The sequence below is a fragment of the Streptomyces sp. NPDC058240 genome (assembly GCF_042882135.1).
Classification (GTDB): domain Bacteria; phylum Actinomycetota; class Actinomycetes; order Streptomycetales; family Streptomycetaceae; genus Streptomyces.
Window position 1 is genome coordinate 26,157 of sequence record NZ_JBHVWT010000015.1, and the last position, 55,703, is coordinate 81,859.

At 70.7% G+C, this 55,703-nt stretch carries 50 protein-coding genes and 1 pseudogene (1 of these 51 only partly in view); 25 read left to right on the forward strand and 26 right to left on the reverse strand.

The annotated features are described in order from the left end of the window. The first annotated feature begins 158 nt into the window (after positions 1-158). On the forward strand, positions 159-626 hold the full coding sequence (locus ACFVX4_RS23130; protein ID WP_389980365.1) for a type II toxin-antitoxin system PemK/MazF family toxin: 468 nt from the start codon (positions 159-161) through the stop codon (positions 624-626). On the opposite strand, the gene ACFVX4_RS23135 is transcribed toward ACFVX4_RS23130, so the two are convergent. Next, the gene (locus ACFVX4_RS23135; protein WP_389980367.1) at positions 611-1,480 is read right to left on the reverse strand and encodes a TIGR02452 family protein; all 870 of its coding nucleotides are present in this window, start codon (positions 1,478-1,480) and stop codon (positions 611-613) included. The two genes, ACFVX4_RS23130 and ACFVX4_RS23135, sit on opposite strands and share 16 nt — an antisense overlap. 148 nt (positions 1,481-1,628) lie before the next feature. On the opposite strand from ACFVX4_RS23135, the gene egtA reads away from it, so the two are divergent. Genes egtA through egtD form a run of 4 tightly spaced genes read left to right on the forward strand, consistent with a single transcriptional unit; the run spans position 1,629 to position 6,017 of the window. Next, positions 1,629-2,963, forward strand: coding sequence for an ergothioneine biosynthesis glutamate--cysteine ligase EgtA (egtA, locus tag ACFVX4_RS23140; protein ID WP_389980369.1), 1,335 nt, complete (start codon positions 1,629-1,631; stop codon positions 2,961-2,963). Continuing rightward, complete coding sequence (gene egtB, locus ACFVX4_RS23145; protein WP_389980371.1) at positions 2,960-4,303, forward strand: ergothioneine biosynthesis protein EgtB; 1,344 nt, start codon at positions 2,960-2,962, stop codon at positions 4,301-4,303. Before egtA ends, egtB begins: the two co-directional genes overlap by 4 nt. Continuing rightward, positions 4,303-5,058 carry an ergothioneine biosynthesis protein EgtC gene (gene egtC, locus ACFVX4_RS23150; protein WP_389980373.1) on the forward strand — a complete coding sequence of 252 codons (756 nt, stop codon included), beginning with the start codon at positions 4,303-4,305 and terminating at the stop codon, positions 5,056-5,058. The genes egtB and egtC overlap by 1 nt, the downstream gene beginning before the upstream one ends. Beyond that, entirely contained in the window at positions 5,055-6,017 is a 963-nt protein-coding gene (gene egtD, locus ACFVX4_RS23155) for an L-histidine N(alpha)-methyltransferase (RefSeq protein ID WP_389980375.1), read from the forward strand. Before egtC ends, egtD begins: the two co-directional genes overlap by 4 nt. Here the strand turns inward: egtD and ACFVX4_RS23160 are convergent. The 3 genes from ACFVX4_RS23160 to ACFVX4_RS23170 form a co-directional block, all read right to left on the reverse strand. After that, positions 5,960-6,892 carry a lysophospholipid acyltransferase family protein gene (locus ACFVX4_RS23160; RefSeq protein WP_389980377.1) on the reverse strand — a complete coding sequence of 311 codons (933 nt, stop codon included), beginning with the start codon at positions 6,890-6,892 and terminating at the stop codon, positions 5,960-5,962. The genes egtD and ACFVX4_RS23160 overlap by 58 nt on opposite strands. After that, positions 6,889-7,713 (reverse strand): GNAT family N-acetyltransferase, encoded by an 825-nt coding sequence (locus ACFVX4_RS23165; RefSeq protein WP_389980379.1) that lies wholly within the window; start codon positions 7,711-7,713, stop codon positions 6,889-6,891. Before ACFVX4_RS23165 ends, ACFVX4_RS23160 begins: the two co-directional genes overlap by 4 nt. 222 nt (positions 7,714-7,935) lie before the next feature. After that, positions 7,936-9,192 carry an extracellular solute-binding protein gene (locus ACFVX4_RS23170; protein ID WP_389980380.1) on the reverse strand — a complete coding sequence of 419 codons (1,257 nt, stop codon included), beginning with the start codon at positions 9,190-9,192 and terminating at the stop codon, positions 7,936-7,938. Between the two features lie 202 nt (positions 9,193-9,394). On the opposite strand from ACFVX4_RS23170, the gene ACFVX4_RS23175 reads away from it, so the two are divergent. Continuing rightward, positions 9,395-9,610: a dodecin gene (locus tag ACFVX4_RS23175; protein WP_389980381.1), complete on the forward strand. Its 216-nt coding sequence runs from the start codon at positions 9,395-9,397 to the stop codon at positions 9,608-9,610. A gap of 59 nt (positions 9,611-9,669) precedes the next feature. Here the strand turns inward: ACFVX4_RS23175 and ACFVX4_RS23180 are convergent, their stop codons facing one another. Further along, entirely contained in the window at positions 9,670-10,158 is a 489-nt protein-coding gene (locus ACFVX4_RS23180) for a hypothetical protein (protein ID WP_266430241.1), read from the reverse strand. Positions 10,159-10,170: 12 nt separating this feature from the next. Continuing rightward, positions 10,171-11,241: a hypothetical protein gene (locus tag ACFVX4_RS23185; protein WP_389980383.1), complete on the reverse strand. Its 1,071-nt coding sequence runs from the start codon at positions 11,239-11,241 to the stop codon at positions 10,171-10,173. Positions 11,242-11,508: 267 nt separating this feature from the next. Here ACFVX4_RS23185 and ACFVX4_RS23190 point away from each other — a divergent pair, with 267 nt between their 5' ends. From ACFVX4_RS23190 to ACFVX4_RS23200, 3 genes are all read left to right on the forward strand, one after another. After that, complete coding sequence (locus tag ACFVX4_RS23190) at positions 11,509-12,879, forward strand: polysaccharide pyruvyl transferase family protein (RefSeq protein WP_389980385.1); 1,371 nt, start codon at positions 11,509-11,511, stop codon at positions 12,877-12,879. 153 nt (positions 12,880-13,032) lie between these two features. Continuing rightward, positions 13,033-15,456 carry an excinuclease ABC subunit UvrA gene (uvrA, locus tag ACFVX4_RS23195; protein WP_389980387.1) on the forward strand — a complete coding sequence of 808 codons (2,424 nt, stop codon included), beginning with the start codon at positions 13,033-13,035 and terminating at the stop codon, positions 15,454-15,456. Positions 15,457-15,704: 248 nt separating this feature from the next. Beyond that, entirely contained in the window at positions 15,705-17,471 is a 1,767-nt protein-coding gene (locus tag ACFVX4_RS23200) for a glycosyl hydrolase family 18 protein (RefSeq protein ID WP_389980388.1), read from the forward strand. A gap of 71 nt (positions 17,472-17,542) precedes the next feature. Here the strand turns inward: ACFVX4_RS23200 and ACFVX4_RS23205 are convergent, their stop codons facing one another. From ACFVX4_RS23205 to ACFVX4_RS23215, 3 genes are read right to left on the reverse strand one after another with little or no spacing between them, the layout of a single operon-like run. Beyond that, on the reverse strand, positions 17,543-18,289 hold the full coding sequence (locus tag ACFVX4_RS23205; RefSeq protein ID WP_072488934.1) for a succinate dehydrogenase/fumarate reductase iron-sulfur subunit: 747 nt from the start codon (positions 18,287-18,289) through the stop codon (positions 17,543-17,545). Next, positions 18,286-20,235, reverse strand: a complete 1,950-nt coding sequence (locus ACFVX4_RS23210; RefSeq protein ID WP_389980390.1) for a fumarate reductase/succinate dehydrogenase flavoprotein subunit — start codon at positions 20,233-20,235, stop codon at positions 18,286-18,288. The genes ACFVX4_RS23205 and ACFVX4_RS23210 overlap by 4 nt, the downstream gene beginning before the upstream one ends. Position 20,236: 1 nt before the next feature. Further along, positions 20,237-20,944, reverse strand: coding sequence for a succinate dehydrogenase (locus ACFVX4_RS23215; protein WP_389980392.1), 708 nt, complete (start codon positions 20,942-20,944; stop codon positions 20,237-20,239). 113 nt (positions 20,945-21,057) lie between these two features. Here ACFVX4_RS23215 and ACFVX4_RS23220 point away from each other — a divergent pair, with 113 nt between their 5' ends. Then, a complete protein-coding gene (locus tag ACFVX4_RS23220; RefSeq protein WP_389980394.1) occupies positions 21,058-21,948 on the forward strand; it encodes a LysR family transcriptional regulator in 891 nt (296 codons plus the stop codon). A gap of 58 nt (positions 21,949-22,006) precedes the next feature. On the opposite strand, the gene ACFVX4_RS23225 is transcribed toward ACFVX4_RS23220, so the two are convergent. Both ACFVX4_RS23225 and ACFVX4_RS23230 read right to left on the reverse strand, forming a co-directional pair. After that, positions 22,007-24,181 (reverse strand): putative bifunctional diguanylate cyclase/phosphodiesterase, encoded by a 2,175-nt coding sequence (locus ACFVX4_RS23225; RefSeq protein WP_389980396.1) that lies wholly within the window; start codon positions 24,179-24,181, stop codon positions 22,007-22,009. Continuing rightward, the gene (locus ACFVX4_RS23230; protein ID WP_389980397.1) at positions 24,178-24,996 is read right to left on the reverse strand and encodes an SAM-dependent methyltransferase; all 819 of its coding nucleotides are present in this window, start codon (positions 24,994-24,996) and stop codon (positions 24,178-24,180) included. Before ACFVX4_RS23230 ends, ACFVX4_RS23225 begins: the two co-directional genes overlap by 4 nt. Before the next feature lie 1,204 nt (positions 24,997-26,200). On the opposite strand from ACFVX4_RS23230, the gene ACFVX4_RS23235 reads away from it, so the two are divergent. From ACFVX4_RS23235 to ACFVX4_RS23245, 3 genes are all read left to right on the forward strand, one after another. Continuing rightward, positions 26,201-26,344, forward strand: coding sequence for a hypothetical protein (locus tag ACFVX4_RS23235; RefSeq protein WP_389980606.1), 144 nt, complete (start codon positions 26,201-26,203; stop codon positions 26,342-26,344). A 16-nt stretch (positions 26,345-26,360) separates the two neighbouring features. Further along, the gene (locus ACFVX4_RS23240) at positions 26,361-27,128 is read left to right on the forward strand and encodes a hypothetical protein (RefSeq protein WP_389980399.1); all 768 of its coding nucleotides are present in this window, start codon (positions 26,361-26,363) and stop codon (positions 27,126-27,128) included. Positions 27,129-27,339: 211 nt separating this feature from the next. Next, positions 27,340-27,873, forward strand: coding sequence for a hypothetical protein (locus tag ACFVX4_RS23245; RefSeq protein WP_389980401.1), 534 nt, complete (start codon positions 27,340-27,342; stop codon positions 27,871-27,873). Positions 27,874-27,970: 97 nt separating this feature from the next. Here ACFVX4_RS23245 and ACFVX4_RS23250 read toward each other — a convergent pair whose 3' ends face one another. Beyond that, a complete protein-coding gene (locus tag ACFVX4_RS23250) occupies positions 27,971-28,210 on the reverse strand; it encodes a hypothetical protein (RefSeq protein ID WP_389980403.1) in 240 nt (79 codons plus the stop codon). A 206-nt stretch (positions 28,211-28,416) separates the two neighbouring features. On the opposite strand from ACFVX4_RS23250, the pseudogene ACFVX4_RS23255 reads away from it, so the two are divergent. Next, positions 28,417-28,539, forward strand: a pseudogene (locus tag ACFVX4_RS23255) (class F sortase); the annotation flags it as partial. A gap of 109 nt (positions 28,540-28,648) precedes the next feature. Here ACFVX4_RS23255 and ACFVX4_RS23260 read toward each other — a convergent pair. Continuing rightward, positions 28,649-29,491 (reverse strand): polysaccharide deacetylase family protein, encoded by an 843-nt coding sequence (locus ACFVX4_RS23260; protein WP_389980405.1) that lies wholly within the window; start codon positions 29,489-29,491, stop codon positions 28,649-28,651. A 165-nt stretch (positions 29,492-29,656) separates the two neighbouring features. On the opposite strand from ACFVX4_RS23260, the gene ACFVX4_RS23265 reads away from it, so the two are divergent. The 3 genes from ACFVX4_RS23265 (at position 29,657) to ACFVX4_RS23275 (ending at position 32,443) form a co-directional block, all read left to right on the forward strand. Beyond that, on the forward strand, positions 29,657-30,118 hold the full coding sequence (locus ACFVX4_RS23265) for a universal stress protein (RefSeq protein WP_389980407.1): 462 nt from the start codon (positions 29,657-29,659) through the stop codon (positions 30,116-30,118). A gap of 109 nt (positions 30,119-30,227) precedes the next feature. Next, positions 30,228-31,670, forward strand: coding sequence for an amino acid permease (locus tag ACFVX4_RS23270; protein ID WP_389980409.1), 1,443 nt, complete (start codon positions 30,228-30,230; stop codon positions 31,668-31,670). A gap of 203 nt (positions 31,671-31,873) precedes the next feature. After that, positions 31,874-32,443, forward strand: coding sequence for a sigma-70 family RNA polymerase sigma factor (locus tag ACFVX4_RS23275; protein ID WP_389980411.1), 570 nt, complete (start codon positions 31,874-31,876; stop codon positions 32,441-32,443). On the opposite strand, the gene ACFVX4_RS23280 is transcribed toward ACFVX4_RS23275, so the two are convergent. Next, positions 32,377-32,574 (reverse strand): zf-HC2 domain-containing protein, encoded by a 198-nt coding sequence (locus ACFVX4_RS23280; protein ID WP_389980413.1) that lies wholly within the window; start codon positions 32,572-32,574, stop codon positions 32,377-32,379. The genes ACFVX4_RS23275 and ACFVX4_RS23280 overlap by 67 nt on opposite strands. 125 nt (positions 32,575-32,699) lie before the next feature. Here ACFVX4_RS23280 and ACFVX4_RS23285 point away from each other — a divergent pair, with 125 nt between their 5' ends. Then, entirely contained in the window at positions 32,700-33,218 is a 519-nt protein-coding gene (locus tag ACFVX4_RS23285; RefSeq protein ID WP_389980415.1) for a hypothetical protein, read from the forward strand. Between the two features lie 19 nt (positions 33,219-33,237). On the opposite strand, the gene ACFVX4_RS23290 is transcribed toward ACFVX4_RS23285, so the two are convergent. The 10 genes from ACFVX4_RS23290 to ACFVX4_RS23335 form a co-directional block, all read right to left on the reverse strand. Continuing rightward, on the reverse strand, positions 33,238-34,467 hold the full coding sequence (locus ACFVX4_RS23290) for a sensor histidine kinase (protein ID WP_389980417.1): 1,230 nt from the start codon (positions 34,465-34,467) through the stop codon (positions 33,238-33,240). Between the two features lie 40 nt (positions 34,468-34,507). Beyond that, entirely contained in the window at positions 34,508-35,971 is a 1,464-nt protein-coding gene (locus ACFVX4_RS23295; RefSeq protein WP_389980419.1) for a cation acetate symporter, read from the reverse strand. Beyond that, positions 35,968-36,330, reverse strand: a complete 363-nt coding sequence (locus tag ACFVX4_RS23300; RefSeq protein ID WP_389980421.1) for a hypothetical protein — start codon at positions 36,328-36,330, stop codon at positions 35,968-35,970. The genes ACFVX4_RS23295 and ACFVX4_RS23300 overlap by 4 nt, the downstream gene beginning before the upstream one ends. Before the next feature lie 61 nt (positions 36,331-36,391). After that, the gene (locus tag ACFVX4_RS23305) at positions 36,392-37,144 is read right to left on the reverse strand and encodes a LytR/AlgR family response regulator transcription factor (protein WP_389980423.1); all 753 of its coding nucleotides are present in this window, start codon (positions 37,142-37,144) and stop codon (positions 36,392-36,394) included. 88 nt (positions 37,145-37,232) lie between these two features. Beyond that, positions 37,233-38,093, reverse strand: a complete 861-nt coding sequence (locus ACFVX4_RS23310; protein ID WP_389980425.1) for an Fpg/Nei family DNA glycosylase — start codon at positions 38,091-38,093, stop codon at positions 37,233-37,235. Positions 38,094-38,129: 36 nt separating this feature from the next. After that, complete coding sequence (locus ACFVX4_RS23315; RefSeq protein WP_389980427.1) at positions 38,130-38,984, reverse strand: amidohydrolase family protein; 855 nt, start codon at positions 38,982-38,984, stop codon at positions 38,130-38,132. 1 nt (position 38,985) lies between these two features. Then, positions 38,986-39,297, reverse strand: a complete 312-nt coding sequence (locus tag ACFVX4_RS23320; RefSeq protein ID WP_389980429.1) for an L-rhamnose mutarotase — start codon at positions 39,295-39,297, stop codon at positions 38,986-38,988. A gap of 1 nt (position 39,298) precedes the next feature. Further along, positions 39,299-40,282, reverse strand: coding sequence for an aldo/keto reductase (locus tag ACFVX4_RS23325; protein WP_389980431.1), 984 nt, complete (start codon positions 40,280-40,282; stop codon positions 39,299-39,301). A gap of 146 nt (positions 40,283-40,428) precedes the next feature. Beyond that, positions 40,429-41,817, reverse strand: coding sequence for a wax ester/triacylglycerol synthase family O-acyltransferase (locus tag ACFVX4_RS23330; protein WP_389980432.1), 1,389 nt, complete (start codon positions 41,815-41,817; stop codon positions 40,429-40,431). A gap of 121 nt (positions 41,818-41,938) precedes the next feature. Continuing rightward, a complete protein-coding gene (locus tag ACFVX4_RS23335; RefSeq protein WP_389980434.1) occupies positions 41,939-44,005 on the reverse strand; it encodes a SpoIIE family protein phosphatase in 2,067 nt (688 codons plus the stop codon). Positions 44,006-44,262: 257 nt separating this feature from the next. On the opposite strand from ACFVX4_RS23335, the gene ACFVX4_RS23340 reads away from it, so the two are divergent. Next, positions 44,263-45,630, forward strand: a complete 1,368-nt coding sequence (locus ACFVX4_RS23340; protein WP_389980436.1) for an FAD-dependent oxidoreductase — start codon at positions 44,263-44,265, stop codon at positions 45,628-45,630. A 99-nt stretch (positions 45,631-45,729) separates the two neighbouring features. On the opposite strand, the gene ACFVX4_RS23345 is transcribed toward ACFVX4_RS23340, so the two are convergent. After that, entirely contained in the window at positions 45,730-46,782 is a 1,053-nt protein-coding gene (locus ACFVX4_RS23345) for a chitinase (protein ID WP_389980439.1), read from the reverse strand. Positions 46,783-47,201: 419 nt separating this feature from the next. Here ACFVX4_RS23345 and ACFVX4_RS23350 point away from each other — a divergent pair, with 419 nt between their 5' ends. The 6 genes from ACFVX4_RS23350 (at position 47,202) to ACFVX4_RS23375 (ending at position 53,437) form a co-directional block, all read left to right on the forward strand. Beyond that, positions 47,202-48,251 (forward strand): iron-siderophore ABC transporter substrate-binding protein, encoded by a 1,050-nt coding sequence (locus ACFVX4_RS23350; protein WP_389980441.1) that lies wholly within the window; start codon positions 47,202-47,204, stop codon positions 48,249-48,251. A gap of 17 nt (positions 48,252-48,268) precedes the next feature. After that, entirely contained in the window at positions 48,269-49,306 is a 1,038-nt protein-coding gene (locus tag ACFVX4_RS23355; RefSeq protein ID WP_389980443.1) for a FecCD family ABC transporter permease, read from the forward strand. Continuing rightward, positions 49,303-50,367 carry a FecCD family ABC transporter permease gene (locus tag ACFVX4_RS23360; protein ID WP_389980445.1) on the forward strand — a complete coding sequence of 355 codons (1,065 nt, stop codon included), beginning with the start codon at positions 49,303-49,305 and terminating at the stop codon, positions 50,365-50,367. The genes ACFVX4_RS23355 and ACFVX4_RS23360 overlap by 4 nt, the downstream gene beginning before the upstream one ends. A gap of 220 nt (positions 50,368-50,587) precedes the next feature. Continuing rightward, on the forward strand, positions 50,588-51,442 hold the full coding sequence (locus ACFVX4_RS23365) for a YndJ family protein (protein ID WP_389980447.1): 855 nt from the start codon (positions 50,588-50,590) through the stop codon (positions 51,440-51,442). Then, positions 51,439-51,963 carry a DUF1990 family protein gene (locus tag ACFVX4_RS23370; RefSeq protein WP_389980449.1) on the forward strand — a complete coding sequence of 175 codons (525 nt, stop codon included), beginning with the start codon at positions 51,439-51,441 and terminating at the stop codon, positions 51,961-51,963. Before ACFVX4_RS23365 ends, ACFVX4_RS23370 begins: the two co-directional genes overlap by 4 nt. A 37-nt stretch (positions 51,964-52,000) precedes the next feature. Further along, the gene (locus tag ACFVX4_RS23375) at positions 52,001-53,437 is read left to right on the forward strand and encodes a lipase maturation factor family protein (RefSeq protein WP_389980451.1); all 1,437 of its coding nucleotides are present in this window, start codon (positions 52,001-52,003) and stop codon (positions 53,435-53,437) included. Here ACFVX4_RS23375 and ACFVX4_RS23380 read toward each other — a convergent pair. Beyond that, a protein-coding gene (locus ACFVX4_RS23380; protein ID WP_389980453.1) for an alpha-L-fucosidase crosses the window boundary here: on the reverse strand, positions 53,415-55,703 show its 3' portion. The gene runs 75 nt beyond the window's last position; only the last 2,289 of its 2,364 coding nucleotides appear in the window; its start codon lies beyond the right edge, outside the window; its stop codon occupies positions 53,415-53,417. The two genes, ACFVX4_RS23375 and ACFVX4_RS23380, sit on opposite strands and share 23 nt — an antisense overlap.

Below are 55,703 nucleotides of genomic sequence, written 5' to 3' on the forward strand. Positions count from 1 at the left end.
TGGGGGGGTGGAGGTGTGGGGGGGTGGGGGTGGGGGGGGGGTGGGGTACTGGGTCTCTCTGTGGGTTGGGGGGTGTGTTCGTTTCTCCTAGGCCTGACGCGCGGCCCCCCCCCGGCCCCGCTCCACGGAATCGGCCCCGCAGGTCATACGGTGTGGGGATGACCATCCAGCACCGTGACGACAGCATCGACAACTCGGCGGACTTCCCGGGCCGCACCGGCCCGACCGCCACTTCGGAGGCCGACCCGCGCGACGTGGGGCCGGTCCGCACCTCGTACGCCCCCGACCGGGACGGCGACCCGGACCCCGGTGAGATCGTCTGGACGTTCGTGCCGTTCGAGGAGAACGACGGGCGCGGCAAGGACCGCCCGGTCCTGGTGGTGGCCCGTGAGGCGGCGGGCACACTGCTCGCCGTACAGCTCTCCAGCAAGCAGCACGACCAGGACCGCGAGTGGGTGGCGCTCGGGGCCGGCCCCTGGGACAGCTCCGGCCGCCCGTCGTGGGTCGATCTGGACCGGGTCCTGCGGGTGCACGAGGACGGGATGCGGCGTGAGGCGTGCGCGCTGGACCGGGACAGGTTCGACCTGGTCGCCGGCGGGCTGCGGGAGCGCTACGACTGGCAGTAGGGCTCGGAGGCCCTGGAAGGCCCCGGGAGGCCTTGGCCGAACGTCCGGTCGAAGGCGGACCGGGTGGCGGATTCGGGGCTGCGGTCGAGGATGCCGAAGACGATCTGTTCGAAGTGACCGGCGAACCTGCCGCCGTCCATGAGCAGCGCCCGGAACACACCGGCCACCTGCGCCGGATCGTTGCGGAACACACCGCAGCCCCAGGCGCCCAGCACCAGCCTGCGGTACCCCCGCACCGCCGCGACCTCCAGCACCCGCTCCGCCCGGGACGCGAGCGCGGCGGGGATGCGGTGGGCCTCCTCGGGGGCGCGGCTGCGGATGACTCCGGCGTTGGGCGCCGGGGAGGTCAGGAAACCGGCGGTGTACGGGGTGTCGAGCAACCGCCCCCGGTCGTCGCGGAACACCGGGACGCCCGGTGAGTGAATCACCCGGTCGGTGTAGAAGGCGCTGCGTTCCGCACGGTGGTGGGCGTAGTAGTCGGGGGCGCGCAGCAGGGTGGTGTACAGGGCGGAGCCCCGGCACAGTGCCTCTTCCTGGGCCTGTGCGCCGTTGAGGTATCCGCCGCCGGGATTGCGGGCGGAGGCGTAGTTCAGCACGGCGACCTTGCCGGGGCCTTCGCCGGTCATCCGGCGCGCCGCCCGGAGGCTGCTCTCGCCGGTGACCTCGACGACCGGTGTCCGGTCGGAGTCGAGCGCCGCGACCGGCACCGGCTGCGGGCCGTACAGCCTGGTGCCCGAGAGCGCGGTGGTCAGCGCGCGCTCGATGCTCACCTCCCGCCCGTCCTGCGTGCGGTAGCGGCCGGCCTCGACGATGGCCTCGGTCTCACGCGCGATGCCGCGCAACCGTGCGCTCATCGGTACTCCCCCGTGTGGTGCATACGGGGCATGCTCGACGCTCCGACGGCATGGATGCAACCGGATTTCCGACGCACAGGGGCACCCTTGTGCGATCGATCCGTAAGGGTTTGGGTGGTGGGGAGGCACCGAGAAAAGGAGGCCCGGCATGTCGTACGACACCCCCGGGGACCACGGTCCGCCCGGCCAGTACCCGCCCCTGGGCGAGGGCGAGGCCGAGGATTTACTGCGCTGCATCTGCTTCAAGACGGGACCGCCCCTCAAGGTCGGCGTTGAACTCGAATGGCTCATTCACGACCGGGATCATCCCCGCGTTCCTGTCCCGCACCACCGTCTCGAAGCGGCCGCCGACATCCTCCGGGCCCTGCCCCTGAGCGCGGCGCTCACCTTCGAACCCGGCGGCCAGCTGGAGCTCAGCTCGCGCCCCGCGGACTCCCTGATGGCATGCGTCGATGCCACCGCCGCCGATCTCACCGCGGTACGTGACGCCCTGGACCGGGTGGAGCTCGCACCGGTGGGTATCGGCGTCGACCCGTGGCACGCTCCGCGCCGGCTGCTGCGCGAGCCCCGCTACGACGCCATGGAGGTCCTGTTCGACCGCTCGGGACCGGCCGGTCGCGCCATGATGTGCACCACCGCGTCCGTCCAGGTCTGTCTGGACGCCGGAGAGGAGGAACCCGGTCCGCTCGGTTACGGGCGGCGCTGGCAGCTGTGCCATCTGCTGGGCGCGGTCCTGGTGGCGGCGTTCGCGAACTCGCCCTTGCGGCTCGGCCGCCCGACACCGTGGCGGTCCACCCGGCAGTCGCTCTGGGCCGACCTCGACCCGTGGCGGCCCCTGGCACCGCCCGGCAGTCTGCCGCCGCGCGACGCCTGGACCGCGCATGTGCTGGACACCCCGGTGATGTGCGTCCGGGGCGACACGGGCCGGGGCGACACGGGCCCGTGGGCCGTGCCGGAGGGGCTGACATTCCGCGACTGGATCCGCACCGGCGCGCCGAGACCACCGGTGCGCGCCGATCTCGACTTCCACATCAGCACGCTCTTCCCGCCGGTCCGCCCGCGCGGTCATCTGGAGCTGCGCATGATCGACGCACAGCACGGTGCGGACGGGTGGCTGGTGCCGCTCGCCGTCACCACTGCCCTGTTCGACGACCCGGAGGCCGCCGAGACCGTGTACCGCACCGTGAAACCACTGGCCGAGACGGCCGGGGCAGAGCCGGCGCCGCGCAATCCGCTCTGGGTCGGCGCCGCCCGCGACGGCCTGACCAACCCCGAGCTGCGGGCGGCGGCGACCACCTGCTTCGAGGTCGCGCTGGAGGCGCTGCCCCGGATGGGCGCCTCGAAAGCCGTCCAGGACGCCGTGGCCGGCTTCAACGACCGGTTCGTGGCCCGGGGCCGATGTCCGGCCGACGATCTTCCCGAACTGCTCGCCTCGCTTCCGCCCGGCGTTCCGGGCCGGCACTCCGAGGGGTCCCGCTCATGACCGACTCCCCCACTCCCACCGGATCCGCGCCCCAGGGGGCGGACGCCGAGGCGCTCCGGCAGCGCGCCCTCGCCGCGCTGCTCACCGCCCGTGAACGCACCACGCTGCTCACCGACGGCGTGGAGGACCATGAACTGACCGCCCAGCACTCGCCGTTGATGTCCCCACTGGTCTGGGACCTCGCGCACATCGGCAATCAGGAAGAGCTGTGGCTGCTGCGCGGGGTGGCCGGACGAGAGGCGATGCGCCCGGAGATCGACGGGCTGTACGACGCCTTCGAGCACCCCCGGGCGACCCGCCCCTCGCTGCCGCTGCTGGCCCCCGCCGAGGCACGCGCGTACGCCGCGGAGGTACGCGGCCGGGCCCTGGACGTCCTCGACGGCACCGCGCTCGACGGCGGCCGTCCCCTGGTGCGGGCCGGGTTCGCCTTCGGCATGATCGCCCAGCACGAACAGCAGCACGACGAAACGATGCTGATCACCCATCAGCTCCGTTCGGGCCCTGCCGTGCTGGCCGCACCCGTGCCGCCGGCCGCCACCGACGCGGCGGGCCTTCCCGCGGAAGTCCTGGTCGCGGGCGGGCCGTTCACCATGGGGACGTCCACCGAGCCGTGGGCCCTGGACAACGAGCGTCCTGCGCATGTGCGCGACGTACCGGGTTTCTTCATCGACACGGCTCCGGTCACCTGTGGCGCGTACCAGGAGTTCATCGAGGACGGCGGCTACACCGAGCAGCTCTGGTGGGCGCCCGAGGGGTGGGCGATGGTCCGTGAGCACGAACTGACCGCTCCCCTGTTCTGGCACCTGGACGCCGGTCAGTGGCTGCGCCGCCGCTTCGGGGTCACCGAGGCGGTGCCCGGGAACGAGCCGGTGCTCCACGTCAGCTGGTACGAGGCCGACGCGTTCGCCCGCTGGGCCGGGCGCCGGCTGCCCACGGAAGCGGAGTGGGAGAAGGCGGCGCGCCACGACCCGGTGTCGGGGCGTTCCCGGCGCTACCCCTGGGGCGACGAGGACCCGGCGCCCGAGCTGGCGAACCTGGGTCAGCGCCATCTGCGGCCCGCGCCCGCGGGGGCGTACGCGCAGGGCCGGTCCCCGTACGGCGCACGGCAGTTGATCGGTGACGTGTGGGAGTGGACGTCGAGCGACTTCCTCCCGTATCCCGGCTTCTCGGCGTTCCCGTACCGCGAGTACTCCGAGGTGTTCTTCGGACCGGCCCACAAGGTGCTGCGCGGCGGTTCGTTCGCCGTGGACCCGGTGGCGTGCCGGGGGACGTTCCGCAACTGGGACCTGCCGGTGCGGCGTCAGATCTTCTCCGGGTTCCGCACCGCGAGGGAGATGTGATGTGTCGTCATATCGCTTATCTGGGACCGCCGGTGCCCCTCGGCGAACTGCTGACACGACCGCCCCACTGCCTCGTGCGCCAGTCCTGGGCGCCGAGACACCAGCGTTACGGGACCGTCAACGCGGACGGCTTCGGCGTCGGCTGGTACGTGGACGACGATCCGGTGCCCGGACGCTACCGGCGCCGGGGCCCGGTCTGGGGCGACGAGACCTTCGCCGACCTGGCCAGGGTGGTGCGCAGCACGGCGCTGCTCGCCGCCGTCCGTGACGCCACCGAGGCGGGCGCCGACGGCGAGGCGGCGGCCGCGCCGTTCGCCGCCGGGCCGCTGCTGTTCAGCCACAACGGCGCGGTGAAGGGCTGGCCGCACTCCGTGGCTCCGCTCGCCGCGGCGCTGCCGCCGGCCGAACTGCTCGCCCTCACCGCGCGCTGCGACTCGGCCCTCGTCTGGGCCCTCGTGCGGCACCGGCTGGCCGATGGCGACGAACTGCCGCAGGCCGTCGCCGACACCGTGCTCGACGTGGCGGCCGCGGCGCCTGAGTCCCGGCTGAATCTGCTGCTGACCGACGGCGCGACGATCGTCGCGACGGCCTGGGGCGACACCCTGTCGTATCTGGCCGAGCCGGGCCTGCGCACGGTCGTGGCCTCGGAGCCGTACGACGACGATCCGCGCTGGCGCACGGTCCCCGACCGCACCTTGCTGACGGCGACCCGTACCGACGTTCTGCTGACCCCGCTCAAGGAGCCCGCTGAGTGAGTCCCTTTCTGCTGACCCGTACCCTGCCGGTGGACGCGACGGACGCGGCCCTGCGCGCCGATGTCCTGCACGGTCTGACCCGGCACCCGAAGACACTGCCGCCCAAGTGGTTCTACGACGCGCACGGCAGCGAACTGTTCGAGGAGATCACCCGGCTGCCCGAGTACTACCCGACCCGCGCCGAGCGCGAGATCCTGATCGACCGCGCCGACGAGATCGCCCGGGTGTCCGGGGCGCGGACCCTGATCGAGCTGGGGTCCGGGTCGTCCGAGAAGACCCGGCACCTGCTGGACGCGCTGCCCGCGCTGCACAGTTACGTACCAGTCGATGTGAGCGAGAGCGCGCTGCGCGGCGCCGCCGAGGCCCTCCTCGCCCAGCGGCCCGAGCTCTCCGTGCACGCCCTGATCGCCGATTTCACGGGCGGCCTCGCGCTGCCGGGAACACCGGGGCCCAGGCTGGTCGCCTTCCTCGGCGGCACGGTCGGCAATCTGCTGCCCGACGAGCGTGCGGTGTTCCTGAAGTCCGTACGGTCGCTGCTCTCCCCCGGCGACGCGCTGCTGCTCGGCACCGATCTGGTGAAGGAGGAGAAGGAACTGGTCGCCGCGTACGACGATGCGGCCGGGGTGACCGCGGAGTTCAACAGGAACGTACTGAGGGTCGTGAACCGGGAGTTGGGTGCGGACTTCGACCCGGCCGCTTTCGATCATGTGGCGCTCTGGGATCCGGAGCGTGAATGGATCGAGATGCGGCTGCGGGCCCGTCGGGCGCACGCCGTGAAGATCCCGGACCTGGATCTGGTGGTGGCCTTCGAGGCCGGTGAGGAGTTGCGTACGGAGGTGTCGGCCAAGTTCCGCGAGGAAGGTGTCCGGTCGGAACTGGACACGGCCGGTCTGCGACTGGATCAGTGGTGGACGGATTCCGGCGGCCGGTTCGCGCTCTCGTTGGCGACGGCGGTCTGAGCACGGCGGGCCAGGGCACGGCGGTCGGGCAGGCCGCCCGCCGGGATCGGCGGCAGGACGCGGATCTCGGCGGTCAGGCCGGCCGCCGTCACCACCCGCCACAGTGAGGCGAGGAGCGGATCGTCGCCGACGAACGCGGCCGCACCGGCCGGTGCGGTGTGCTCCGCCGGTGCGGATCCCTCGTGGCCGCTCGGACGGCAGCCCGCGGCGGGCCCCGTCCGGCCGGTGGTCCCGGTGCTCCGCGATGGTGCGGCGCGGTAGGTGATGCGCACCGGCCGGACCGTGGCGTCCGCGTCGATCGCGGCCTGGAAGGCTGCGGGCCCGAACCGGCCTCCGGGGCCGCGCCCGCACCAGGTGGTGCCTTCCGGGAAGACGACCACGCGTGATCCGCCGCGCAGCGCCGCCCCGATGGTGCGCACGGTCGCGGGCAGTGCGCGCAATCGGTCGCGTTCGACGAAGAGCGTGCCGCCGCGTGCGGCGAGCGGGCCGAGCAGCGGCCAGCCGCGGATCTCGCTCTTGGCCAGCATCCGGCCGGGGAACACGGCCGCGACGAGCGGGATGTCCAGCCAGGAGATGTGGTTCGCGACGACGAGCGTGCCCGGCGTCCCGGGGTTGCCGTCGGGCGCCGCGGATGTGCCGGTGATCCGTACCCGCACCCCGAAGGCGCGCACGACGCCGTACGCCCAGCGCCGGATCAGCCGGTCCCGCCGTGCCGCGCCGAGCAACGGCACGAGCGGGGCGGCCAAGGCGCCGGCCAGGATGCACGCGCACCCGGCGAGCAGCAGGGCCGCGGCGGCCGGGCGGCCCCGCATCCGGCCCTCGTGACCGGCGCAGGTGCGCGGGGTGCAGGGTGCGGTGGGCAGCCAGGGGTTCATCGCAGCGGGGCGAGCGCGAGGAAGTGGCGCAGGTAGCGCGGGTCGGTGCGGCGCAGCGACAGCAGTACGTACAGGTCGGCGACGTTGAAGTCGGGGTCGTGGGCGGGCGCCCCGCACACCTGGGCGCCGAGGCGCAGATAGCCGCGGAGCAGCGGAGGGAGCGTGGCGAGTCCGGTGGGTACCGGGGCCCCTCCCCCGGTGGGCTGCCAGAGGCGGTGGGGAGTGACCCAGTGGTCCTCGGGGGCCAGGTACTTGGTCCGTACGGTCTCCCACGCCCCGGCCGCCGCCGTGCCTCCGTCGGCGAGGGGGATCGAGCAGCAGCCCGCCAGCCAGTTGTGCCCGGTGCGTTCCATGTAGCGGGCGAGTCCGGCCCAGATCAGTGCGATGACGGCACCGTCCCGGTGGGCCGGGTGGACGCAGGACCGTCCGACCTCGACCAGGTCGTCGCGGATCGGGTCGAGCCGCCCGAGGTCGAACTCGCTCTCCGCGTAGAGGCGCCCGGCGATCCGGGCCCGGTCGGGCGGCAGCACGCGGTAGGTGGCGACGATGTCGCCGGTGGCCTCCTCCCGTACCAGCAGATGGTCGCAGTACGCGTCGAACGCATCACCGTCCAGGCCGGGTTCGGGTCCTTCCAGCCTGGCGCCGAGCTCACCGGCGAAGACCAGATGGCGCAGTCGCTGGGCGGCGCGGACCTCGTCCTGGTCGGCGGCGAGGGACACCCGGTAGCGCGGTGGAGCGGGAGCGACGGACTGCGCGGGGACGACGGACTGCGCGGGGACGACGGAGGAGGCGGGGAGGGAGGTGACGGGCAGCGCGTTCATGACAATCTCCGGGGACGGATCGGCAAGGGCGGCCGCCGGGCCGCCGCACTGTGTGCGAAGGCCCGGCCCCTTACTTCTTCCGCGACCGGCTGGATTCGACATGACCGCTCGGGAGAGCCGAAATGTGCGAAGGTTGAATGCCGGGGGTGGCCGAGAACGGCCGTCCCGGGGCGACCGACGACGGCCCTCGACACCCGGCTGACAGCCGATGGGCCGCGCGGGTCAGCTCCCGGCGAGCTTGGTGGTGATCTTCTCCGAGGCGGTCTTCGCCTCCTGCTGCGGGTCGCCGCCTTCGAGCACCGCCGTCATGTACGGCTTGATCGGGTTGTCGGCCTCGACGTCCGCCCACTGCGGCGAGTTGGGGGTGGCACGACCCTTCGTGGCGCCACGGGCCATCGCCGCGGTGCCTTCCTGACCCACGACGACGCTCGCGAGACCGGGCTTGTTGGGCACGTAGCTCATGGTTCTGGCGAGCTCCTCCTGCCACTTCCGGCCCGCCAGCGCCTTGATCACTTCGATGCCCTCGGCACGCTGGTCGGCCTTGTCCGGAACGATCAGGTCGGATCCGCCGGTGAAGACGGCCCCGGGCGCCTTCGCGGTCTTGCCCGGGATCGGGAAGTAGCCCAGTTTTCCCTTGAGTTCGGGATTCTGCTTCTCGATCTGCGCGACGGTGCCGGGCACCGAAATGATTTGCGCGACATTTCCCTCGGCGAACACATCGGCCTGCGGGGGCTTTTCCTCGTCCGCGTTCTTGGGACCGTCGCCGAGCACCTGGAGTTCCTTGTAGAAGCTCATGCCCCTGAGCGCGGCGGGGCTGCCCAGAGTGCCTTCCCACTCGCCGCCCTTCTCCTCGGCCAGTTCGCCGCCCTCGTCCCAGATGAATCCGGCGAGGACATACCAGTTCTGGCCCGCGAGGTAGATGCCCTGATTGCCGTTCCGGTTCAGGAGTTGGCTGTCGGTGATCCATTCGTCCCGGGTCTTCGGCGGGTTCTTTATGCCTGCCTGCGCGAAGAGCTCCTTGTTGTAGATCACCACCCGATTGGCCGCGTACCAGGGAATGCCGTACTGCATGCCGTCGATGCTGCCCGGGTCGGCGAGACCCGGCAGCCACTCCTCGCTGCCGAGATCGCGCACGGACTCCAGGGTGAGATCGCGCAGGCCACCGCTCTCCGCGTACTGGGCGACCTGAGTGTTTCCGACCTCGATGACATCCGGGGTGTCCTTGCCCTTGAGGGCTCCGATGACCTTCGGGCCGATTCCGCTCCAGCTCTGGAACTTGAACTCGAGCTCGATGGAAGGATGTTCGTCCTGATAAGCCTTTGTGAACCGCTTCAGGAAATCGGCGGAGACACTGTCCTTCATCAGCCAGACCGTGACCTTCTTGCTGCCGGACGCCTCCGAGCCCGAGCCGAGTCCGCATCCCCCCAGTGCAAAGGTGGAAACGAGCGCGACGGCTCCGACGAGTATGCGGTTCTTCACCAGGTTCACCTTCTGCGAAACGGCACGACTGAATTCAGGGACCCGGTGTGGGGGACTGCGGGCGGCGCTCGCACGGGCGTGGCTGGATTTTGGTATGGACCAATGAATTGGTCAAGGCCCGTTCACGGCACATTCTGCACGTCGACCTCTCGCGGACTCGAGCCGGGTGGGGCACCGTGGTAGGGACGAGAGGAGACATAAGATGTCAAACCACACCTACCGGGTCACCGAAATCGTGGGAACGTCCCACGAGGGCGTCGACGACGCCATCCGCAGAGGCGTCGCAAGAGCTTCGGAAACGTTGCACAATCTCGATTGGTTCGAGATCACGCAGGTGCGCGGCGAGATCAAGGACGGCCTGGTCGAGCACTACCAGGTGGGCCTGAAAGTGGGCTTCCGGCTCGACGAGACGAGCTGACCCCGCCGGTCCGACGCGACGGGACCGGGCCGCGTCCGCCCGGTCGCACCCCGCCCGGTTCAGGTACGGCCCTCACGCTCCTGCGCGTCCTTGAGCGCGGCCGACTCCTTCGCCCAGCGGGCCCGCACCACGGCGAAGCCCGCCTGCTCCGCCGCGTCACAGACGAGTTCGTCGTCGTCGACCAGCATCCGGACCTCACGCTCCCGGCCCAGTCGCTTCAGGATCTCCAGCTTGGTGTGCCGGGCCGGCCTGCGGTCGTCGTCACGGCGCATGTACACCCGCCCTTCGGGCAGGCCGTGTTCCGCCAGCCATGCCACGGTGTCCCGGCGGCACCGCTCGGGCCGTCCGGTGAGATACCTGACCTCGCACCGCTCGGCGCTGCTCAGCGCCAGCCGCACCCCTTCGGGAAGCGGCGGGTCGTCGACGGCCGCGGAGAAGAAGCCGTTCCAGTCGCGTCGGCGCCCCTCCAAGTAGTGCTGCCGATGGCCGCTGTCCGCGAGCGTGCCGTCCAGGTCGAATACGGCCAGGGGCCGGTGGTCGCTTCTCACACCCCCAGCAAATCAGACCAGCGCAGCCACCAGCAGCACCAGTACGACCACCCCGGCCACCACCGCGGCGACCCGCAGGGACCGGCGCCTCGACCAGATCGGGAGAACCTCGGGACCGTCCGCTCCGGGGAACACGTAGAAGACGTGGTCGGGGTCGTCCGGGATCGCGACCGACACCAGTTGCAGCCACCCGATGTCGACGCGTCTGGCCACCTCGCCCGGCCGGGGCGCGAGTGCCGATTCGACCGCCTCGACGTGGGCGGGGTCCAGGGCGTCGGGGAGCGGTTCACCGGCCGAGGTCAGCGTGATGCGTTCCCACGCGCCGGTGCGTCCGGTCTGCTGCCGGACCCGCAGCGGCGGCGAGGGGTCCGGCAGTTTCGCCGCGCTCCGCTCCGGGGCGTGTCCGACCGATCCGCCCGTCCACCGGGTGACCAGGCCCGTGCCGTCGCACGGGGTGTGCTTCGTCGACCTCTCGCCCGCGCAGACCGGGCAGTCCCTGAAGCCCGTGTCGTCGCACTGCCGGCACTTCTCGGTGCCCCAGCCCCGGCACTGCGGACAAGCGGTGCGGGGCTTGTGGCATTTCAGACAGGTGGTCCGCCCGGGAGGCTGTTTCTCCCCGGCCGGCCCGCGGTCCTTGCGGCGTTCGCCCGTCCCGTCGCACCAGGTGCACGGCTCCACGCCCTTGCAGGCCGGACACAACGGGCCGGTGTCGCACGGCAGTTTCCCCTTGGCCCGGCAGCGCGAGCACGGCTGCCGTCCTTCGTCGCAGCCACAGGCGACCGTCCGCACCGAGCCGTGGAGCACGAGCTCCACCTTCCGCGACCGGGCCGGGTCCTTCGGCGGCTCGACCGGATGGTCGCGCAGCTCCCCCTCGTACGTCGGCCGCCCCGATATGTCGTATCTGCCGGGCCTGGTCTCCGGCCGCGTGCTGCGGGTCTCCACGCAACGGACGATGCGCAGGTCGAGCATCGGAAGCCGGGCGATGTCCGCGCCGGTCCGCCGCAACTGCGGCCCCTGCCCCGGGCGACCGGTGTGCCGGGCGATCGCTTCGAGGATGTCGTCCTCGGACAGTGCGTCGGCCATGACGGCGCTTCCACCTCCCCGGTAGGCGCGCCCGCGCGCCCGACGCAGCGTACGGGCGGGGCCGTCCGGCGTTCAAGAGGGCCTACGAGGAGCCCATGAGGGCCGCACCGGGCGCCCGTTGCACATCACGTGCGCGCCTGCCCGCGCGCGGATGAGTGACCTGTCGCTCACGTTCCGCGAAGATCGCAAAAGGTTGTACAGGATGCGCATGGAATCAAAAGCGTTCGCAAAGCTATATTCAGGTTTGTGGCATCAAACGTTAACCATGTGAAGCGAATACTCCTGCGTTCAGGGAAGAGCCCCTACGACGTCGTCCCTGTCGAGCGCGCTCTCCACGAGGACGTGTTCGCCACCAACTCGAGCAACCTGATCTTCAGCGATGCCACTCACAAGATCCTTGAGACGCCACGTTCCGAGGTGGTGTCGAACGGCATCACCACCAGGGTCGCCGACGCGGACCGTATCAACAGCGAGTACGACGTCTTCGTCATCCCGCTCGCCAACGCCTTCCGGCCGTCCTTCGAACCGCAGCTGAAGCGGCTCACCCAGCTCATCTCGAAGCTGAAGATCCCGGTGGTCGTCCCCGGCGTCGGCGCCCAGACCGGTGTCAACTACTCCGCGGACCGGCTGAAGCCGATGCAGTCCACGGTCTACGAGTTCGTCTCCGCCGTGCTCGACCACAGCGCCTCGATCGGCGTGCGCGGGGAGTTCACCGAGCGGTATCTGCGGGACATGGGATTCCGCGACGTGGACGTCATCGGCTGCCCCTCGATGTTCCTCCACGGCAGCAGGCTCGTCATCCGGGAGGACGGCCGGGCGCTCGGGCCCGAGTCGCGCATCGCCGTCAACGGATCGCACGACGCGGTGCGCAAGCACAAGCTCGGGCAGATCATCGACCGCACCCACGCGCGCTACCCCCACCTCCGGTTCATCGGCCAGAACCTCTCCGACGCCCGTCAGCTGCACTGGCGCGACCTGTCGCATCAGAACGCCGCGGTGACCGGCATCCCCACCCACCCCGACCACCCCATGTACGGGGAGGGCAAGGTCCGGTTCTACATCGACCCGGTCACCTGGATGGAGGACCTCCGGGGCTTCGATTTCTCCTTCGGTTCCCGGATCCACGGCAACATCGCGGCGCTGCTGGCGGGCACGCCGGCCACCGTGCTCTGCGGCGACTCCCGGACGCTGGAGCTGTGCCGCTACTTCGACATCCCGCACCGGATGCTCAACAAGGTCCCGGCCGACCTCGACCCCGCCGATCTCCACGCCTCGGCGGACTTCGGGCCGCTGAGGCGCGGTCACCAGGAGCGGTTCGACCGGTTCCTGAACTTCCTCGACAAGAACGGCCTGGAGAACACCTTCACCCACGGCGACGGCGGCACGGCCTTCGAGACCCGGATGAGCGGGCTGACCTTCCCTCCGGGCGTCCGCCCCTGGGTCGGCACCGACGCCGCCACGATGGCACCGCGGCTGAACTGGCTCCAGTCCCAGCTGACCGAACTCACGGCCGAGAACACCCAGCTCAAGCGGAAGCTCCAGAAGAACTCCTCGCTGCCCGTCCAGCGCTCCACGTACCAGCGCGCCCGCAGCGTCGTGGGAAGGCCCATCAAGCGCGCTCTGCGGCCCTCCCGATAGGTCCCCGCCCGAACTGATCCGCGAGGCCGGTCCGGCAGGACCGGCCTCCGGTCGTTCCGGGCCCGGACGGCGTCCGCCGCTCCGTGCCTAGAATCGGAGTGTTTGTCCCCTGGCCGTCGGCCCTGCCCCGATCCGTACGGAGTCCCCGCGCACATGTCCACCCCCCACGATCCGTACGTCCGGGTGCGCGGCGCCCGCGAGCACAATCTCCAGGACGTCTCGGTCGACATCCCGCGCGACACCCTCACCGTCTTCACCGGTGTCTCCGGTTCCGGGAAGTCCTCCCTCGCGTTCGGGACGATCTACGCCGAGGCCCAGCGTCGCTACTTCGAGTCCGTCGCCCCGTACGCCCGCCGGCTGATCCATCAGGTCGGCGCGCCCGCGGTGGGCGAGGTCACCGGCCTGCCGCCCGCCGTCTCCCTGGAGCAGCGCCGCTCGGTGCCCGGTGCCCGTTCGTCCGTCGGGACGGTCACCACGCTCTCCAACTTCCTGCGGATGCTGTTCTCGCGGGCCGGTGAGTATCCGGCCGGTGCCGAGCGGCTGGACTCCGACTCCTTCTCGCCGAACACCGCCGCCGGGGCGTGCCCGGAGTGCCACGGGCTCGGTCTCGTCCACCGCACCACCGAGCAACTGCTGGTCCCCGACCCCTCGCTGTCGATCCGGGACGGTGCGATCGCCGCCTGGCCGGGGGCGTGGCAGGGCAAGAACCTGCGCGATGTGCTGGACGCACTGGGCCACGACATCGACCGGCCCTGGCGCGAACTGGGCGCCGAGGAGCGCGAGTGGATCCTGTTCACCGACGAGCAGCCGGTGGTGACGGTCCATCCGGTGCGGGAGGCGGGGCGCATCCAACGCCCCTACCAGGGCACGTACATGAGCGCCCGCCGCTATGTGATGCACACCTTCGCGGACTCCAGGAGCCGCACCCTGCGGGCGAAGGCCGAGCGGTTCCTGACCAGTGCCCCGTGTCCGGCCTGCCACGGCAGCCGGCTGCGTCCGGAGGCGCTGGCCGTCACCTTCGCCGGCCGCACGATCGCGGAGCTGGCCGCGCTGCCACTCACCTCTCTCGCCGAGCTGCTGCGCACGGCGGGCGGCAGCGACACGGCGCGGGTACTGACGGCGGATCTGCTGGCCCGGATCGAAACGGTCACCGAGCTCGGCCTCGGCTATCTCAGCCTCGACCGCACGGCCCCGACGCTGTCCTCGGGCGAGCTGCAACGACTGCGTCTCGCCACCCAGTTGCGCTCGGGCCTGTTCGGTGTCGTCTATGTGCTGGACGAGCCGTCGGCCGGTCTTCATCCGGCGGACACCGAGTCGCTGCTGGGGGTGCTCGGGCGACTGAAGGAGGCCGGGAACTCGGTCTTCGTCGTGGAGCACCAGATGGATGTGGTGCGCCGGGCCGACTGGCTGGTCGATGTGGGGCCGCTGGCCGGTGAGCACGGGGGTCGGGTGCTGCACAGCGGCCCCCCGGCCGGGCTCGCGGAGGTGACGGAGTCGGCCACCCGGCGGTTCCTCTTCGACGTCGGGCCCGCACCGGTCCGGGAAGCGCGTACGCCGTCGGGGTGGCTGAGGCTGAACGGGGTCGACCGGCACAATGTGCGGGGCGTGGACGCCGCGTTCCCGCTCGGGGTGTTCACGGCCGTCACCGGGGTCTCGGGGTCGGGGAAGTCGACGCTGGTCGGTCAGGTCCTGGCCGGTGTGCTCGCCGACCGGCAGGCCTCCGCCACCGCGGACCCGCCCGCGGAGCGCCCCGCGCCCTGGTGCGTGTCGGCACAGGGGCTGGAGGCGGTGGACCGGCTCGTACAGGTCGACCAGCGGCCGATCGGCCGTACCCCCCGGTCCAATCTGGCCACGTACACCGGTCTCTTCGACGTCGTACGGAAGCTGTTCGCCGATACGGACACGGCCCGGGAGCGCGGCTACAAGGCCGGACGGTTCTCCTTCAACGTGGCGGGCGGGCGGTGCGAGACCTGCCAGGGCGAGGGGTTCGTCTCCGTGGAGCTGCTCTTCCTGCCCAGTACGTACGCGCCCTGCCCGGACTGCCATGGCGCGCGGTACAACCCGCAGACGCTGGAGGTCACCCTGCGCGGCCTGGACATCGCTCAGGTGCTGGACCTGACGGTGGAGTCGGCGGCCGGGTTCTTCTCGGGTACGCCGGCCGCCGAGCGCAGTCTGCGGACCCTGCTCGATGTCGGGCTCGGCTACCTGCGGCTCGGGCAGCCCGCGACGGAGCTGTCGGGCGGTGAGGCCCAGCGGATCAAGCTCGCCGCCGAACTCCAGCGCACCCGTCGGGGCCGCACCCTGTATCTGCTGGACGAGCCGACGACGGGGCTGCACCCCGCCGATGTCGAGGTGCTGATGCGGCAGTTGCACGGCCTCGTGGAGGCGGGCAACACGGTGGTGGTCGTGGAGCACGACATGGCGGTGGTGGCGGGCGCCGACTGGGTGATCGACCTCGGCCCCGGCGGCGGCGACCGGGGCGGCCGGATCATGGCGGCAGGTCCGCCCGTGGACGTGGCCCGGACGCGGGAGAGCCGGACGGCTGCGTACCTCCGGGCCGCACTCCATCTCGACTGAGCGCCCAATCTTCGTCAACTCCCCCATATTTCGCGCGAGTTGCCAACCCAGGCAAGCAAAGGGGAATGAAACAGTAAAGAACGTTGACAGCCAGCTGGTCCAGACCAATTATGGGCATGCCTCACGGCCGCTCCTTGCCGTGAGGCAGGTGACCCCGGCCGGGAATCACAGGAACGGGCCGCGCCCCTCACCGGGTGCGGCCGAGCCGTGCGATCCGCCCATTGCCTCACCCCGCTGGGAGCTGCCCCATGAGACGTCCAAGAACAGTCGGCGCCGTCCTGAGCGCCTTCGCCACCGCCGTCGCGTCCGCAGGCCTGATCCTCGGATCGGGCGCCGGCGCACAGGCCGCCGCGACCGCCGCCACTCCCCTGCCCGCGCACGTCTTCGCCCCGTACTTCGAGGCATGGAACGGCGACAGCCCGGCCGCGCTCTCGCAGGCGTCCGGCGCCAAGTACCTGACCATGGCCTTCATCCAGACGGAGACCCGCGGTTCCTGCACCCCCTACTGGAACGGCGATTCGGGCACGCCCATCGCCCAGTCCGAGTTCGGCGCCGACTTCACCACCATCCGCTCGCGCGGCGGCGATGTGATCCCGTCGTTCGGCGGTTACACGGCCGACAACGGCGGCACCGAGATCGCCGACAGCTGTACGAGCGTCGACTCCATCGCGGCGGCGTACGAGAAGGTCATCACGACGTACGACGTGTCCCGCCTCGACATGGACATCGAGGACAACTCCCTGGAGAACAGCGCCGGTATCGACCGCCGCAACAAGGCGATCAAGAAGGTCCAGGACTGGGCGGCCGCCAACGGGCGCCCGGTGCAGATCTCGTACACCCTGCCCACCACCACGAGCGGTCTGGCCGACAGCGGTCTCGCGGTGCTGGAGAACGCGGTGTCCAACGGCGCCAAGGTCGATGTCGTGAACCTCATGACGTTCGACTACTACGACGGCGCCTCGCACAACATGGCACAGGACACCCAGACGGCGATCACGGGTCTCAAGGGCCAGCTGGCCGATCTGTACCCGTCGAAGACCGACGCCCAGCTGTGGGGCATGAGCGGCATCATCGAGATGCCGGGCATCGACGACTACGGTCCGGCCGAGACGTTCACCACGGCCGATGCCACCTCGGTCTACAACTGGGCCGTCGCCAAGGGCGTCAGCACCCTGTCGTTCTGGGCGCTCCAGCGCGACAACGGCGGCTGCCCCGGCACCGGCGGGAGCGACACCTGCTCCGGCATCGCGCAGGACACCTGGTACTTCAGCCACACCTTCGCCCCGTTCACGAGCGGCGGTCCCGGTCCGGTGACGGACGACTACTCGGTGGCCGTCGCGCCCGCTTCGACGACGGTCGCCCCCGGCGGCTCCACGACGGCGACGGTGAACACCGCGGTCACCTCCGGCAGCGCGAAGACCGTCGCCCTGACGACGAGCGGGGCGCCCGCCGGTGTGACGGCGACGCTCAGCCCGACCTCGGTCACCGCGGGCGGGACGTCGAAGCTGACGGTCGACGCATCGGCGTCCGCGGCGCCGGGCACGTACAAGCTCAGTGTGACCGGCACCTCGGGCACGCTCAGCCATGCGGCGGTCCTCACTCTGACGGTGTCGGGGCCGGGCGGCGGCACCGGAGCCCTGGTGAACGGTGACTTCGAGACCGGTTCGCTCGGTCCCTGGACCTGTGAGTCCGGCGGCGCGGTCGTCTCCACCCCGGTGCACGGGGGTTCGCACGCGCTCGCCGCGGCGGCCACCGCGTCGCAGACCGGCGAGTGCGCGCAGACGCTCACCCTGTCCCCCAACACCAAGTACACGCTGAGCGGTTGGGTGCAGGCCAGCTACGGATACCTCGGGGTGCGCGGCGACGCGACGGCGAGCGTCTGGGGTTCGTCGAGCGGCTACGCGAAGCAGTCGGTGACGTTCACCACCGGTTCGACCGGCACGGTGACCGTCTATCTGCACGGCTGGTACGGGCAGGGCACGGTCTACGGCGACGCCATCTCCGTGACGTCCTGATCCGCCGGAGCGGATGAGACTTCCTGGTCCCGGGGGTGGGCGGCCTCCGGGACCAGGAACTCTCACTCCGCTCAGCGGCGCACCTTGCGGGTGGCCCGCAGCCACTCCTTGTTCATGGCCGAGATCGACGGCAGCGGGATGCCCTTGGGGCATGCGGTGGCGCATTCGCCGGTGAGGGTGCAGCCGCCGAAGCCCTCGCTGTCCATCTGGCCGACCATGTCGAGGACCCTGGTCTCGCGCTCCGGGGCGCCCTGCGGCAGGACGTTGAGGTGGTTGATCTTCGCCGAGGTGAAGAGCATCGCCGAGCCGTTGGGACAGGCCGCCACGCAGGCGCCGCAGCCGATGCACTCGGCGTGCTCGAAGGCGAAGTCCGCGTCCGGCTTGGGCACCGGGGTGGCGTGCGCCTCGGGGGCGGTGCCGGTCGGGGCGGAGATGTAGCCGCCGGCCTGGATGATCCGGTCGAAGGCCGAACGGTCCACGACCAGGTCCTTGACGACCGGGAAGGCCGAGGCGCGCCACGGTTCGATGTCGATCGTGTCGCCGTCCTCGAAGGACCGCATGTGGAGCTGGCAGGTGGTGGTGCGCTCGGGGCCGTGGGCGTCGCCGTTGATGACGAGACTGCAGGCGCCGCAGATTCCCTCGCGGCAGTCGTGGTCGAAGGCGACGGGGTCGTCGCCGGCGAGGATGAGTTCCTCGTTGAGGGTGTCGAGCATTTCCAGGAACGACATGTCCTGCGAGATGCCGTCCACCTCGTAGGTGGACATGGCGCCGGGTGCGTCGGCGTTCTTCTGGCGCCAGACGCGCAGGGTGAGCTTCATGCGTAGCTCCGCTGGGTGGGGTGGACGTACTCGAAGACGAGGTCTTCCTTGTGCAGGACGGGGGCCCGGCCGGTGCCGGAGAACTCCCAGGCGGCGGCGTAGGAGAACTCCTCGTCCCGGCGGGCGGCTTCGCCGTCCGGGGTCTGCGACTCCTCGCGGAAGTGGCCTCCGCAGGACTCGGCGCGGTGCAGTGCGTCGAGGCACATGAGCTCGGCGAGCTCAAGGTAGTCGACGATGCGGTTGGCCTTCTCCAGCGACTGGTTGAACTCGTCGCCGGTGCCCGGCACCTTGATGCGGCGCCAGAACTCGTCGCGGATCTGCGGGATCCGGTCGAGCGCCTTGCGCAGCCCGTCCTCGGTGCGCGCCATGCCGCAGTACTCCCACATGAGTTCACCGATCTCTCGGTGGAAGGAGTCGGGGGTGCGGTCGCCGTCGATGGAGAGCAGCAGGTTCAGCCGGTCCTCGGTGTCGGCGACGACCTCCTCGACCGCGGGGTGCGAGGCGTCGACCTCGTCGTGGTGCGGATTGCGGGCCAGGTAGTCGTTGATCGTCGACGGGAGGACGAAGTAGCCGTCGGCGAGGCCCTGCATCAGCGCGGACGCGCCGAGCCGGTTGGCACCGTGGTCGGAGAAGTTGGCCTCGCCGATGGCGAAGAGGCCCGGAATGGTGGTCTGGAGGTCGTAGTCGACCCAGAGACCGCCCATCGTGTAGTGCACGGCCGGGTAGATCCGCATCGGCGTCTCGTACGGGTCCTCCGCCGTGATCCGCGCGTACATGTCGAAGAGGTTGCCGTACTTCTCCTCGACCTTGTCCCGGCCCATCCGCTGGATGGCCTCGGCGAAGTCCAGGTAGACGCCCTGGCCGCCGGGGCCGACGCCGCGGCCCTCGTCGCAGACGTTCTTCGCGGCGCGGGAGGCGATGTCCCGGGGGACGAGGTTCCCGAAGGCGGGGTAGATGCGCTCCAGGTAGTAGTCGCGCTCGTCCTCGGGGATGTCGTTGGCGGGACGGGTGTCGCCCTCGGCCTTCGGGACCCAGATCCGGCCGTCGTTGCGCAGCGACTCGCTCATCAGCGTGAGCTTGGACTGGTGGTCGCCGGTACGCGGGATGCAGGTGGGGTGGATCTGGGTGAAGCAGGGGTTGGCGAAGTACGCGCCGCGGCGGTGGGCGCGCCAGACTGCGGTGGCATTGGAGTTCATGGCGTTCGTCGACAGGTAGAAGACGTTGCCGTAGCCGCCGCTGGCCAGGACGACCGCGTCGGCGAAGTAGGTGTCGATCTTCCCGGTGACGAGGTCACGGGCGACGATGCCGCGGGCCTTGCCGTCGACGATGATCAGGTCGAGCATCTCGGTGCGGGCGTGCAGTTCGACGTTGCCCGCGGCGATCTGCCGGGAGAGCGCCTGGTAGGCGCCGAGCAGGAGCTGCTGTCCCGTCTGGCCCCGGGCGTAGAACGTGCGGGAGACCTGGACGCCGCCGAAGGAGCGGTTGTCGAGGAGGCCGCCGTACTCGCGGGCGAAGGGGACGCCCTGGGCGACGCACTGGTCGATGATCTCGACGGAGATCTGGGCGAGCCGGTGGACATTGGACTCACGGGCGCGGAAGTCGCCGCCCTTGACGGTGTCGTAGAAGAGCCGGTGGATCGAGTCGCCGTCGTTGCGGTAGTTCTTCGCGGCGTTGATGCCGCCCTGGGCGGCGACCGAGTGGGCGCGGCGGGGCGAGTCCTGGAAGCAGAACTGGACCACGTGGTAGCCCTGTTCGGCGAGGGTGGCGCCGGCCGAGCCGCCGGCGAGGCCGGTGCCGACGACGATGACGGTGTGCTTGCGGCGGTTGGCCGGATTGACCAGCTTGGCCTGGAAGCGGCGGGTGTCCCAGCGTTCGGCGACGGGTCCCTCGGGGGCCTTGGTGTCGACGACGGGCGCGCCGGTCTCGTAGTGCGGGTAGTCGGTCATGTCAGCTCACGACTCCGGTCATGACGGCGACGGGTACGGAGATGAAGCCCAGCGTCAGCACCAGTGCGAGGGCGTTGGCCATGGTCTTGAGGACGCGGTCACGCGTCGCGCTTCCGGCGCCGAGGGTCTGGGCGGCGCTCCAGAAGCCGTGCTGGACGTGGAGTCCGAGGGCGAGCATGGCGACGATGTAGATGGTGTTGCCGTACCAGGTGGAGAAGGTATCGATGACGTTCTGGTACGGATGCCCGGCCTGGAATCCGCCGGAGTGCACGGTGCCCGTCGTCAGGTCGAGGATGTGCCAGACGATGAACAGGGCGAGGATGATCCCGCCCCAGCGCATGGTGCGGGTGGCATAGCTGGCGCGTGGCTTCCTGTGCACGTACTTGGCGGGGCGCGCCCGGATGTCGCGGCGGCTCAGCTGGTACGCGGAGGTGGCGTGCAGCACCACGGCGGCGACGAGTACGACGCGGACGATCCACAGGGCCCACTCGTAGTGCAGGAAGGGCTCGCCCATGGTCCGCAGCCAGTGCGCGTAATGGTTGAACTCGCCGGACCCGAAGAAGATCTTCAGGTTGCCGATCATATGGACGACCAAGTAGAGGAGCATGATCAGGCCGCTCACGGCCATGACCGTCTTCTTGCCCAGGGACGAGTCCCAGAGCGTACGTGTCATGGACGGCCGTCGGTCCGTCCGGGTTGCCAATGCCATGGACACGACGTTAGGACCGATCCACCCCATCAGTCCAAGACATGGAATGGCTCATGTTCATAGGCTGAGGCTATCGTGCCAGTCAGGACGACACGACCTGGGAGTGGGGGCTCATGCAGTTCCAACAGCTGACGTATTTCGTGGCCGTGGCCGAGACCCGTCACTTCACCCGCGCCGCCGAGGAGGTGCATGTCTCGCAGCCCTCGCTCTCCCAGCAGATCAGAGCGCTGGAGAGCGAGCTGGGGGCGGAGCTGTTCAGCCGGGCGCGCGGCAACATCACGCTCACCGACGCGGGCGAGGCCCTGCTGCCGCTGGCCCGCCGCATCCTCGCGGACGCGGACACCGCACGCCACGAGGTGCAGGAGCTGGCGCAGCTGCGCCGGGGCCGGGTCCGGCTCGGCGCGACGCCCAGCCTCTGCACCGGCCTGCTCCCCGAGGTGCTGCGCGCCTTCCACGACCGGCATCCGGGGATCCAGCTGCTGCTGGAGGAGGGCGGCTCGCTCGACCTGGTACGGGAGCTGGCGCGCGGCGCACTGGATCTCGCCCTGGTGGTGCTGCCGCTGCCCGCCGCGTCCCCCGCGCTCACAACGGTCGAGCTGCTCCAGGAGGACCTGGTCGTGGTGTCGTCGGCCGGGGTGCCGCGGCCCGGCCGGGGCGGGAGCGTACGGATCGCCGACCTCCAGGGGGAGCCCCTGGTGATGTTCCGGCACGGCTACGACCTGCGGGAGCTGACGGTCGCCGCCTGCCGGGCGGAGGGTTTCGAGCCGTCGTTCACGGTGGAGGGCGGAGAGATGGACGCCGTGCTCGGCTTCGTCCGGGCGGGGCTCGGGATCGCGGTGGTGCCCAGCATGGTCGCCGTCCGGTCCGGCCACGGCCTGCGGACCACACCGCTGGCCCGGCCGGGCCTGCGGCGCACGATCGCGCTCGCGCACCGCAGCGACGTCGCTCCGCCGCGCGCGGCACGCGAGCTGCAGAAGGTGCTGCTCGCCGCCGGACGGGCCTGAGCCGGCCCGTCCGGCGGTGGGGTACGGGACGGCCTCGGGCGCCCGGTACCCCACCCGCTCACACCGCGTCGGCCAGTAGCAGCGAGTGGATCCGGTCCGGCGCACCCGGCCGGGCGTAGTACCAGCCCTGAGCCGTGTCGCAGCCCAGCTTCCGCAACTGCTCCGCCTGGGCCCCGGTCTCCACGCCCTCCACCGTGACCGCGAGGTCCAGGCTGTGCGCCAGCGAGACGATCCCCTCGACGATCTTCAGGTCGACCGGGTCCGCCGGATGCTGCTGCATGCCCATCGTGAAGGAACGGTCCAGCTTGAGCACGCTCACCGGCAGCCGGCGCAGATTCGCCAGGTTCGAGTACCCGGTGCCGAAGTCGTCGAGCGCTATGTCGACACCCATGTCCGCCAGTTGCCGCAGCGGCTTGAGCAGGTCGTCGTCCGCGCCGATGAGCGCGGACTCGGTGACCTCAAGGCAGAGCGCCCCGGGTTCGAGCCCCGACCGCTCCAGCACATCGACCGTCTCGGCGACCAGCCGGGGATGGTGCAACTGGGTCGGTGAGAGGTTGACGTTGATCCGCAGCGGGCCGCCGTCGGTGTGCCGCTCCTGCCAGAAGTTGGCCTGCCGTACGGACTCCTCCAGCACCCAGCGGCCCAGCGGCACGATCAGCCCGGTGTGCTCGGCGAGCGGGATGAACCTGTCCGGGCCGAGCACCCCGTGCTGCGGATGGCACCAGCGCACCAGCGCCTCCGCACCGTGCACCGTGCCGTCGTCGAGGTGCACGAGCGGCTGGTACTCGATGAAGAACTCACCGCGCTCCAGGGCGGCGGGCAGCGCGGTGGTCAGCCCGTGCCGCGTGATGGCGCGGGCATCCGCCTCGTCGTCCGCGAGCTCGAACCGGTTGCCGCCCGCGGACTTGGCCCGGTACATCGTGATGTCGGCGCTGCGCAGCACCTCGGCGGCATTGCGCTTTCCGGCCGGGCCTTCGACGACCCCGATGGATCCGCGTACGGTCAGCTCACGGCCGTCCAGGCGGATCGGGGTGCCGAGCACACCGAGGATGCGGCAGGCCAGCTCGTCGACCTCCGTCTCGGTGTCGGGGCCGGTGGTCAGGGCCACGAACTCGTCGCCGCCGAGCCGCGCGACCATCTCGCCGGGCGCGGTCGCACAGCTCTGCAGCCGGTCGGCCACCTCGACCAGCAGCCGGTCGCCCGACGCGTGGCCGAGGCTGTCGTTGATCGCCTTGAAGCCGTCCAGGTCGAGGTAGCACAGGCCGAAACGGCTGCCGTCGTCGGCGGACAACGCCTTCTCCAGACGCTCGAAGAACAGCGTCCGGTTGGGCAGGCCGGTGAGCGCGTCGTGCGTGGCCTCGTACCGCAGCCGCAGATTGAGCAGCCGGCGCTCGGTGGTGTCCTCCATCAGCGCCAGCTGATACTGCGGCCGGCCCTCGGCGTCACGCAGCAGTGACACCGTCAGATTGGTCCACAGCACGGTGCCGTCGTTGCGGTAGTACGGCTTCTCGACCCGGTAGTGCTCACGTTCGCCACGCACCAGCTCGTCGTAGTACTTCCACACGTGCGGCGAGTCCTCGGGGTGGACCCACTCGTTGACCTTGTGGCTGCGCACATGGTGGTCGAGACCGCCGAACATCCGGGTGAGGGTGTCGTTGACCTCCAGCACATTGCCGTCCAGGTCGGCGATGCCGATGCCGATGGCCGCGTCCTTGAACACGGCGCGGAAACGCGCCTCGGTCGTGTGCAGGGCGCGTTCGGCGTCGGAGCGGGCGGTGAGCGCCGAGCGCGCGATGGCCTCCTGCTCGGTGAGGGTGCGTTCACGCAGCGCCTGGGTGAAGCCGCCCGCGAGGGCGTGCTGTATCCGGGCGCAACGGGCCCTGCTGTCCTCGGTCGACAACGCGGTCACGCCGTTGCTTCCGCAATAGAGCACCAGATACGAGTCGACGACGCCGAGCGTGCTGCTCAGCGCGTCCGGGTCCGTGCAGTGCGCGGCGACGAGGGCGGCACCCACCTCGTTCGCGGGAGCCGCGTCGAAGGGCCGGGCGTGCAGGATGTCGCTGAGCCCGCGGGCCAGCGGCAGCAGGTGCTGTTCGAACTCCGCGCGCGTCAAGGAGGTGGCCGTCGAGGGGAAGATGGCCCTGCTCCAGATCGTGGCGAATCTCCGGAGCCGGCCCTCGGGACCGTCGGGCTCCGTGTCCGGTGTGCCGGACGACTGGGCGGGAATACTCACGCCTTGCGTCCCACTCCCGCGAAGCCCGAGAACGCGAATGGGTCCTCCTGCTCCGTCACCACCGGGCTGTCCGGGCGCCAGTGCGGCATCGACACGAGTCCGGGCTCGACCATCTCGTACCCCTCGAAGAAGCTCGCGATCTCGTCGCGAGACCGCATGACCAGGGGGTTGCGGATGCTCTTGTAGACCTCGACCGTGCCGCCCGCCTCCTCACGCGTGAGCGGAATGCCCTCGTACGAGGCGTGGGTGAGGACGATGAGGCTGCCAGGGGCGAGCGCTTCGCGCAGTTCGGCGACCGCCGTCTGCGGGTCGTCGGAGTCCTCGATGAAGTGGAGCACCGCGACGAGCAGCAGGGCCACCGGGCGGTCCAGGTCGAGCAGTCCGGAGACCTCCGGGCTCTTCACGATCTCCTGCGGGCGGCGCAGATCCGCAGCGGCGATCACCGCCCGGTCGTTTCCGTCGAGTACGGCCCGGCTGTGCGCGACCGCGACCGGGTCGTGATCGACGTACGCCACCCGGGCCCCGGGGTCGGCCGCCTGGGCGACTTCGTGAACATTGCCGAAGGTCGGTATTCCGGAGCCGATGTCCAGAAACTGATCGATGCCCTCGCTCACCGCGTAACGCACGGCTCTGCGCATAAAGGCGCGATTCGCCTGCATGATCTTGGGGAGCCCCGGCATGAACTCCATGGCCTTGCGCGCCGCTTCCCGGTCCACCTCGAAATTGTGCGATCCGCCCAGATAGAAGTCGTACATGCGGGACACGCTCGGCACCGAAATGTCTATGCCTCGCGGTGCCCAGGCGGGACGCTCCATCAATGTCTCCAACAAGTCGCCACGGCGATCCGGCCATGTTCATGGTCAGTGTTGACCAGAGGCTACTGATCGTCTGCCAAGAGAGCGAGCGGAAACGGAAATTAGCCGTCCGTTATTGGTCACACACCAGTGGCATGTGCAACCGGCCCGTCGCTGCGTGTGACATTCGACGTCGGACCCGCCCCGGTGAGACGTCGGGTGATAGCGGGGCGCCATGCACCGCTCACACCTTGGCCGTTGATGTATCCGGTGATGCGGCCGGTTTTCACATCCCGGAAAAAAAGGTCTGGACCGGACCGCGGCCGATGTCCGGCCACTTGAGTGGGCGGGGCCGATTGCGGGTGGAAAATCCCTTGGCGTGACGCCATTGGCAGCATTCTTTACCAATGAGGCAATGAACGGTCGCTCCAAGGGGCAGCCGCCTGCACAGGCCTACTCCACCGGCCGTGCGGCGGACATCTTGAACCGATGGGCCGTCATGCCGTGCTCTTCCGCGACGGTGTCTCCGAGTTCCGAATCCCTGCGGGACGAAAGCCCGGCGGGACGAGCAGGCTCCGCGCCGTCGGCCCGCCACCTTCCACCAGTCACGAGCAAGGGGTTCGGCCGGAGGCCGCGTCAACTTCGGTACGGAGCATCCCTGTTGCGACGCGCGCTCGCTTCGTCCCCGACCTCCAGCACGGACCGCGTCCCCACCTGGTTCAACTGGGCCTCATGATCTCCCCCGGCGCCAAACACCTGCCGCCCCATGTCCCCACCATCAGGCGAATCCGGCGCCACCGCCGCGTGTCCCGCGACCGGCCGGAACATGCTCCCGGTCGTGTACGGATCACTCATAGGACGGCTCACGGCAGCCGTCGCCCTTCTCTGGCTGCTGAGCACCCCGGCACCCGCGGTCGCGGACAGCTGCGCGTATGCCTCCATCGGTGAGAACGGCGGCAGTTCATCGGTCGCCACGTCGGGCGACGGTCACTGCCACGCGGGCCCGCTGCCCGAGCCGACGCCACCACCCACCCCACGACCGTCACCACCGCCTCCTCCACCGCCCCCTCCGCCACCGCCTCCGCCACCGCCTCCTCCGCCACCTCCCCCTCCGCCGCCCCCGCCGTCACCAGCACCGCCGCGGCCGGAGCCCGTGCCACCACCCCCTGCGCCGGCACCCACATCCACGCCCACCCCCTCGCCCTCCGTACGCCCCACACCCCCCGTGCCCCGGCCCGTGGCGCTGCCCACCTACCGCAAGCCACCGCGCAAGGTCGTGCGGCACGGCACCTCCGTGGTCACTTTCACCCTGCTGATCACGGCGCCCGCGGTGTTCGCCGTCGCCGTACTGCGTCCCCGCTCCCGCTGACCTCCGGAGGATCACAATGTCGGAATGGCTTGTTCTTGCCCTCGCCATGGTCGCGGCCAGCGCCGTCGTCCTGACCATCGCCGTGCTCAACAACCGCCGGATCGGGGAGGACGACGACCCGTCCGAGACCCCTGACGTCATCGAGTACATGACCATGATGATCGGCGTGGTCTACGCGATCGTGCTTGGCCTCGCCATCGCGGGCGTCTGGGAGGGCCGCGGCGCCGCCCAGGAGTACGTGCGTCAGGAGGCCCAGGCCCTGCACGAGGTGCACGTCCGCTCCGCCGTCTACCCGGCCGAGGTGCGCTCCCGCATCCGGGCCGACATCGATGCCTATGTCCACCATGTCGTCCACGACGAGTGGCGGGCGATGAGCGAGCACGGCACCCTCACCGCCGAGGGGACCCGCCTCCTGGGCCAGGTGCGTGCCGACGTCACCCAGTACCGGCCGAGGAACGACCACGAGGGGCAGGCATATCAGCCACTGGTCGACGAGGTGGCCGCGGCCGACGACGCACGCAGCGCGCGCGGACAGAGCGCCGGTGCAACCATGCCGGGCGTGGTCTGGTTCGGCCTGATCATCGGAGCCCTGGTGACCGTCGGGCTGATGTTCACGCTGCAGATCCGCAGAACCTTCCGCGAACTGCTGCTGGCCGGCCTCTTCAGTGTCCTGATCGCCTTTCTGCTCTTCCTGATCTGGGACTTCGACTCCCCCTTCGGGCGGGAGATCTCGGCCACCGCGGCGCCGTTCCTCGATCTGTTCCCACGCGCCGCGGGCGGATAGGGCCCGGTCGGCCCCGATCCGCCGGACAGCCCCTTTCGGGCCGTCAGAAGGCGGGCGGTGCGCCGCTCGGGCGAAGCCGGTGCCCCGAGCGGCGCACTCCGATCGCGAGCAATATGCACGACTCCTAGCGTTTGGCGCGTCGAGGTGCATTTCTGACGCTTTGTGGAAACCCGTTCCGCAAGTGCTCCTCGGGGACTCGGAGGAATCACCCATGCGCGTAATACGTGTCGCACCCGTCGCCCTGCTCGGCGCCGCCGCTATCGCCCTGACCGCTCCGGCCGCAACCGCATACGCCGCGACGTCGGGGGGCGGGGCCTCCGCGACCGGATTCACCGTCACTCCGTCGGTGATCGCGCCGGGAAGCCAGGTCGTCCTGGCCGCCCGGGGGTGCTCTACCACCGCAACCGCCGGCTCGGGCGTCTTCGACACCGTCACCATTCCCAGAGGTCGCTCCGTCGCGGCCACGGTCGACTGGGACGCGAAACCCGGCGCCTCCTACGAAGTGACGTTCATCTGCAACACGTCGCCCGGCTCCCCGGTGAAGTCCGGTCTCACAATCGCCGCGGCCTCGAAGCCGCCCACCACGGGTTCCACGGTGGCTCCGGCCGGTGTGCAGAGCGGGCTCGGTGGCGGCATCGGCACGATGAACACCACGAAGATCGCCGCCGGAACGGCGTTGGCGGTGGTCGTGGCCGCCGGCGCCGTCCATGTGGCACGCCGTCGTGGGGAGAGCCGCGCGCACTGAGAGCAGGGGCAGTGCCGACCGGACGAGAAGTCGCCCCGGGTCCTCCCTCAGGACCCGGGGCGACGGACGTATCGGGCCTGTGCCGGTGTCGTCCCGGTCAGGCTCCACCACGATTCTTCTTCCGGCGGCGTACGAGGAACACGCCTCCGCCGACGATCGCCGTGACGACCGGACCGGCACCGAGGTCCATCTCCGCGGGCACGGCCGCCACCGAGCCTCCCAGGCCGCCCGGCGCACCCGGGCCGTCCGACATGAAGAACCTGTTGGCCGCCGGGGCGGCGAGCCCGATGACGGCGACGGCGGTCGCCGCGACCACGAGAGCACGTGCAGCACGCATCGTCCGAACCTCCGGCGGGAAGCGCCCGGAGCCCTTCGCGCCCCGGGACGGATCGACGAGAACGCCTCCCATGACGAACCCTCACCAGAGGTTCGGTCCCCCGCATTTCGAGCGGGGCCGTCGGGGCGCCACCCGTTCGCCCCGCCCTGATCGCAGCCCGGCCGTCCCGCGCCTAGCGTTCCAATCGTCGCGACGAAGGGAGCATCATGGACCGGGACAGCTGGCGCGTCGAACGGACCAGGCACTCACCGTGGGGCGCCGTCGCCCTGGTGGTGCTCACCGGCCTGGCCCTGATCCGCAACGGTGCAGACATCTCACCGGGCGCCCCGGCACACGGCGACACCGGCAGGACTGACCTGTGCGTCGTCGCCTGCGGTGGCGGCTTCACGGACGACGACGGCCCTGACGGCAGCACCGTCGCCCTCGGCCGCCACCCGCTCAACGGCGCTGCGGCACCGTGATCCGGTAGCCGTCGTCGAGCAGTTCGGGCAGGTACCGCCGCAGCGCGGCCACGCTCTGCGAACGGTTGCCCCCGGCGTCGTGCGACAGCACGACGACGCCGGGAGCGGCCCCTTCCCGGACCCGGCGGACGATCGTGCCGACTCCGGGTTCGGTCCAGTCCAAGGTGTCGACGGTCCAGGCCATCGGTTCCATGCCCATGTCGGCAGCGATCTCGAAGGAGTTGCGGTTCCACGCTCCGTACGGCGCCCGGTACCAGAGCGGCGCGGCGCCGGTGATCCTCTCGATGACCTCGCTGGTGGGGCCGAGTTCGGCGCGGACACCGGCCCGGGAGAGTCTGGTGACCAGAGGGTGGTTCCAGGAGTGGTTTCCGATGGTGTGGCCGTCGTCGGCGATGGCCCGCACCAGGTCCTGGTTGTCGTTGGCCATTTCTCCGCAGAGGAAGAACATCGCGCGGACATCGTGTTCGCGCAGGGTCGCGAGGATGTGCGGGGTGTAGAGCGGGTCGGGCCCGTCGTCGAAGGTGAGCACCATGGCATGCCCGATCCCGGGCAGCTCCTCGAAGGGTCTTGTGCGGACCGGCGGCGCCGTCGGCCGGAAGCGGGGCGGGGTGCCCGCGGTCATGGGCTGGAGCCGGTAGGCGGTGGGCCCCGCCCGGAGGGTCGACGGCGGTCCGGCTGCCCCGGCCGTGGGCGGTGCGGTCGCCCTGACCGGTTCTCCGGCCGGATCCGCTGCAATCACGGGCACGGCTGCGGCCGCACCGAGTCCGGCGGCCAGTCGAAGCAGTGTCCTGCGCCCCGGCAGCCTCTGATCATGTTTCATGACCAACTGCTCGCACGGCGGCGGCCCGGCCCTTGCCATCGACACCGGCCGCGGAGGGTTTTGCACCCAATGGAGGGATCTCCGGCGATCCATCCGGCAGCTTCGGACGAGGCCGTGCCGCAGCCCGCTCCGAGGTCGGACCGGGCAGCGGATAGCCTCACTGCCGTGACAGAACCGCAGCCTCATATGTTCGAACGTGGCACAGACGGCCCGAAAGTGATCGTCGCAGGCCTCGATGGGTCCGATTCCTCCATGCGTGCCGCGGCATACGCTGCGGGGCTGGCCCGTCGCCAGGGCGCCATGCTCGCCCTCGTCTATGTCCAGCCCGTGCTGCCCGCGGGGGCCTCGCTCGGCGCGCCGGTCGCCGACGCGACGGGCGAGATCGCGGAGGGGCTGGTGAGCGAGATCCGGGAGGCGACGCGGCGGATGAAGGACATATGGGATGTGCGCTGGGAGTTCCACACCTTCCGCGGCGACCCGTACAACGGACTCGTGACCGCGGCGGACGAACTGAAGGCGGATGCCGTGGTCGTGGGCGCCTCGGAGTCGGCCGGGCACCGGTTCATCGGCTCGGTCGCGATCCGGCTGGTGAAGGCGGGCCGTTGGCCCGTCACGGTGGTCCCGTAAGCGCCGCGGAATCCTCCGCTCCGTCGGACGGCACGCCGTCTTCCGCACCGGCTCCGCCTGAGCCATCATGAGCGCCCGTCAGGGACAGCCGGCAGCGGAGAGGTGACTCATGGCAAGGCTCCGAGTGGGCGAGAGCGTGCTGCGCCGCAAGCCGATCGAGAAGATCGACGAGAAGGGGCCCGCGGGGGAAGTCGCCACTCAGCTCACCAGAACGCTCGGACTGTGGCAGCTCACCGCCATCGGTGTGGGCGGCATCATCGGCGCGGGCATCTTCACCCTCGCCGGCACGGTGGCGAACGGCACCGCCGGTCCCGCGGTGCTGCTCTCGTTCCTGATCGCGGGAGTGGCGAGCGCGGCGGCCGCCTTCAGCTACGCGGAGTTCGCGGGCCTGATCCCGAAGGCCGGCTCCGCGTACACCTACGGATACGCGGTGCTCGGCGAGCTGGTGGGCTGGTTCATCGGCTGGGACCTGCTGCTGGAGTACACGGCGATCGTGGCGGTGGTCGCGATCGGCATCTCCGGCTACTTCAGCTTCCTGCTCGGGGAGATGGGGCTCGAGGTACCGAAGTGGATGCTGGGCGCGCCCGGCACCGGCGACGGCCACCGGGTGGACCTGTTCGCCGCGCTGCTCTGTCTGCTCGTCGCGTACCTGCTGACCCTCGGGATCAAGAACGCGGCCCGCTTCGAGACGGTCGTGGTCGTCCTGAAGGTCCTGGTCGTCCTGCTGGTCATCGGCGTCGGCGTGTTCCACATCAACACCGCCAACTACAAGCCGTTCTTCCCGTTCGGGGTGAGCGGGGCCTTCACCGGTGCGGCCACGGTGTTCTTCGCGGTGTTCGGGTACGACGCCATGTCGACAGCCGCCGAGGAGTCGAAGGACGCCCAGCACCACATGCCGAAGGCGATCCTCTACTCCCTCGGGATCTCCATGGTGCTCTATGTGGCGGCGTGTCTGGTGCTGACGGGGATGCAGAGCTACAAGGACATCGACCCGGAGTCCGGATTCTCCACGGCCTTCAAGTCGGTGGGGCTCAACCGGCTCGCCGATGTGATCGCGGTGGGCGCGATCATCGGCATCCTCACGGTGATGTTCACCTTCATGCTCGGGGTGACCCGGGTGTGGTTCTCGATGAGCCGTGACGGGCTGCTGCCGAAGTGGTTCGCCAAGACCCACCCGACCCGCCACGTGCCGACCCGGGTGACCTGGATCGTCGGTGCCGGCGCGGCCTTGATCGCCGGGTTCCTGCCGATCGGCGAGGCCGCCGAGCTGACGAACATCGGCATTCTGCTGGCATTCGTCGTGGTGTGCATCGCGGTGATCGTGCTGCGTTACAAGCAGCCGGATCTGCCGCGCACCTTCCGCACCCCCGGCATGCCGTTCGTCCCGGCCCTCGGCGTGGTGTTCTCGATCTGGCTGATCACCTTCCTGCAGTGGCAGACCTGGGTGCGCTTCGTGGTCTGGTTCCTGATCGGACTGGTCATCTACTTCGGCTACTCGTACCGGAAGTCGGAGATGGCGAAGACTCCGGGAACAGGTACGGAGACGGGCTGACCGGGCGGCCGGGTGGTCGTGCCGCGGCTGCCCGGCACCCGCGCGCACCGGCCGCCGCCCGACCGTTCACCGCACCATTCGCCGCACTGTGCGACCGCTCGTCGCACGGAGCCGCCCACCGCCTGTTCCTGGGCGCCCCGATGCGTTCGTATACGCCAGTCGGCAGTGAAGCGGCAGGGACCTCGGCGAAAAGGGCATTCACGATGACCACCACGACGACCGATGAGCGGGCCCTCGCGGATCTCCAGCGGGAGCACGGGCCCACCCTCTTCCATTTCCTGCTCGGTCTGACCTTCGGCGACCGGCAGCGGGCCGAGGATCTGCTCCAGGAGACGCTGGTCCGGGCCTGGCAGCATCCGGAGGCCTTCGACGCCCCGTACGACTCGATGCGGCCGTGGCTCTTCACGGTCGCGCGGCGGCTGGCGATCGATGCGCGCCGGTCCAGGCAGGCCAGGCCGACCGAGGTCGGCGACGCCGTGCTGGAGACCACCGCGGCCGGTCAGGACACCGCCGAAGCCACGGTCTCGGCCCTCGATGTGCGCGATGCGGTACGCAACCTCGGTCCGGAGCACCGCGCGGTTCTCGTCCAGATGTACTTCCGCGGACTCACCGTGGACGAGACGGCCCGGGTGCTCGGCATCCCGGCGGGCACGGTCAAGTCCCGGTCCTACTACGCACTGCGCCAGCTCTCCCGCAACCTGCCCGGCTACTCCAGCAGGTTCTCCTCGCGCAGCAGGGCGAGCAGCGAGACGGCCTCCGCGACCTCCACGTAGTCGGCGGCGCAGCGGTCGCAGGACTGGGCGTGACGGGAGACCGCGCGGGTCTCCGAGGCCGTGAGCGCATCGAGTACGTAGGCGCCGAGCACATGCCGCACGTGCGGGCCCTCCCCGGGATCGGCGGTCATCGCATCCTCGTGTCGTGAACGGATCCGGTCCTGACGGATCCTGTCCTTCTGGCCACGCGGGGCGCACTCCCCCGGTTCAATGCTCCGTGAAGTGCGGTGCCGAAGAGAGAAAGAGGCGAGACGGGATGCACCCGGAGCGTCAGGATGGAACCAGTGGGGGCGGGCTGCTGGTCCCGATGGCCTGGATGTACGCGGAGTACATCGCTGATGAAATGCTGCGGACCGGCGATCTGATGGAGCCGTCCACACTGGAGTACCGCGCGGGGCGCGATGCCCTCGCGCTCACCGTCTTCCTCTCCGACGGCGCGGTGCCCGACGCACTGCCCGCGGCCCGGCTGGACGAGCTGCGCCTGCTGACGGCGTACGGGGCGGCGTGGTGCGGCTGGGTCCGTGAACGGCTCGACGCGCTCGACGCGGCCCCGGTGTCCGGTACGGCCGGCGCGGATCCCGATCTGGCGCTGGCCCGTGCGGCCTGGCGCTGGCTGGAGGAGACCGAACTGCTCGCGGCCGACCTCGACGCGATCGGTGCGCCGCCCTGGGAACCGGTGGGCGACGAGCCGGACGCGGAGGAGGCGGCCCAGGTGTGGACGCCGGCCTGGCAGCTGGGGCTGCCGCTCGGGCATCTGGCGATCCATCTCCACTGAGCGGTGCCCGGCCCGCCGGTCAGGAACCGTGCACCCCGGCACGGTACTTCGGCAGCCGCACCGTGATCTTCATCCCGGCGCCGATGCCCGTCTCGATGACGAGCCCGTAGTCGTCCCCGTACACCTGGCGCAGCCGTTCGTCGACGTTGAGCAGTCCGATTCCGGTGGAGTGGCCGCCCTCGCCGCGCAGGATGTGGCGCAGGCGTTCCGGGTCCATTCCGGTGCCGTCGTCCTCGATGACGACCTCGGCCTCGGAGCCTGCGTCGAAGGCGCTGATGGTGATGCGGGTCGGGCTCTCCCCCGTCCGGACGGAGCCGGCGTCCCGGGGAACCGGCACGGCTCCTTCGAGGCCGTGCTTGACGGCGTTCTCGACCAGTGGCTGGAGGCAGAGGAACGGCAGGGCGACGGGCAGTACCTCGGGTGCGATCTGGAGGGTGACCGCGAGCCGTTCGCCGAAGCGCGCCCGGACGAGAGCCAGGTACTGGTCGATGGAGTGGAGTTCGTCGGCGAGGGTGGTGAAGTCGCCGTGTCTGCGGAACGAGTAGCGGGTGAAGTCGGCGAATTCCAGGAGGAGTTCGCGGGCCCGTTCCGGGTCGGTGCGGACGAACGAGGCGATGGCGGCCAGTGAGTTGAAGATGAAGTGCGGGGAGATCTGGGCCCGCAGCGCTCTGATCTCGGCCTCGATGAGCTGGGTGCGGGAGCGGTCGAGCTCGGCGAGTTCCAGCTGTACGCAGACCCAGCGGGCCACCTCTCCGGCGGCTCTCGCCAGCACTGCGGACTCTCGTGGTGCGTAGGCGATCAGGGTGCCCAGTACCCGGTTGTCGACGGTGAGCGGCACGGCGACGGCCCAGCGCAGCGGGCAGTCGAGGTCGTCGCAGTCGCTGCGGAAGGCGGTGTCCCGGCCGCTGGCGAGGAGGCCCTGCACCTGGTCCATGACGTGGTGGCCGTGGTGTTCGCCCGCGCCGTCCCAGACGAGCACCCGGTCGCGGTCGGTGAGGCAGAGCGCGTCGGTGCCGAGCAGGGAGCGCAGCCTGCGGGCGGCTCTGCGGGCGCTCTCCTCGGTGAGCCCGGCGCGCAGCGGGGGCGCGGCGAGCGAGGCGGTGTGCAGCGTCTCGAAGGTGGCGTGCTCGACGGGGGTCCCGACGTCGCTGGGGCGGGCGGTGCGGGCGGTGCGGCGGCCGAGCAGGAAGCCCACGCCGAGCAGCAGGAGGGCGAGCAGGACGACTATCGCGTATCCGGCTCCGGTCATCGGTCTCTCCCCGAGGCCGGGAGGGCCCGCCGCCGGGCCCTCACAGCGCTTCCGGCAGGTGGAAGCGGGTCATGGCGGCGTTCGTACCGGTGGGTATGCGGCCGGGCGTGGCGAGGGACACCAGGATCATCGCGAGGAAGCCGACCGGCACCGACCAGACGGCGGGCCAGGCGAGCAGGGCGTGCGGCCAGCCCGGCGGGCGTACCGCGCCGCTGACCGTGATGGCGACGGACAGGAACGCGGAGCCGCCGCCGAGCAGCAGTCCGGCGATGGCGCCGGGCGGGGTGAGCCGCCGCCACCAGATGCCGAGGACCAGCAGCGGGCAGAAGGAGGAAGCGGAGACGGCGAACGCCATTCCCACGGAGTCGGCCACCGGCACCCGGCTGACCATCAGCGAACCGGCCAGCGGTACGCACATGGCGAGGACGGTCGCCAGCCGGAAGTGCCGGACCCCGCGCGAGGGGAGCACGTCCTGGGTGATGACTCCGGCGACGGCCATGGTGAGCCCGGAGGCGGTCGACAGGAACGCGGCGAAGGCGCCGCCCGCGATGAGAGCGCCGAGCAGATCCCCGCCGAGCCCGCCGATGACCCGGCCGGGCAGCAGCAGCACGGCGGCGTCCGCGTCCCCGCCGTGGATCAGCTCGGGGGCGTACAGCCTGCCCAGTGCGCCGTAGACCGGGGGCAGCAGGTAGAACACGCCGATGAGGGCGAGGACGGCGACCGTGGTGCGGCGGGCGTCGCGGCCGTTGGGGCTGGTGTAGAAGCGGACGACGACGTGCGGCAGGCCCATGGTGCCGAGGAAGGTCGCGACGATCAGCCCGTAGGTGGCGTACAGCGGATGGTCGGCACGGAAGACGGAGAGCCGCTCGTCGAAGGTGACCCGGGGCCGCCCGTCGCCCTGCCAGGTGAGCACCAGGAAAATCACGGGGACCAGGAGCGCGGTCAGTTTCAGCCAGTACTGGAAGACCTGCACGAAGGTGATGGAGCGCATGCCGCCGGCGGCGACGGCGATGACGACGACGGACGCCACAAGTACGTCGCCGAGCCAGCCGGGCGCCCCGGTGAGGATCTTGAGCGTCAGCCCCGCGCCCTGGAGCTGCGGTACGAGATAGAGCCAGCCCGCCGCGACCACGAAGACGCTGACCAGTCTGCGCGCCTGTCGTGATTCCAGCCGCCCCTCGGCGAAGTCGGGCAGCGTGTACGCCCCCGAGCGGCGCAGCGGTGCGGCGACGAAGACCAGCAGCACCAGATAGCCCGCGGTGTAGCCGACCGGATACCAGAGCATGTCCGGGCCGTGCACGAGCACCAGGCCCGCGATGCCGAGGAAGGAGGCGGCGGAGAGGTATTCGCCGCTGATGGCCGCGGCGTTGAGCCGGGGCCGTACGGTGCGCGAGGCGACGTAGAAGTCGGAGGTGGTGCGGGAGATGCGCAGTCCGAAACCGCCGACGAGGACGGTGGCGAGAACGACGGCGGCGACCGCCGCCACCGCGTACGTACGGCTCACTGTGCGGGGCGGCCTTCCACGAGCCGGGCGAAGTCGCGTTCGTTGCGCTCGGCCCGTCGCACGTACCACCAGGCGATCAGGGTGAGCGGCGGGTAGGCGGCGAATCCGAGGACCGCCCAGACGAGGGCGGCGCTGTGCAGGGCCTCGAAGACCAGCGGCAGTGTCCCGACGACCACGGCGAGGACGGTGAACGCGGTGAGTCCGGCCCGCAGTTGGCTGCGCATCAGCGAACGGACGTACGCGCCGCCGAGTGCGGTCTGCTCGTCGATCTCCGACTGGGTGCGGTAGCGCGGCAGCGGGCGCACCCGCCGGGGCTCCCCCGTCACCACTTCGCGCTGGGGCGTTGGCTCTGCGGACATGGGCCCGGAGTGTACGCAGCACCGGACCGCCGTGGGAAGGCCGGAGCCTGGTAGGCGCTGGTCAGCGGCCGGTCTGGCGCATCAGCAGATCACGCAGCGCGCGGGTGTGTCGGCGGCTCACGGCGAGCTCCGCGGTGCCGATGCGGACGCTCATGCTGCCCGCGTCGAGGCGGAGTTCGTCGATCCGGCCCAGGGCGACGAGGTGGCGTCGGTGGATGCGTACGAAGCCGCGGGTGCGCCAGCGCTCCTCCAGGGTGGTGAGGGGGACGCGGACGAGGTGGCTGCCGGTGGCGGTGTGCAGCCGGGCGTAGTCGCCCTGGGCCTCGGCGTAGGCGATGTCGTCGATCGGGATGAACCGGATGACTCCGCCGAGCTCCACCGGGATCTGGTCGCCCGCGGTGTCGAGCACGGGTGCGGAGCGGTCGCCGACCTGTTCGGCGACGCGGCGCACCGCTTCGGCCAGGCGCTCGCGGCGTACCGGTTTGAGGACGTAGTCGACGGCCTTCAGGTCGAAGGCCTGGACGGCGAAGCCCTCGTGCGCGGTGACGAAGACGATGAGCGGCGGCGCGGCGAAGCCGGCCAGCAGCTGGGCCACGTCGAGACCGGTGAGGCCCGCCATGTGGATGTCCAGGAACACGACGTCGATGGCGGCCGGGTCGTCCGGGCCCGCGTCGACCGCGCCGGCGATGCGGCGCAGCGCCTCGGTGGCCCCGGTGGCCCCTTCGGCGCGGCGGATCCGGGGATCGGCGCGCAGGAGGTAGAGGAGTTCCTCCAGGGCGGGTTCTTCGTCGTCGACGGCGAGTACGCGCAGCATGGGCCGGAGTGTAGAGCGCGCACGGGGGTGCGGGGCCGGGTGATTCACCGCTTCTTCGCGTACCGGCCGGCCGGCGCACCCCGGCGGATCATTTGAGCAGCCTGGAGAGGCGGCGGTCGGCCAGCGGCCTGCCGCCGGTCTGGCAGGTCGGGCAGTACTGGAGCGAGGAGTCGCTGAACGACACCTCGCGGATGGTGTCCCCGCAGACGGGGCAGGCCTCGCCGGTGCGTCCGTGGACCCGCATCCCGCTCTTCTTCTCGGCCTTGAGCTTTCCGGCCGCGAGTCCGCTGGAGCGCGCGACCGCATCGTGCAGCGTGGTGCGCATCGCCGTGTGGAGCCGGGTGATCTGGTCGTCGGTGAGGTTCGCGGTGAGCAGATACGGCGACATCTTCGCGACGTGCAGGATCTCGTCGCTGTAGGCGTTGCCGATGCCGGCGATCAGGGACTGGTCGCGCAGGGCACCCTTGATCCGGCGGCGCTCCCCGGCGAGCAGCACGGCGAACGCGTCGCGGTCGAAGGAGTCGTCGAGGGGGTCGGGGCCCAGGCGGGCGATGCCCGGCACCTCGGCCGGGTCGTGCACCAGGTACACGGCGAGGCGTTTGGTGGTGCCCGCCTCGGTGAGGTCGAAGCCGTCGCCGCCGGTGAGCACGGTACGCAGCGCCAGGGGCCCCTTGCCGGGGCGCGGCGGCACGGAGGGGAATTCGTCCTTCCAGCGCAGCCAGCCGGCTCGGGCGAGATGGGTGATCAGGTGCAGCGGGCCGGCCCCGATGTCCAGGAACTTGCCGTGCCGGGCGATGCCGGTGACCGTGGCGCCGTGCAGGGCGGTCGGCGGTGGGTCGTACGTCTTGAGGACGCTGACGTTGAGCGGCAGGACGCGGTCGATCTCCTTGCCGACCAGGTGGTCGTCGAGGAAGACCCGCAGGGCTTCGACTTCCGGCAGTTCGGGCATGGTTCCAGACTGCCAAAAGGCCCGGCGGGACGCCTGTCAGAGACCGTAGACCCGCTCGGCCGTGGTGGCGAGGACACGGGCACGCTCGTCCGCGGTGAGGGCGTCGGTGAGGCTGCGTGCCGCGTCGACGACCTCTTCGTACGTCGCCGCGAGCCGGCACACGGGCCAGTCCGAGCCGAACATCAGCCGGTCGGGGCCGAAGGCGTCGAGGACGGTGTCGGCGTACGGGCGCAGGTCGCGCACGGTCCAGGAGCGCGCATCGGCCTCGGTGACCAGGCCGGAGAGCTTGCAGACGGTGTTGGGGCGGGCGGCCAGGGCCCTGACGTCGTCGGCCCAGGGACGCAGTCCACCGGCGGCGACGGGTGGCTTGCCGGCGTGGTCGAGCACGAAGGTCAGCTCGGGCAGCAGGGCCGCGGCCTGGACGGTGGCGGGCAGTTGGCGGGCCTGGACGACGAGGTCGTAGACGAGCCCGGCGTCGGCGACGGCGCGCAGTCCGCGCCGGACATCGGGGCGCAGCAGCCAGGCGGGGTCGGGTTCGCCCTGGACCTGGTGGCGGATGCCGACGAGCCGGTCGCCGCCGGGGAGTTCACGCAGCGCGGCCAGCGTGTCGGCGACGTCGGGAGCCGTGAGGTCGCACCAGCCGACGACACCCGCGACGAGGTCGCTGTCCCGGGCGAGGGCCAGGAACTCGGGGGTTTCCTCCGCGACGGTGACGGTCTGGACGAGGACGGTGGCGTCCACCCCGACGGCGCGCGCCTCGGGCTCCAGGTCGGACAGGGTGAAGTCGCGCCGGAGCGGGGCGAGTTCGTCGCCGGTGATCCAGTCCTGGTCGCGCACCGACAGGTCCCACACGTGGTGGTGGGCGTCGACGATCCGTTCCTGACCGGTCATGTCACAGCTCCCAGGCGACCGGGAGTCCGGCCTCGGCGCCGTCGGCCGAGTAGTCGTGCGCCACGTCGAGCAGTTCGTCCATCCTGGCCTGCCAGGCGACGTTGACGGGAAGCTGCTCCAGCTCGGCGAGGAGTGCGGCGTAGTCCTCGCAGTCGATGACGTGGAAGAGGTCGGTGCCGCTGCGCCAGATCGTCCAGGACGTGGCGCCCGCTGCGCGGATCGCGGCGGTGAGCTCCGCCGGGACTTCGCGGTGTGTGGCCTCGTACTCCTCGATGCGGTCGGCACGGACCTTGGTGTGCAGGGCGATTCTCATGTCAGTGTCCGTTCTCGGTCAGCAGGCCCTCGGCGCGCAGCTCGTCCCAGAGCTCGTCCGGGATCTCGCGGCGGAGCAGTGCGGCGGCGTCGCGCACCTCGTCCGGGGAGCGGGTGCCCACGAGCACTCCGGCGACGGCCGGGTGGGCGAGCGGGTAGTGGAGGGCGGCGGCCCGCAGCGGCACGCCGTGGCCCTCCGTGACGGCCTTGATCCGCAGGGCCCGGTCCAGGAGGGAGAGGGGTGCGGCCGTGTAGTCGTACGTCGCGCCGGGGCGCGGGTCGGCGAGCAGCCCGGAGTTGAAGACCCCTCCGACGACGACGCTGCGGCCCCGGGCAGCCGCCTCGGGCAGCAGTTCGGTCAGTGCGGACTGGTCGAGGAGGGTGCAGCGCCCGGCGCAGAGCACCACGTCGACATCGGTGTCGCGCAGGAACCGGGTCAGCATCGCGGTCTGGTTCATCCCGGCGCCGATGGCTCCGACGACGCCCTGCGCGCGCAGCTTCTCCAGCTCCGGGTAGGCCTCGTGGAACGCGGTCTCCGCGTGGTCGTCCGGGTCGTGCAGATAGGCGATGTCGATGCGGTCGAGACCGAGCCGTTCCAGGCTGTCCTCGATGCTGCGGCGTACGCCGTCGGCGCTGAAGTCCCAGCGCCGACGGTGGGTGGCGGGTACGGCGAAGCCCTCGGAGAGTCCGTCGGGGCCGGCCCCGGAGCCGGCGGGCAGCGGGTCGAGCACCCGCCCCACCTTCGTGGACAGCGCGTACGAGTCGCGGGGCCGGCCGCGCAGGGCCTCGCCCAGCCGCCGTTCGGAGAGGCCGAGTCCGTAGTGCGGCGCGGTGTCGAAGTAGCGGACGCCCTCGTCCCAGGCGGCGTCCACGGCGGCGGCGGCCCGCGCCGGTTCGACGGCGGTGAAGAGATTGCCGATGGCGGCCGCCCCGAAGGACAGCTCGGTGACCTCGACCGCGCTGCTTCCCAGCCTGTTGCGCCGCATGCTTCCGCCGCCCTCCCCGATGATCGCTTCCTGCACACAGCGAATATTCATCGGATCACTTGGGCGCGTCAACACCTCAGGCGTCACCAACTACGGCACTTTCCTGGAAATCTGTCCGATCTATGGCCGATCGGGGCGTCGGCCGCTCAGTGAGCCGGCAGCAGCGCGAGCAGCTCCGCCACCTCTTCGTCGGCGCAGCGCGCCAGCCGCTCCAGATCGGGCAGCGCCTTGCCGTCGGCCACCAGCCCGACCCGCACCCGGCCGCCGTACGTGGACAGCGCGACGGCGAGGGCCTGGCCGCGGGCCAGCGGCGCCATCGGGTAGACCGCCCGCAGCGGGCAGCCGCCGAGCGAGAGCGCCGAGCGCGGCAGGGGCACGCTGGTGACCAGGACGTCGAAGAGCATCCTGGCCGCATTCCCGGCGAGCGGCGCGCCGAAGCGGTGGGCCAGCGACGGCAGTTGATCGGCGAGCACGGCGACCGCGCCGGCGCCGCGGAAGGGGCCCGCGGACTTGTTGCGGTCCATGGCGGCCCGGACGGCGCCCAGCCGCTTCCACGGATCGGGTTCGCCGACCGGGAGCCCGAGCAGATAGGCGGAGAGCCTGTTCCCGGTCGCCCCGGCCTGGCCCGGCCTGCGGCGGGAGACCGGAACCAGGGCGCGCGGGTCCTCGTCGGGCAGCGCTTCGCCCCGCTCCCGCATCCAGCGGCGCAGCGCTCCGGCGACGATCGCGAGCAGGACGTCGTTGGTCGTGCCGCCCGCGACGCGGCGGATCTGCTGGACGGCTTCGAGGTCCAGGTCCGCGGTGGCCAGCCGCCGGGTGCCGCTGGAGCTCGCGGTGAGTGCGGGCGCGCCGCGCGGATCGAGGCGGCTGGCCCGCACCATGGAGGCGCCGACGCCGAACGCCCGCCCGAGATCCTCGATCCGGCCGAGCGCGAGGCCCGCCACCTGGCGCGGGCCCGGCATCCATGAGCGGGGCGGGACGGTGCGCGCCCGGCGGACCGGCGCACCGCTGCGGGCGCGGCCGGCGGCGGCGATCTCGTCGAAGATCCCGGCCCCGATGGCGACCGCGCGCATCCCGTCGGCCAGTGCGTGGTGGAGTTTGACGAGCACCGCGAACGGACCCCCGTCGGCGCCGCCGATGACGTACATCTGCCAGGGCGGCAACCCCCGTTCGAGGGGCCGTTCCATCAGTTCACCGGCGAGCCGGGTGGCACCCGCCATGAATCCGCCGTCCTGGTCCCGCGACTCCGCCCCGGTCAGCCGCACCCGCCGGATGTGCCGGTGGACGTCGAAGTCCTTGTCCACGAACCAGGCCGCACCGCCGACGGGCAGCAGTACGTCCCTGACCCGCATCCGCAGCCGGGGAATGGCGGCGGCACGGGTGCCCAGCAGTTCGAGCACGGTCTCCGCGTCGGCGCCGCGCGTCGGGCCGGGGGCCGGGGAGAAGACGGCGAGCGCGCCGAGATGCATCGGGTGGGCATCGGATTCGAGGTGCCAGAAGGCGAGATCGAGGGGTGCCAGCAGCTCAGTTCCCAACGGGTCCTCATGTCATCGAAGACAAAGACTGACGGAGTCGCAGTCAATCGCTCGCGGTCGGTTACGGTCAAGTACAGACATGTTACGTTCTGTTACTGTCGGGTAGGTAAGCAAGTTTCTGTCACTCGTGTGCCGGGATGACAAATTCGCACCACACACACTTGCCACTGCCCCGGGATTCCACGCCCCACAGGTCCGCCAGCCGGTCCACCAGCATCAGCCCCCGCCCGGACACCCCGGCCTCCCCCGCGTCCCGGCGCCTGGGCAGCGCGCTGGAGCGGTCCTCGACATCGACCCGCAGGCGCCGCTCGGGTCCGGTGAGCACCCGGATCGTGACGATGGCCCCGCCGTCGGTGTGCATGAGCGCGTTGGTGATCAGCTCGTCGGCGGCCAGCTCGACCTCGTCGGCCCGTACCTTGGCACCCCAGGCCCGCACCGCCGCCCGGATCATGTGGCGCGCGGAGCTCAGCGCCTCCGGGTCGCTCTGTGCGACATGCTGCTGAAGCCGGCCGCCCGGCTGGGGTGCGTGAGCCGCCTTGCGGCGCAGCAGCAGGACCGCGACATCGTCCTCGCCACCTCGCTCGTCGACCTCCTCGCAGAGCCGGTCGGCCAGCCGCTGGAGGTCCTGCGGACCGCTGCGCACCATGGCCGTCAGCAGCTGTATGCCCTCGTCGAGGTCGGCGCCCGGCAGCTCCACGAGTCCGTCGGTGAACAGCACCAGGGTCTGGCCGGGGTCCAGCTCGACGGTGCTGACCGGGTATTCGAGCCGCCCGAACTCGGCCGAGAGCCCCAGCGGCAGCCCGCCCTCCGCGGGCAGCCTGCGGCAGTTGCCGTCGCTCTCCCGCACCAGCGGATCGACGTGGCCGGCCCGGACCAGCTGCACCACGCCGGTCGTCAGATCGACCTCGGCGTAGGTGCAGGTCGCGAAGCGGTCCGTGTCCAGTTCGTGCAGGAAGACGGAGGCCCGCGCCATCACCGTGGCCGGGCTGTGCCCCTCGGCCGCGTAGGCCCGCAGCACGATGCGCAGCTGCCCCATGACGGCCGCGGCGTGGGTGTCGTGGCCCTGTACGTCCCCGATGACGGCCCCGACCCGGCCGCCGGGCAGCGGAATGACGTCGTACCAGTCGCCCCCGATGTCCCGGCCCAGCCGGGCCGAGCGGTACCTGACGGCGATCTGCGCCCCCGGCACGTCCGGAATCCTGCGCGGCAGCATGGCCTGCTGGAGGCCCTCGGCGAGGTCGTGCTCCTGCTCGTAGAGCATGGCCCGCTGCAGGCTCTGCGCGATGGAGCTGCCGAGCGCGACCAGCAGATTGCGCTCGTCGCCGGTGAAGCCGTCCTTGTCGCTGTAGAGCAGGCCGAGCGCGCCGATGGGCCGGGCCTGGGCGATCAGCGGCAGATAGGCGGCCGAGGTGATGCCGAGGTGGCTGATGTGGGGCCACAGGATCGGGTACGAGGTGGCGAAGTCCGTGGCCGACTCGATGAAACGGGGCGTGAGCGTGCGTACGACCTCACTCATCGGGTACTGCTCGTCCGTCCGGGTGTACCGGGTGCCGGGCACGAACGAGCCCTCCGGGCCGTCGGCCACCAGATGGATGCGTCCGGCCTCTATCAGCCCCATGACCAGGCTGGTCGCCCCGAGATGTGCCAGGCCCTGGGAGTTCTTCAGCACCTCGATGACGTCCCCGACGGTGCGGGCGTGGGCCAGTGCGGCCGTGGTGCCGTCCACCAGACTGGTGCGGCGGCGGCGCTCGTGGTCCAGCTCGCGGCGAGCGGTGGAGTCGGCCAGTTCCTGGGTCGCGTCGCGGACGATGCCGATGATGCGGTGCGGGCGGCCGGTCCCGTCCCGCCGGATGAAGCCCTGGGTGTGGGTCCAGCGGAGGCCGCCGTCGTGCCGTCTGATCCTGAAGTACGCCCCGTAATTGCTCTGCCCGCTCTTGAGCGCCTCCGCGACCATGGCATCGAGCCGTACGCCCTCGTCCGGCGGCACCCGCCGCCCGAGCGACTCCGGCCGGTTGTCGTACTCGTCCGCCCGAAGGTCGAACACGTCGAGCGCGGGCCGGTCCATGTGCATGAGGCCGCTGTCGAGGTCCCAGTCGAAGCTGCCCATACGGTTCAGGGCGAGGCTGAGATCCGGGTGGGCGGGCCAGTCGTCCGGGAGTGACAGGGCACCCGCTACCCGATCATCCATGTGGGTCACTCTGCCATCATTTGTCCGATTCTTCGAGCGAGCCTCGCGCGGTCGGGCGAATCCTCCCTCTCGCCACCCGAGTGCACTTCGCGCCACTGCGGGCGCCGGACGACGGGACCGGACGTCTCGTAGGGCGAACCGCCCCGAGGCCACGATCCGGCAACGGATACCGTGTCCCATGGAGCACGGTAAGCCCAGCCTTACCTTTACCCTGAGATGCACTGCCCGCATCCGCCCGTTCTAAGGACCAGCACCTGATGACCCGCCCCGTCCGCGTCGCCATAGTCGGAGCCGGCCCCGCCGGCATCTACGCAGCGGACGCGCTGCTGAAATCCGAGGCCGCCCAGGAACCGGGTGTTTCGATCGACCTGTTCGAGCGGATGCCCGCCCCCTTCGGCCTCATCCGTTACGGAGTGGCCCCGGACCACCCGCGGATCAAGGGCATCGTCCAGGCACTCCACCAGGTTCTCGACAAGCCGCAGCTGCGGCTGTTCGGCAACGTCGACTACCCCAACGACATCGACCTGGACGATCTGCGGTCCTTCTACGACGCCGTGATCTTCTCCACCGGCGCCGACGCGGACCGCGCGCTCGACATCCCCGGCAGCGAGCTCGACGGCTCCCAAGGTGCCGCGGACTTCGTCTCCTGGTACGACGGCCACCCCGATGTGGCCCGCACCTGGCCGCTGGAGGCGGAGAAGGTCGCCGTGCTCGGCGTGGGCAATGTGGCCCTGGACGTGGCGCGCATCCTCGCCAAGACGGCGGACGAGCTGCTGCCGACCGAGATCCCGGCCAACGTCTACGAGGGCCTCAAGGCCAACAAGGCCCTGGAGGTGCACGTCTTCGGGCGCCGCGGTCCCGCGCAGGCCAAGTTCAGCCCGATGGAGCTGCGGGAGCTGGACCACTCGCCGAACATCGAGGTCATCGTCAACCCCGAGGACATCGAGTACGACGCGGGTTCGATCGAGACCCGGCGCGGCAACAAGCAGGCCAACATGGTCGCCTCCACGCTGGAGAACTGGGCCATCCGCGATGTCGGCGACCGGCCGCACAAGCTGTTCCTGCACTTCTTCGAGTCCCCGGTGGAGATCCTCGGCGAGGACGGGCGGGTCGTCGGCCTGCGCACCGAGCGCACCGAGCTGGACGGCACCGGAAACGTCAAGGGCACCGGAAACTTCACCGACTGGGACGTGCGGAGCGTCTACCGCGCGGTCGGCTACTACTCGCAGGAGCTCCCGAAGCTCCCGTTCGACGTGGTCTCCGGCACGGTCCCGCACGCCGCGGGACGCGTCGTCGACGGCGAGGACCCGATGCCCTCGGTGTACGTCACGGGCTGGATCAAGCGCGGCCCGATCGGCCTGATCGGCCACACCAAGGGCGACGCCAACGAGACCGTGGCCTGCCTGCTGGAGGACCGGGCCGCAGGACGGCTGCCCGCCCCGGTCCGGCCCGAGCCGGAGGCCGTCACCGCCTTCCTGGAGAAGCGCGGCGTCCGCTACACCACCCGCGAGGGCTGGTACCGCCTGGACGCGCACGAGAAGGCCCTGGGCGCGGAGCAGGGGCGCGAGCGGATCAAGGTCGTGGAGCGCGAGGGCATGCTGGACGCCTCCGAGCCCCGTTCCTGACCGTACGGTGCGCCCTTCCGCCCGGCCGCGGCTGCGGCCGGGCGGAAGGGCTGCTCCGTCCGTCCCGGTGGAGCCGCCCGGTCCGCGGCCCCCGGCGTCTCAGCGGCCCTGGAGCGCCTTGACGTTGTCCCCGAAGGTCCACCCCTTCGAGCCGTCCCAGTTGAGCGACCAGGTCATCAGGCCCTTGAGCGCGTTGCCGTAGTGGTTCCAGGCCTGCGACACCTGACCCGTCGACATGTGACCGCCACCCGCGCCCGGCTGGGCCGGCAGTCCCGGAACCTGCTTGTCGTACGGCACCTTGATCGTGGTGCCCTGGACGACGAGCCCCTTGTCCAGACAGTCCGTCTGGGCGGTGAATCCCTCGACCGTGCCCGCGGAGTACGAGTCGCCGGCGCACCCGTACATGCTGCCGTTGTAGTACTGCATGTTCAGCCACCACAGACGCCCGTTGTCCGCGTACTTCTTCACAATGGGCAGGTACGCGCCCCAGATCGAGCCGTAGGTGATGCTCCCGCCGGTGACGTAGGCGGTCTCCGGCGCCATCGTCAGTCCGAAGTTCGAGGGCATCTGCGCGAGTACGCCGTCGATGATGCGGATGAGGTTGGCCTGCGAGGCCGACAGCTGATTGATGTTCCCGCTGCCGGTCAGACCGGTCTCGATGTCGATGTCGATGCCGTCGAAGTTGTACTTCTTGAGGATCGGCACCACGGTCTCGACGAACCGGTCGGCGACCGCGCCGGAGCTGAGGTCGATACCGGCGGCCGCGCCCCCGATGGACATCAGGGTGGTGAGCCCGGACTCCTTCGCCCGGCACATATCGGCCGGGGTCGGGACCTTCACGGTCGAGTCCATCCCGTCCTCCCACAGGACGGTGCCGTCCGAGAGGATGACCGGGAAGGCCGCGTTGATCACGTTGTAGCCGTGCTGCGCGATGCGGCTGTCGGTGACCGGGATCCAACCGAGCGGCGGGTGCACACCGTTCGACGCGCCGTCCCAGTTCTCCCAGTACCCCTGGAGCACCTTTCCGGCGGGCTTCGACTTGACCGCGCAGGTCTCGTCCTGCGCGGCGCTCGGCGTTGCGCCCACCAGCATCTGTACGACACATGCCGCCGCGAGGCCGACCCCCAGCAGGCGCGATGTCCGACCGAACATGCTCACTTCCCTTCCTGTCGCGGCCGGGCGCCACCGGGGCGGTGCGGATGCCCGAGGCGGCCCGGCGCAGGGCGAGTTGGCGCGTGAATGGCATGACCCTGACAATCTGGGCGGAATGCGGTCTCGCATTTCACGGCTCGCCACACGCTAGGGAGGCCCGAACCTTCCGTCAATAGGTCTGGACCAAAGGGAGCTGCCGGGCCGCGAACCCTGGACCGGCACCGGACCGGTGCGACAGGGGGCCGAAAGCGTTTTCCGGGGGGCCGGTTGTCGTTGCACAAAGGCTTAGCTTAGGCTTGCCTAACTCCTTGCGATCTGCATAGGGGCCGCCCGTCGTATTCCGTACGACGATCACTTCGGCGTGCCCTCCCCCAGCCGCAGGGTCCTGTCGCTCCATCCGCCAAACATGAGGAACATCCATGTCCCGGTTCACCCGTGCGCGTCGCCGGACGCTCGCCGCAACTGCCGCCGCCGCAGCCCTCGTTCTCGCCCTCGGCGGCTGCTCGTCGAGCGACGACGGCAAGGAGACCTCCGGCGCATCCGGGAAGAGCGGCGGAGCGTTCCCCGTCTCCATCAAGAGCGCGCTCGGCACCGCGGAGATCAAGGAGCAGCCCGAACGGGTCGTCACCCTCGGCCAGGGCTCGGCCGAGACCGCCATCGCGCTCGGCCACACCCCGGTGGGCATCGAGAAGTACGAGTGGGGAAGCGACAAGACGGGCTATCTGCCCTGGATCCACGAGGCGGTGAAGAAGTCCGGCGACAAGCTGCCGACCCAGTTCACGGGCGGTGAGGACATCGACTTCGAGGCCATCACCGAGCTGGAGCCGGATGTCATCCTGGCGCCGTGGTCCGGGATCACGCAGAAGGATTACGACATCCTCAAGGACATCGCCCCCACCGTCGCCTACCCCGATCTGGCGTGGAGCACGGACTGGGACCAGCAGATCGACATCATCGGCAAGGCGCTGGGACAGACGGACGAGGCGAAGGGCCTCGTCTCGAAGATCGAGAAGCAGCTGTCCGACGCGGCGGCGACCCGGCCGGACTACAAGAAGTACAAGTTCTCGTACATCTACAACACCGGCCCCGGCACCCTCGGCGTGTTCAAGCCCGAGGAGCAGCGCGTCAAGATGCTCACCTCGCTCGGTCTCACCGTCGACCCGGTGGTGAACTCCTTCAAGGAGACCAAGGGCACCGACTCGGCGCTCATCGGCCTGGAGAACGCCGAGAAGCTGAAGGACAGCGATCTGCTCTTCACCTTCTACATGGATGACAAGTCCCGCAAGGAGATCGAGGCCCAGCCGCTGTACGCGGCGATGCCCGCGGTCAAGAGCGGCGCCATGGTGTACAGCAACGACAACTCCTTCGTCACGGCCTCCTCCATCATCAACCCGCTCACCGTGCCGTGGGCGATCGACCGATACCTGCCGCTGATCGACAAGGCCATCAAGGCCGCCGACAACGGCTGAGGCCGGCCACCACCCACATGGCCACCACCACGCACGCACCGCCGAGCGGTGCCGGCACCTCACGGGCCGGCACCGCTCGGCGGGTGTCCTCCCTCGTCATCGCACTCGTCGTTCTCGTACTCGCCGTGTTCGCGAGCATCATGTTCGGCAGCCGGACCACCTCGTTCGGCGATGTGCTGCACGTGCTGTCCGGCACCGCCGATCCGAATGTCACCACCATCGTCGAGAGCCGCTATCCGCGGACCGCGCTCGGTGTGCTCGCCGGTCTCTGCCTGGCCGTCGCGGGCACTCTCATGCAGGGCGTGACCCGCAATCCGCTGGCCGATCCCGGCCTTCTCGGGATCAACGCGGGCGCCTCCGCGAGCATCGTCGCCGCGACGGCGTTCCTCGGGGCGACGGGCAGCACGGAGACCATGTGGTGGGCGCTGCCCGGTGCCCTGATCGCCGGCCTGCTCGTCCATGCGATCGGCTCGGCGGGTTCGGGCAGCGGGCTGGTGCGGCTGGTGCTCGCCGGTGCGGTGCTCTCCGCGGTGCTGATGGCATTCATCCAGGCGGTGACCCTGAGCCGCCCGAAGGTGTTCGACAGCTACCGGTACTGGGTCGTCGGCGCGCTCGGCGGACGGGACTTCGACGTCTTCTGGTCGGTCCTGCCGTTCGCCGTGGCCGGTCTGGTGCTGGCCGCGGTGCTCGGCCCCGGCCTCAACACGCTCGCCCTCGGTGACTCGACCGCGGCGTCCCTGGGGGCCCGTCCGGCGCTGGTGCGGGCGGGCGGGCTGCTCTCGGCCACGCTGCTGAGCGCGGCGGCCACGGCGGCGGTCGGCCCGATCGCCTTTGTCGGACTGGCCGTTCCGCATGTGGTGCGGGCGCTGGTCGGGGTCGACTTCCGGGTGCAGATCCTCTTCTCGGCGCTGGTCGGCCCGGCGCTGCTGCTCCTGGCGGATGTCGTGGGGCGGGTGGTGATGCGCCCGCAGGAGCTGATGGTCGGTGTCGTGACCGCGTTCATCGGGGCACCCGCACTGCTCATTGCCGTACGCAGGATGAGGGGCAACTCATGACGTCGCATCAAACCGCGATCCGCACCGCCTCGCCGAGGAAGGTCCTCACGGCCGGCGGGAGGGTGGCCCTGCCGGTCCGGCGGGTGTCCGTGCTGACGGCGCTCGTCCTGTTCCTGCTGCTGGTGGCGGGGGCCGTCGCCACGCTGTCGCTCGGGCGGCTGGGCATTCCGCTCTCCGAACTCGCCGGGGCGGTGACCGGCGGGGCCGAGGGCAAGAACGCGTTCGTCATGGAACGGCTGCGAGGGCCGCGTCTGGTGGTCGCCGTGGGTACCGGCGGTGCGCTCGGACTCTCCGGGGCGCTGTTCCAGTCCGTCACCCGCAATCCGCTCGGCAGCCCCGACGTGATCGGGCTGGCGTCCGGTGCCGGGGCGGGCGCGGCGATCGCCGCGCTGCTGTTCCCGGACACCGTGCCGGTGGCGCTCGGAGCGCTGCTCGGCGCCGTCCTCGCCATGGTGCTGGTCCATGTGTCGACCGGGACCGGATTCCGCAACCCGGCCCGGCTCGTCATCGCCGGCATCGGGGTCGCCGCGATCGGCACCGCGATCACCCAGTACGTCGTCTACGCCATGGAGCGGGACCGGGCCGCCGTGCTCACCGCCTATGTCAACGGCAGCCTGTCGGCACGGTCCTGGGACGACGCCACCACGATCTGGCTGGTGCTGCTGGTCGTTGCCCCGCTCACGGCACTGATCGCGCGGCGGCTGGACATCGGGGAGATGGGCGACGACATCGCGGGCGCGCTCGGATCGGAGCCCCGGAACACGAAGACCCTCGCGGTGGTCCTCGCGATCGTGCTCTCCGCCGGTGCCGTCAGTGTCGCCGGACCCATCGCGTTCATCTCGCTCACGGCTCCGCAGATCGCCAAGCGGATCACCCGGGTATCCGGCCCGCACCTGGTGCTGTCGGCGCTGACCGGCTCGTTGCTGCTGGTGCTCGCGGATCTCTGCGCCCAGCAACTGCCGCTCTTCGACAACCTGCCCGTCGGCATCTACACGATGGCCGTCGGGGGCGTGTACCTCGGATATCTGCTGATACGGGAGTGGCGCCGGGGAGCTCTGTGAGATCCGGCTCCGTACGCTACTCGCCGCTGACGTAGCTGTACGGCGCCACGGACACGCCCTCGGCGACGCGTCCGGGGATGATCTCCATGCCGGGCATGCTCCATCGGTGCCGGACCCCGCACCGTCCACCCTCCCCGCAACCCCTTCTTGAACACGTTCAAGAAGCGTCGTAGAGTCACCACCGAACACACTTGAACACGTTCAAGTCGAGGGGGTCGTGATGTCGGTGCTGGTCGGTCTGATCGTGATGCTGGGCATGCTGGTGGTGGTCCCGGTGGGGCTGCGGCTGGCCGGTGCCCCCGAGCTGGACCGGATACGCCGTCTCTGGCCGCTCTTCGCCGTGCCCGGCGCCGTCGCCCTCTGGCTGCCGCGCGGCGGCCCGGCCACCACCCTGGCGGCCTGTTACGCGCTCGGGGCCTTACTCCTCGCCCTGAACGCACCGCTGCGGCTGCTCCGCAACCACCGGACGCCCGGGACGCCCACGGTGACACCCGGCGAGATCGCGCTGCTGACCGCCCTGGTCACACCCTCCGTCGCCGCCACGGCCCTGGTCGCCGAACGCTCGGGGCACCCGCTCTTCGGCTTCGGGCTCGGCATCCTCGCACTGACCGTGCCGCACTTCCACTTCGCCGGATTCGCCGCCGCGCTGGTCTCGGGGCTCGTCTGCCGGATCGCCGACAGCCCGGCGGGGAGGTTCGCCGCGCTGAGCGTGCCGCTGGGCACCCTGCTCGTCCTGATCGGCTACTTCATCGGGGACTGGGCCGAACTGGCCGGCGCGGTCGTGCTGACCTCGGGAATGTGGACCGTCGCCCTGCTCACCTGGCGATCGATCCGCGACCGGAACCGGGACGGGATCACCCGGCTGCTGCTCGCCGTCTCGTCGGGCGTGCTCGCGGTCACCATGGTGCTCGCGCTGAGCTGGGCACTCGGCGAAGCAACCGGGCTCCCCCACCCCACACTGACCTGGATGGCCGCCACCCACGGCCTCGGCAACGCACTGGGCTTCGCGCTCTGCTCGCTGCTCGCCTGGCGAAGGCTCCAGAACCGCACCGACCACGAAGGCAGGACGGCATGACCGCACTCACCTACCCCGAGGTCGGAGCCACCCGGCTGGGCCCGCTCCCCGACGGATACCACCACCTCCACCACCGGACCCGGGTCGGCCACGGCCGGGCCGACTTCGAAGCGGCGGGCGCCGCCGTCACCCGCTGGCGCATGCACCGCGTCTCCGGGGCCGGGGTCCACGCGTCGGCGGACCGCGCCGAGGCCGGGGTCACCGTCCGGGTGTCGCTCGGCGCCGGACCGTTCCGGTTCACCGCTCCCTGCCGCGTCGTCTGGGCGGCGTACGAGAAGGACCGCGTCGGATTCGCCTACGGGACACTGGCCGAGCACCCCGAGTGCGGTGAGGAGTCCTTCGTGGTGGAGTCGGCGGACGACGGGACGGTGTGGTTCACCGTCATGGCGTTCAGCCGCCCGGCCGCCTGGTACACCCGGCTCGCGGGCCCGCTCGTACCGCTGACCCAGCGGTGGTACGCCCGCCGGCTCGGATCCACCCTGCGCCGGATCGTCGCCGAGGGCCGCGCCGAGCGGGGCTGAAGGGCTCAGCGGAGCCGGCGGGCCGATACTGGAAGCGATGGAGTGGTTCACCGCAGACGGGTACTGGCTCAGCCGGCTGGTCTTCCAGCGGGCTCTCGCCGCTGTCTATCTGGTCGCCTTTCTCACCGCCGCGCTCCAGTTCAGGGCGCTGATCGGCGAACGCGGCATGCTGCCCGTACCCGATTTCCTGCGGCGTACGGACTGGCGCAGTGCGCCCGGCCTCTTCCGGCTCCACTACAGCGACCGCTTCTTCGCCCTCGTCTCCTGGACCGGCTGCGCGATCGCCGTCGCCCTGCTCGCGGGGGCGGACTCGTACCTGCCGCTCTGGGCCGCGATGGTGCTCTGGGCGCTGCCCTGGGTGCTCTATCTGTCGATCGTCCAGGTCGGCCAGACCTGGTACGGTTTCGGCTGGGAATCACTGCTGCTGGAGACCGGATTCCTCGCCGTCTTCCTCGGCAACGCGCACACGGCGCCGCCGGTCCTGGTGCTGTGGCTGCTGCGCTGGGTGCTGTTCCGGGTCGAGTTCGGTGCCGGGCTGATCAAGATCCGCGGCGACGAGTGCTGGCGCAAGCTGACGTGTCTGTACTTCCACCACGAGACCCAGCCGATGCCGGGGCCGCTGAGCTGGTTCTTCCACCGGCTGCCCAGGCCAGTCCACCGGGCCGAGGTGGCGGCCAACCACGTCACCCAACTCCTGGTACCGGTGCTCCTCCTCACCCCGCAGCCGGTGGCGAGCGCGGCCGCGGGGCTGATGATCGTCACCCAGCTGTGGCTGGTCGTGTCGGGGAACTTCGCCTGGCTGAACTGGCTGACGATCACCCTCGCCCTGTCCGCCGTCGACTGGTCCCTGTTCGCCGCGCCGCCCGCGCAGTCCGCGCCGCCGCTCTGGTACGAGATCGTCGTCATGGCGGTGACCGCGCTGGTCCTCTTCCTCAGCTACCGCCCGGCGCGCAATCTGATCTCCCGGCGCCAGGTGATGAACCGCTCGTTCGACCCGCTGCATCTGGTCAACACCTACGGCGCGTTCGGCAGCATCAGCCGGGTCCGGCTGGAGGTGGTGGTCGAGGGCACGGACGAGGAGGTGCTCCACGACGGCACCGTCTGGCGGGAGTACGGCTTCCGCGGCAAGCCGGGCGATCCGCGCCGGATGCCCCGCCAGTTCGCCCCGTACCATCTGCGGCTGGACTGGCTGATGTGGTTCGCGGCGCTCTCCCCCGCGTACGCCCGCCCCTGGTTCGGTCCCTTCGTGGAGCGGCTGCTGGAGAACGACCGGGACACCCTGCGGCTGCTGCGTCACAACCCCTTCCCCGACGCCCCGCCCGCGCACGTCCGCGCCAGGGTGTACCACTACCGGTACACGACCTGGCGCGAACTGCGGGCCACCGGACGCTGGTGGCACCGGACCTATGTGCGGGACTTCATGCCCCCCGTCTCACTCGGTCCGTCCTGGCTCAGCCCGACCAGGCGATCTTGAACACCCAGGCGTGCTTCCCGGTCCCGCGGGCCGCCGCCGGTACGTCGATCACCAGCGAGCCGCCCCGGACGCGCCAGTTGAGCGGCCGGTCATGACCGAGCAGGGTGATCCGGTCACCGCTGCGGACCGGCACCGGTGCCTCGACGGTGAGGGCCGCGCCCGGCCGCGCCAGGGAGTGGATGTAGAACGCCCGGTTCGGCCGCAGGGTGAACCGCAGATCCTCACCGAGCTGCGGCATCCGTGACCAGTACGTGGTGTCGTAGATCGCCTCCCCGTTCGTCTTCAGCCACTCCCCCGTCTCGCGCAGCCTGCGCTGCATGATGTCGGGGATCGTGCCGTCCGCCCTGGGCCCGATGTCCAGCAGGAAGTTGCCGTTCTTGGAGACGATGTCGACGAGCGAGTGCACGACCTCCTCGGCCGTCATGTACTTCTCGTCCGGCGTCTGGGCGTTGTAGCCGTAGCTGTACGGGTCGAGGCCGCGGCTGGACTCCCACTTGGCGGTGACGATCTGGTCGTACGTCGTGTACTCGGGCGTGGTGAAGTCGTACGGGCCGATCCCGGAGCGGTTGTTGACGGTGACCTCGATCGGGCGGGCCCGGTTCTTGGCGTGGTTGAAGTACTCGGCCAGCACCCGGTGGCTGTCGTTGTCGCCGCCGATGTCGCACCAGAGGATCTCGGGGTCGTAGCCGTGGATCAGCTCCAGCATCTGCGGGCCCTGGAACTCGGTGACGTAGTCCTTGCCGGCCGTGTGCCCGGTGTACGGGACGGGCTCCAGGGTGTACGGATTGCGCGGGGCGTGGCCCATCCACGGGTGGTCGGGGTTGAACCATTCGGGCATCGAGAAGTACAGCCCGGGGTGGAGTTCGGGGGTGTAGCGGCGCGAGGCCTCGAAGAGCTCCTTGACCAGGTCGCGGCCGGGGCCCATCTTCACCGAGTTGCGGTCCGAGAGCTTGGTGTCCCAGAGCGCGAAGCCCTCGTGGTGCTTGGAGGTGAGGACGTGGTACTGGGCGCCGGCGTCCCGGAACAGCTCCACCCAGGAACGCGGGTTGAAACGTTCGGCGCGGAACATCGGGATGAAGTCGTCGTAGGCGAAGGACGCGCCATAGGTGTCGCGGTGGTGGGCGTAGGCGGGGTTGTCGGGGTCCTGCATCTGGTTCCAGTACCACTCCGCGTACTGCGTGCCGACCGGCGCCCAGGCCGGCACGGAGTAGACCCCCCAGTGGATGAAGATCCCGAACTTCGCCTGCTGGAACCAGTACGGCGCCTGGTGGGTGGAGAGGGAGGCGTCCGTCGGTGCGTAGTCGGGGACGCCGAGGGTGAGCGAGCGCCGGACCGTGGCCGCCGCCGCTCCGCGTCCGCGCGCGACAACGTTGCCTTCCTGGGTGGTGCCGGGTGCGGTGCCGGGTCTGCTGCGGATACCGATGCGGACGCGGGCCTGCTCGCCGGGGGCGAGGCGGGATACGCGGGCGGGAGCGACGGTACGGGCTCCGGGCACGTCCACGGAGAGGGTGAGGCCGTCGGCGGCGAGGATGCCGACCGTACCCGCGTTGACGACGGTGGCCTCGACGCTCTGGGCGCCGGAGTCCAGCAGCGAGGTGGTGGAGTGGGCATCGCGCAGCGCCAACGCCCTTCCCTGGGCCGCTGGTTGGAGCGAGAGGGCGAAGATGTGCAGGGAGGACTTGTTCGCCTCGGCGGGCTGGGTGGTGGGCAGGGTGAGCGCGACGGCTTCCCTGGCCGGGTCGAGCGCGATCTCGCTGACGGCGATGGACACCTGGTGCGGGTCCTTGGCACCGTCGGCGGTGTAGCGGTACGCGGCGGTGAGGGCGCCGCTGCCGCCGTACCAGTCGGGCCCGCCGAGCAGGGGGGTCGTCGTGGTGCCGTCGGCGTAGTGGACCGTGGCCCTGCCGGACGCGGCGCCGTAGCTGCACGAGGTGAGGAAGAGGCCGGAGAGATAGCGGCCGGGCGGCAGGTCGATGCGCTGGCCGAGGGCGACGACGTTGTTCCCGGCACCCGCCGCGGAGCCGGGGAAGAGGAAGGCGGTGCCGCCGATCTCCCGGTCCCCTGCGGGGAGTTCCTCACCCGGGAAGGTGTAGCCGGAACCGTCGAAGTCGCCGCCACGGGCGTCGGCGGTGTCGATGCCGTCGTTGTCGAACCACTTGTCGAGAGGCACGGGCACGGCGGCGGGAACGGTGCCCCACCCGCCGTCATCGGTGCCGGCTCCGGTGCGCGGGGCGGCCGCGGGGTGCGGGGCCGCATCGGCGGTGGC

Coding starts and splice junctions, on each gene's coding strand:
- ACFVX4_RS23305 (WP_389980423.1), bottom strand. CDS start 37,144: ATGCTGCGCGTACTCGCCGTCGACGACGAAGAACCCGCCCTGGAGGAA.
- egtB (WP_389980371.1), top strand. CDS start 2,960: ATGACCGACTCCCCCACTCCCACCGGATCCGCGCCCCAGGGGGCGGAC.
- ACFVX4_RS23335 (WP_389980434.1), bottom strand. CDS start 44,005: ATGGATGATCGGGTAGCGGGTGCCCTGTCACTCCCGGACGACTGGCCC.
- ACFVX4_RS23360 (WP_389980445.1), top strand. CDS start 49,303: ATGACGTCGCATCAAACCGCGATCCGCACCGCCTCGCCGAGGAAGGTC.
- ACFVX4_RS23280 (WP_389980413.1), bottom strand. CDS start 32,574: ATGACCGCCGATCCCGGGGAGGGCCCGCACGTGCGGCATGTGCTCGGC.
- ACFVX4_RS23355 (WP_389980443.1), top strand. CDS start 48,269: ATGGCCACCACCACGCACGCACCGCCGAGCGGTGCCGGCACCTCACGG.
- uvrA (WP_389980387.1), top strand. CDS start 13,033: ATGTCCACCCCCCACGATCCGTACGTCCGGGTGCGCGGCGCCCGCGAG.
- ACFVX4_RS23320 (WP_389980429.1), bottom strand. CDS start 39,297: ATGAGAATCGCCCTGCACACCAAGGTCCGTGCCGACCGCATCGAGGAG.
- ACFVX4_RS23315 (WP_389980427.1), bottom strand. CDS start 38,984: ATGACCGGTCAGGAACGGATCGTCGACGCCCACCACCACGTGTGGGAC.
- ACFVX4_RS23230 (WP_389980397.1), bottom strand. CDS start 24,996: ATGGAGCGTCCCGCCTGGGCACCGCGAGGCATAGACATTTCGGTGCCG.
- ACFVX4_RS23200 (WP_389980388.1), top strand. CDS start 15,705: ATGAGACGTCCAAGAACAGTCGGCGCCGTCCTGAGCGCCTTCGCCACC.
- egtC (WP_389980373.1), top strand. CDS start 4,303: ATGTGTCGTCATATCGCTTATCTGGGACCGCCGGTGCCCCTCGGCGAA.
- ACFVX4_RS23205 (WP_072488934.1), bottom strand. CDS start 18,289: ATGAAGCTCACCCTGCGCGTCTGGCGCCAGAAGAACGCCGACGCACCC.
- ACFVX4_RS23290 (WP_389980417.1), bottom strand. CDS start 34,467: ATGACCGGAGCCGGATACGCGATAGTCGTCCTGCTCGCCCTCCTGCTG.
- egtA (WP_389980369.1), top strand. CDS start 1,629: ATGTCGTACGACACCCCCGGGGACCACGGTCCGCCCGGCCAGTACCCG.
- ACFVX4_RS23245 (WP_389980401.1), top strand. CDS start 27,340: ATGCGCGTAATACGTGTCGCACCCGTCGCCCTGCTCGGCGCCGCCGCT.
- ACFVX4_RS23215 (WP_389980392.1), bottom strand. CDS start 20,944: ATGGCATTGGCAACCCGGACGGACCGACGGCCGTCCATGACACGTACG.
- ACFVX4_RS23165 (WP_389980379.1), bottom strand. CDS start 7,713: ATGAACGCGCTGCCCGTCACCTCCCTCCCCGCCTCCTCCGTCGTCCCC.
- ACFVX4_RS23370 (WP_389980449.1), top strand. CDS start 51,439: ATGACCGCACTCACCTACCCCGAGGTCGGAGCCACCCGGCTGGGCCCG.
- ACFVX4_RS23175 (WP_389980381.1), top strand. CDS start 9,395: ATGTCAAACCACACCTACCGGGTCACCGAAATCGTGGGAACGTCCCAC.
- ACFVX4_RS23135 (WP_389980367.1), bottom strand. CDS start 1,480: ATGAGCGCACGGTTGCGCGGCATCGCGCGTGAGACCGAGGCCATCGTC.
- ACFVX4_RS23275 (WP_389980411.1), top strand. CDS start 31,874: ATGACCACCACGACGACCGATGAGCGGGCCCTCGCGGATCTCCAGCGG.
- ACFVX4_RS23365 (WP_389980447.1), top strand. CDS start 50,588: ATGTCGGTGCTGGTCGGTCTGATCGTGATGCTGGGCATGCTGGTGGTG.
- ACFVX4_RS23130 (WP_389980365.1), top strand. CDS start 159: ATGACCATCCAGCACCGTGACGACAGCATCGACAACTCGGCGGACTTC.
- ACFVX4_RS23210 (WP_389980390.1), bottom strand. CDS start 20,235: ATGACCGACTACCCGCACTACGAGACCGGCGCGCCCGTCGTCGACACC.
- ACFVX4_RS23260 (WP_389980405.1), bottom strand. CDS start 29,491: ATGAAACATGATCAGAGGCTGCCGGGGCGCAGGACACTGCTTCGACTG.
- ACFVX4_RS23185 (WP_389980383.1), bottom strand. CDS start 11,241: ATGGCCGACGCACTGTCCGAGGACGACATCCTCGAAGCGATCGCCCGG.
- ACFVX4_RS23160 (WP_389980377.1), bottom strand. CDS start 6,892: ATGAACCCCTGGCTGCCCACCGCACCCTGCACCCCGCGCACCTGCGCC.
- ACFVX4_RS23285 (WP_389980415.1), top strand. CDS start 32,700: ATGCACCCGGAGCGTCAGGATGGAACCAGTGGGGGCGGGCTGCTGGTC.
- ACFVX4_RS23220 (WP_389980394.1), top strand. CDS start 21,058: ATGCAGTTCCAACAGCTGACGTATTTCGTGGCCGTGGCCGAGACCCGT.
- ACFVX4_RS23300 (WP_389980421.1), bottom strand. CDS start 36,330: ATGTCCGCAGAGCCAACGCCCCAGCGCGAAGTGGTGACGGGGGAGCCC.
- ACFVX4_RS23340 (WP_389980436.1), top strand. CDS start 44,263: ATGACCCGCCCCGTCCGCGTCGCCATAGTCGGAGCCGGCCCCGCCGGC.
- ACFVX4_RS23250 (WP_389980403.1), bottom strand. CDS start 28,210: ATGCGTGCTGCACGTGCTCTCGTGGTCGCGGCGACCGCCGTCGCCGTC.
- ACFVX4_RS23345 (WP_389980439.1), bottom strand. CDS start 46,782: ATGTTCGGTCGGACATCGCGCCTGCTGGGGGTCGGCCTCGCGGCGGCA.
- ACFVX4_RS23240 (WP_389980399.1), top strand. CDS start 26,361: ATGTCGGAATGGCTTGTTCTTGCCCTCGCCATGGTCGCGGCCAGCGCC.
- ACFVX4_RS23375 (WP_389980451.1), top strand. CDS start 52,001: ATGGAGTGGTTCACCGCAGACGGGTACTGGCTCAGCCGGCTGGTCTTC.
- ACFVX4_RS23350 (WP_389980441.1), top strand. CDS start 47,202: ATGTCCCGGTTCACCCGTGCGCGTCGCCGGACGCTCGCCGCAACTGCC.
- ACFVX4_RS23310 (WP_389980425.1), bottom strand. CDS start 38,093: ATGCCCGAACTGCCGGAAGTCGAAGCCCTGCGGGTCTTCCTCGACGAC.
- ACFVX4_RS23325 (WP_389980431.1), bottom strand. CDS start 40,282: ATGCGGCGCAACAGGCTGGGAAGCAGCGCGGTCGAGGTCACCGAGCTG.
- ACFVX4_RS23270 (WP_389980409.1), top strand. CDS start 30,228: ATGGCAAGGCTCCGAGTGGGCGAGAGCGTGCTGCGCCGCAAGCCGATC.